Annotated in this window: 37 protein-coding genes (1 of these 37 running past the window's edge); 14 read left to right on the plus strand and 23 right to left on the minus strand. The window is 35.3% G+C overall.

The features are described 5' to 3' along the window. Positions 1–474: 474 nt before the first annotated feature. The gene (locus tag HYY69_02715) at positions 475–1,125 is read left to right on the plus strand and encodes a hypothetical protein (protein MBI3032362.1); all 651 of its coding nucleotides are present in this window, start codon (positions 475–477) and stop codon (positions 1,123–1,125) included. A gap of 3 nt (positions 1,126–1,128) precedes the next feature. Here HYY69_02715 and HYY69_02720 read toward each other — a convergent pair whose 3' ends face one another. Further along, entirely contained in the window at positions 1,129–2,949 is a 1,821-nt protein-coding gene (locus HYY69_02720; protein ID MBI3032363.1) for a hypothetical protein, read from the minus strand. Positions 2,950–3,170: 221 nt separating this feature from the next. Continuing rightward, positions 3,171–3,704 carry a 2'-5' RNA ligase family protein gene (locus HYY69_02725; protein MBI3032364.1) on the minus strand — a complete coding sequence of 178 codons (534 nt, stop codon included), beginning with the start codon at positions 3,702–3,704 and terminating at the stop codon, positions 3,171–3,173. A gap of 208 nt (positions 3,705–3,912) precedes the next feature. Between HYY69_02725 and HYY69_02730 the strand changes: the two genes are divergently transcribed. Further along, positions 3,913–4,764 carry a tRNA-dihydrouridine synthase family protein gene (locus HYY69_02730; GenBank protein MBI3032365.1) on the plus strand — a complete coding sequence of 284 codons (852 nt, stop codon included), beginning with the start codon at positions 3,913–3,915 and terminating at the stop codon, positions 4,762–4,764. A gap of 302 nt (positions 4,765–5,066) precedes the next feature. Further along, positions 5,067–5,414 (plus strand): hypothetical protein, encoded by a 348-nt coding sequence (locus HYY69_02735; GenBank protein MBI3032366.1) that lies wholly within the window; start codon positions 5,067–5,069, stop codon positions 5,412–5,414. Positions 5,415–5,445: 31 nt separating this feature from the next. On the opposite strand, the gene HYY69_02740 is transcribed toward HYY69_02735, so the two are convergent. Together HYY69_02740 and HYY69_02745 are read right to left on the minus strand one after the other, a co-directional pair. Beyond that, positions 5,446–5,631 (minus strand): hypothetical protein, encoded by a 186-nt coding sequence (locus HYY69_02740; GenBank protein ID MBI3032367.1) that lies wholly within the window; start codon positions 5,629–5,631, stop codon positions 5,446–5,448. A gap of 231 nt (positions 5,632–5,862) precedes the next feature. Beyond that, a complete protein-coding gene (locus HYY69_02745) occupies positions 5,863–6,732 on the minus strand; it encodes a hypothetical protein (GenBank protein MBI3032368.1) in 870 nt (289 codons plus the stop codon). A gap of 179 nt (positions 6,733–6,911) precedes the next feature. On the opposite strand from HYY69_02745, the gene HYY69_02750 reads away from it, so the two are divergent. Continuing rightward, positions 6,912–8,513, plus strand: coding sequence for an HAD family phosphatase (locus HYY69_02750; protein ID MBI3032369.1), 1,602 nt, complete (start codon positions 6,912–6,914; stop codon positions 8,511–8,513). A gap of 163 nt (positions 8,514–8,676) precedes the next feature. Here HYY69_02750 and HYY69_02755 read toward each other — a convergent pair whose 3' ends face one another. Beyond that, positions 8,677–10,164, minus strand: a complete 1,488-nt coding sequence (locus HYY69_02755; protein ID MBI3032370.1) for an asparagine synthetase B — start codon at positions 10,162–10,164, stop codon at positions 8,677–8,679. Positions 10,165–10,227: 63 nt separating this feature from the next. Between HYY69_02755 and HYY69_02760 the strand changes: the two genes are divergently transcribed. Together HYY69_02760 and HYY69_02765 are read left to right on the plus strand one after the other, a co-directional pair. Then, positions 10,228–10,668 (plus strand): response regulator, encoded by a 441-nt coding sequence (locus tag HYY69_02760; GenBank protein MBI3032371.1) that lies wholly within the window; start codon positions 10,228–10,230, stop codon positions 10,666–10,668. 234 nt (positions 10,669–10,902) lie between these two features. After that, positions 10,903–11,493 carry a hypothetical protein gene (locus HYY69_02765; GenBank protein ID MBI3032372.1) on the plus strand — a complete coding sequence of 197 codons (591 nt, stop codon included), beginning with the start codon at positions 10,903–10,905 and terminating at the stop codon, positions 11,491–11,493. A gap of 5 nt (positions 11,494–11,498) precedes the next feature. Here HYY69_02765 and HYY69_02770 read toward each other — a convergent pair whose 3' ends face one another. After that, complete coding sequence (locus HYY69_02770; GenBank protein MBI3032373.1) at positions 11,499–13,529, minus strand: Ig-like domain-containing protein; 2,031 nt, start codon at positions 13,527–13,529, stop codon at positions 11,499–11,501. Between the two features lie 202 nt (positions 13,530–13,731). Between HYY69_02770 and HYY69_02775 the strand changes: the two genes are divergently transcribed. Then, on the plus strand, positions 13,732–14,007 hold the full coding sequence (locus HYY69_02775) for a hypothetical protein (protein MBI3032374.1): 276 nt from the start codon (positions 13,732–13,734) through the stop codon (positions 14,005–14,007). 4 nt (positions 14,008–14,011) lie between these two features. Next, positions 14,012–14,422 carry a hypothetical protein gene (locus tag HYY69_02780; GenBank protein MBI3032375.1) on the plus strand — a complete coding sequence of 137 codons (411 nt, stop codon included), beginning with the start codon at positions 14,012–14,014 and terminating at the stop codon, positions 14,420–14,422. 40 nt (positions 14,423–14,462) lie between these two features. Here HYY69_02780 and HYY69_02785 read toward each other — a convergent pair whose 3' ends face one another. Beyond that, a complete protein-coding gene (locus tag HYY69_02785) occupies positions 14,463–14,591 on the minus strand; it encodes a Fic family protein (protein MBI3032376.1) in 129 nt (42 codons plus the stop codon). A 272-nt stretch (positions 14,592–14,863) separates the two neighbouring features. Then, complete coding sequence (locus HYY69_02790) at positions 14,864–15,463, minus strand: hypothetical protein (protein ID MBI3032377.1); 600 nt, start codon at positions 15,461–15,463, stop codon at positions 14,864–14,866. Positions 15,464–15,624: 161 nt separating this feature from the next. On the opposite strand from HYY69_02790, the gene HYY69_02795 reads away from it, so the two are divergent. Further along, positions 15,625–16,227: a class I SAM-dependent methyltransferase gene (locus HYY69_02795; GenBank protein ID MBI3032378.1), complete on the plus strand. Its 603-nt coding sequence runs from the start codon at positions 15,625–15,627 to the stop codon at positions 16,225–16,227. 358 nt (positions 16,228–16,585) lie between these two features. Next, positions 16,586–16,789 (plus strand): hypothetical protein, encoded by a 204-nt coding sequence (locus tag HYY69_02800; GenBank protein ID MBI3032379.1) that lies wholly within the window; start codon positions 16,586–16,588, stop codon positions 16,787–16,789. 253 nt (positions 16,790–17,042) lie between these two features. Here HYY69_02800 and HYY69_02805 read toward each other — a convergent pair whose 3' ends face one another. Next, positions 17,043–17,537, minus strand: a complete 495-nt coding sequence (locus HYY69_02805) for a flavin reductase (GenBank protein MBI3032380.1) — start codon at positions 17,535–17,537, stop codon at positions 17,043–17,045. 9 nt (positions 17,538–17,546) lie between these two features. After that, a complete protein-coding gene (locus tag HYY69_02810) occupies positions 17,547–18,332 on the minus strand; it encodes a hypothetical protein (GenBank protein ID MBI3032381.1) in 786 nt (261 codons plus the stop codon). A gap of 436 nt (positions 18,333–18,768) precedes the next feature. Here HYY69_02810 and HYY69_02815 point away from each other — a divergent pair, with 436 nt between their 5' ends. Beyond that, entirely contained in the window at positions 18,769–19,167 is a 399-nt protein-coding gene (locus HYY69_02815) for a hypothetical protein (protein ID MBI3032382.1), read from the plus strand. 73 nt (positions 19,168–19,240) lie between these two features. Here the strand turns inward: HYY69_02815 and HYY69_02820 are convergent, their stop codons facing one another. Further along, positions 19,241–19,741, minus strand: a complete 501-nt coding sequence (locus HYY69_02820; protein MBI3032383.1) for a methyltransferase domain-containing protein — start codon at positions 19,739–19,741, stop codon at positions 19,241–19,243. A gap of 73 nt (positions 19,742–19,814) precedes the next feature. On the opposite strand from HYY69_02820, the gene HYY69_02825 reads away from it, so the two are divergent. After that, positions 19,815–20,345 carry a hypothetical protein gene (locus tag HYY69_02825; GenBank protein MBI3032384.1) on the plus strand — a complete coding sequence of 177 codons (531 nt, stop codon included), beginning with the start codon at positions 19,815–19,817 and terminating at the stop codon, positions 20,343–20,345. Positions 20,346–20,683: 338 nt separating this feature from the next. Here the strand turns inward: HYY69_02825 and HYY69_02830 are convergent, their stop codons facing one another. Then, a complete protein-coding gene (locus tag HYY69_02830) occupies positions 20,684–21,268 on the minus strand; it encodes a hypothetical protein (protein ID MBI3032385.1) in 585 nt (194 codons plus the stop codon). A gap of 171 nt (positions 21,269–21,439) precedes the next feature. Here HYY69_02830 and HYY69_02835 point away from each other — a divergent pair, with 171 nt between their 5' ends. Continuing rightward, positions 21,440–21,886, plus strand: a complete 447-nt coding sequence (locus HYY69_02835) for a hypothetical protein (GenBank protein MBI3032386.1) — start codon at positions 21,440–21,442, stop codon at positions 21,884–21,886. Here the strand turns inward: HYY69_02835 and HYY69_02840 are convergent. From HYY69_02840 to HYY69_02890, 11 genes are all read right to left on the minus strand, one after another. After that, positions 21,876–26,756 (minus strand): hypothetical protein, encoded by a 4,881-nt coding sequence (locus tag HYY69_02840; protein ID MBI3032387.1) that lies wholly within the window; start codon positions 26,754–26,756, stop codon positions 21,876–21,878. The two genes, HYY69_02835 and HYY69_02840, sit on opposite strands and share 11 nt — an antisense overlap. Continuing rightward, positions 26,743–49,203, minus strand: coding sequence for a HEAT repeat domain-containing protein (locus HYY69_02845; GenBank protein ID MBI3032388.1), 22,461 nt, complete (start codon positions 49,201–49,203; stop codon positions 26,743–26,745). The genes HYY69_02840 and HYY69_02845 overlap by 14 nt, the downstream gene beginning before the upstream one ends. Next, positions 49,203–50,240: a hypothetical protein gene (locus tag HYY69_02850; GenBank protein ID MBI3032389.1), complete on the minus strand. Its 1,038-nt coding sequence runs from the start codon at positions 50,238–50,240 to the stop codon at positions 49,203–49,205. Before HYY69_02850 ends, HYY69_02845 begins: the two co-directional genes overlap by 1 nt. Beyond that, on the minus strand, positions 50,237–50,980 hold the full coding sequence (locus tag HYY69_02855; GenBank protein MBI3032390.1) for a hypothetical protein: 744 nt from the start codon (positions 50,978–50,980) through the stop codon (positions 50,237–50,239). The genes HYY69_02850 and HYY69_02855 overlap by 4 nt, the downstream gene beginning before the upstream one ends. A gap of 55 nt (positions 50,981–51,035) precedes the next feature. Then, entirely contained in the window at positions 51,036–51,263 is a 228-nt protein-coding gene (locus HYY69_02860; GenBank protein MBI3032391.1) for a hypothetical protein, read from the minus strand. After that, a complete protein-coding gene (locus tag HYY69_02865) occupies positions 51,253–51,678 on the minus strand; it encodes a hypothetical protein (protein ID MBI3032392.1) in 426 nt (141 codons plus the stop codon). Before HYY69_02865 ends, HYY69_02860 begins: the two co-directional genes overlap by 11 nt. Further along, the gene (locus tag HYY69_02870; protein ID MBI3032393.1) at positions 51,678–51,884 is read right to left on the minus strand and encodes a hypothetical protein; all 207 of its coding nucleotides are present in this window, start codon (positions 51,882–51,884) and stop codon (positions 51,678–51,680) included. The genes HYY69_02865 and HYY69_02870 overlap by 1 nt, the downstream gene beginning before the upstream one ends. Positions 51,885–52,163: 279 nt before the next feature. After that, positions 52,164–52,988, minus strand: coding sequence for a hypothetical protein (locus HYY69_02875; protein ID MBI3032394.1), 825 nt, complete (start codon positions 52,986–52,988; stop codon positions 52,164–52,166). A gap of 16 nt (positions 52,989–53,004) precedes the next feature. After that, positions 53,005–54,858: an arginine--tRNA ligase gene (gene argS, locus HYY69_02880; GenBank protein ID MBI3032395.1), complete on the minus strand. Its 1,854-nt coding sequence runs from the start codon at positions 54,856–54,858 to the stop codon at positions 53,005–53,007. Between the two features lies 1 nt (position 54,859). After that, positions 54,860–56,224, minus strand: coding sequence for a hypothetical protein (locus tag HYY69_02885; GenBank protein ID MBI3032396.1), 1,365 nt, complete (start codon positions 56,222–56,224; stop codon positions 54,860–54,862). Positions 56,225–56,297: 73 nt separating this feature from the next. Further along, positions 56,298–56,762, minus strand: a complete 465-nt coding sequence (locus tag HYY69_02890; protein ID MBI3032397.1) for an Lrp/AsnC family transcriptional regulator — start codon at positions 56,760–56,762, stop codon at positions 56,298–56,300. A 194-nt stretch (positions 56,763–56,956) separates the two neighbouring features. On the opposite strand from HYY69_02890, the gene HYY69_02895 reads away from it, so the two are divergent. Further along, positions 56,957–57,671 carry the 5' portion of an AbrB/MazE/SpoVT family DNA-binding domain-containing protein gene (locus HYY69_02895; protein ID MBI3032398.1) on the plus strand. The gene runs 230 nt beyond the window's last position, so only the first 715 of its 945 coding nucleotides appear in the window; the start codon lies at positions 56,957–56,959; its stop codon lies off the right edge, out of view.

Below are 57,671 nucleotides of genomic sequence, written 5' to 3' on the forward strand. Positions count from 1 at the left end.
CAATGTTGCTAAAAGTATTTCTATGAACATTTTTAAACCTTTATTTTTATCCATGTATAGAGCGGAGTGGGCGGGACTTCCAAATCTCAAGGGATGCAAGATTTTTGAACCCACATGAGATGGTTAATCTCACCATGGCATCAACATGGCACAATACCAAGTTATGCGACCACTCCATTGCTCAACATGGAAAATTATTTAAATGACAGATGATAACTTTATCTTGATGGTTAATCTCACTGTGGTTTTGCGACCACATTTTTTCTTTTTTATTGCTTTTTTAACAATTAAAAAGACAATTTTAATTTACATTTCACCTTTATAACATCTCATACAAAAAACCAGAGAAATTTTCGATGAAATCAAAAAGGTTTTCGGAAAAAGTAGAAGAATTTTCGAATACTATTTAAGCAATTTGAAAGATTTCCGATTTTTCCGTAATTTTTATAAATCATTTAAATCATAAAACAAATAATGTTTGAAATCCCAGCAAAAGAATATGAAGTATTAAGAACATTAACCACACCAAGAAAGATTCAAGGTTTCATTAATACAATTCCTTGTAATTTTGAGGAAGAAGGCGATACTTGCTTATCTCCGTTAATGGTTATGCGTCAGAAAAGAGCCCATTGCATTGAAGGTGCAATGGTAGCTGCAATTGCATTAAGAATGCAAGGTTTTGAGCCGTTAGTCGTTGATTTGGAAGCAACCAAAGATGATTTTGATCATGTTATTGCCGTCTTTAAACAGCATGGATTTTGGGGAGCAATTTCTAAAACAAATCATGGTGTTTTACGATATCGAGATCCTGTATATAGAGATATTCGGGAATTAGTTATGTCCTATTTTCATGAATACTTTATTAACCAAAATGGCAAAAAAAGTTTACGACGTTATACACAACCAATTAATTTAGCAATGTTTGATGCTCAAGGCTGGATGACTGCTGAAGATAATGTATGGTATGTCTCAGATTATTTAACCAAAGTTAAGCATATTGAGATTCTAACAAGGACCCAAATTGCTTCATTAAGAAATGCATCAATAACTGAACGTAAAGTTGGAGAAATAGTGCAATGGCAGAAAAAAGGTAAAAAAACTATTGAACTCTTTGAAGAAGTATAGCCCCTATACTTCCTTAAAAAGCTTTGCAAGTTTATCAGCTTGTTTTTCAAGACGCTGTTTTTGCTGCCCCAATTTATCTATTTGGATTTGTAATCGCTCCTGTGTTGCTTTACTATCAAGCTCCTGCATAATTGCAGTTAAATCTTCTATTCTTTCTTGCAAGTCACCAATATTCTCTTGAATTTCACTCAATGCTGATACTTCACGCTGCTTTTCTTGTTCTTCAAGGAATCCAAAAAATCTTCTAAATTTATACCATAACGGTTTATTCTCTTCAGCCTGCTCGAGTTCTTTTCCTTCATCAATAACGGTGAGCAGACCAGTCATTTCTGTTTCCAGTTCATCTTCTTGATCATCTGGAAATTCTTGACGCATAAGTTCCATCATTTGTTTAACAGAATACACATCACTTCCTTCAGGCAGCTCTTCTATATCTGCTGTTTTTAATTTACAATTATAGTCTATTGCTCGTTTCAGCATGATTTTTAGTTCTTTTTCACTAAATTGTTCTTGGCATTGTTGAGCTTGCTGGCTCATTTGCTTGCACGTTTGTTCTGCTTGTTCGTTACAACCCCTATTTATCTCTGATTTCATAGCACAAAACCGCATCATCATAGGCATTTGACCTTGAGCATATCTTTCACAATGATAACGTCGTATTTCATCAGGATTATCCATCCCTGGATTAGCCCGTTTCATACATAGTTCAAGGTATGACTGCTTAGAACAATGTGCTTTTTGTTCTCCACATCGCTCTTTTTCTCCATTCCAACGCTGCTGGCATGAGTCTTTCATACCTTCATTTTCATAGATAACATCACCTGTTACTGCAGTTAATGTTTCAACCATCTTATCCTGTTGTAGGTCTTCTCGTTGTAGATTTTCTGGAGTTGTTTCTTGTTCACGTTCTTCTACATCTCGACGCGTATCATCTCGTTCTTCATATCTTTCCTCTCTTTGTCCAAAATCATCTCTTCGCTCTTCTTCACGAGAATGTCGTTCAAAACCATTAAAACCGTTGTTATTCATACAAGAACGCATGAATCTGTCTTCATCACATTCCTGGCTACCCTCACAGGTGTATTTAATTTGATCTTGGTTTATTTCCCATTCCTGCTCACAACGCTGGTCACCTTCCTGGGCAGAGCCTTTAAGACATAGCTGAATCATTTTTTCTTTATCAGGAGGGCATTGACTCATCATCGGATCCATGCCTCGATTAAAACCTTGGGAACGCTGTTCACACATTTCTGTCATCCTTTCTCGACAAGTACCCATCATTTCATCCATCTTATTACATGATGTTTTAAGTTCACTTATTTCTTCAGTAAGCTGCGCATATAATCTTTCAACAAGCTGCTCAGGATTATTACATTGTTGTTCATCAGATACAGCAGTTTTTAGTTCTTTCATCATGATTTCTCGAATATCTTTTCTTGGATTAATTGCGGTGTTAAAATCGGAAAATTGATCAAAATTACGCTCTTCCATCATTTTGTCCATATCTTCAAATTGCCTGTTATCTCTATCGCTACTCATCCAAGGATTACGTTGACGTAATTGTTCTATTTGCTGCTGCTTTTCTCCCCAATGTTCTTTTTCTCGGGATTTTTGCATTTCAAACCATGATGCTCTATCGGGTTGTTGATCAAATTGGCGATCGAGAGGCATATCATCGCGAAATGGCATTTCTCTAAAATCTCTCAATTCGTTTCTTCCCATTTGATAATTTCTCATCATAGTATCGCGATCATGATCTTCTGCAACAACAAGATTGACCAATAGAACAATAATTATTACGAGTATAGTTATTAGTTTTTTCATCGGAACACCTCTTCTAGATATTCTTTCGTTAATTAACTATTTAAATCTTATTATAACAATGGCTTCGGTGAAAATCTCGGCATAGCCTCGGTTTTGGTGCCGTGATTATCCCACTTATTTATAAGAAGGAAAAAATTCCTATTGGAATTCCCTTTTTTCTCGCTCATTAATTTGAAAGATAATCACCAGCATGGCACCAAAAACTACATTTTCACCGAAGCCTATAACAATAGATACTCTTTATGAATATGCCAGGCATTATTTTCATGTTTAAGAATAGTGATTTTATCCAAAGAAATAGTTTCATTATAATCTATCTTATTCACATAATTCCAAATATCATTAAATTTAGGTTTAATATCCCTATATGCGAGGGTGGCATGGAGGGTGAGTTCTTTACTTTTCTGACGCTGCCATTGCATCCATGGTAGTTTTTTAAGCTCTTTTAACAATGCATTTATGAGCTTAGTTGCCTGTTGAGAAGGATGAATGTTCTGGAAGATAACGTTGTCATCAAAATGACTGAATCCTTCAATCTTCAATGCTGAAGAATGATGTTTTTTAGCAAATAATTCAAGAAGTTTTTCAACCTCTTCAATTCTGTTTGTTTTGAATGGCTCTTTTAAAGTAATATGAGATGGTATTTTCTTTTGATCTCGATAATGAACATCAAACTTTTCAGCAATATCTTTAACCAGTTTTTCATGAAAAGCTTTTGGCTCACCTTGTAGAAGGTATGCTATAAAGTAGATCATAATAGCATAGATAGCCTTATATTTAAAAAGGTTGGCGTTAGGTTGGCTTCATCCAAAAAATGGTTGCCGCCAGGTTAGCGCCTTCGAAACTTTGCATATTTTAAAGAGTTTCGACCTGAGGGCACTAACCTTATTTTTGGATGAAGCCCGTTAGGTTTAAAAAACTTTTAACAAAACATTCTTAAACACAAGCCAATGATCAGCAATAATGCCTAAATTTCAATTTATGTTAGCGCCTTTAGAAAATACCTCTGATAATGCTTTCCGCAGTTTATGTTATAAGTATGGAGCTGATGTTACGTTTACTGAAATGGCAAGAATAGATGCCTTGGCAAGAGGGAATAAAAGCACATTGGATAAAATTGCTATTATTAATAATGTGCCAACATGGATTCAGATTGTTGGCGCAAAAGAGCAGAAATTAACTGAGTTTCTTCGGCAATACCAGCCGCAAAAAGGGTTTCTTGGTTTTAACTTTAATCTTGGTTGTCCAAGCCCTGATATTATTAATTGTGGTTTAGGGTCTGCATTGATAAAAAGAGTGTCTAAAGTAAGAACACTATTAAAAACTGTTGAAGATTTTGGGTTTAGAACATCTATCAAAATGCGGCTTGGTTTGCATGATTATGAAAAAGAGAAAAAAGTGTATCTCTATTTGATTAAAGATGTCGATACTGATTTTTTTGTTGTTCATCCGAGGACAGCACAAGAACAGTACGAAACAAAACCTGATGAAACTGTTTATGAAGAATGCGTCGCAACCGGTAAAATAATTATTGCTAATGGCGATATTAATACCATTGAAAAAGTTAACGAGTTAAAAGCACTAGGTTTGCACGGTGTTATGATTGGAAGAAATGCCGTGTATGATCCAGCTATTTTTAATAGATTAAAAGGATTAGGATCTCCCTCTTTTGAAGATCTCAAGAAAGAATATCTTAAGCTTTGCAATCATTTTCATACATCTGACAAATACAAAACCAATGTCTTGGGAAGAATTGGCAAAACAGAGCTTACTGATAAAACTAAAGCACAATTGATGAGATTAGTAAGGGGGTAATATAAGTTTATGGCTCTGTTCAGAATCACGGCACCAAAAACTATATTCGGAACAGAGCCAAATTTGCGTACGTAATAAGTCTTCTTTGGTTTTAGCGCCGGTTCAGCTTTTGAAGTGTAGTTTGATTGGATTTTTCTCTCTGGAACTCCGAAAAATCCCCACAACAAGTATAAGAAGAGCTTCACAAAAGTAGGCGCTAAAACCCCAGGCTTATTACGTACAAATTTGCAAAAATTATATAAATTAAAACGTATAAATCCTATAAAAATTAAATTAAATACTTAAAAGCGTGGGGTGAAAATATGACGCATTCAGTTATGCAAAAAGTAGGTAGTTGGGCGTTTATTGTAGGTGTAATCATTGCTTTAGTTGCAGGTTACTGGCCATTAAGCCCTATGATAACTTCAGTATTGTTAGTATTAGGTTTAGTAGTTGGTTTGTTAAATGTAGGTGGTCATGAAACACAACCATTTTTACTTGCAGCAGTGTCATTAGTTATTGTGGCAAGTTTTGGTGGAGATTTACTTTCCAAGATAGAAACTATTGGGCCAGTTATTCAACGTGTCTTAACAACATTGATTAACTTTGTCATTCCAGCTACAATTGTTGTTGCATTAAAAGCAATATATGCGTTGGCTAAGGATGATTAAGAATTTTAGTTTATTTTTTTTATTTGTTTGTTTATTTATTCATTACATCTTCATGTTTGGCAAATTCTTTTTTCATTGTTCTTCTTGCCTCTTCTAATTCTTTTTTAGCTTGATCACTCAGTTCATATTCCTCATCAAATCTTGATTTTAATTCTATTATATCCAATCTTAAATTATTAATATTGTCATTAATTTTTTCCAAGGTTATGCCCACCATTTTCTCACCAATATCAATAAAACTATTAAACCATATAAATATTTTTCGTTCTACCTAGCTCTATAGAAAATCTTCGCTAACGCTCAGGTTTTGGCACCGTGATTATCTCATGTATGTATAACAAGGAAAAAATTCCTATTGGAATTCCCTTTTTTCTCACCTATTGATTGGTTGGATAATCACCGAAATGGTGCCAAAAACTACATTTTCTATAGAGCCGTTCTACCTAGTTTAGGAGAGAAGAAAAGAAAGCACATTTCTAAGATCAGATGCAAGTCCTTTTGGATCAACATAATGGATGTGTTCACGCAAATTAGGATTCTCTCGCACTTTTTCTTCTAAAAAATTTTCCAAAGCGTTGTTATAATTAAATGCAATACCTTTACCACCTATTTGAGCTATTTGTAAAATGCCACCGCTATCGCCCATAGTATCGCCAATATGTGCAATCTGTGCAGGCAGTATTTCTGGAAAATGTTTTCTTGCGTATTCAATTATTAATCTTGCTTTTGCAGTTTCATCAGTAATGCCTAATTCTATAACTCCTGTTGCTTGAATAGAATCATATGAAGAATCATATAAAATATCTGTTTGACTACTAACAGTACCTGTATTCCTCTCTGCAAAGTACTTTCGGACACATTGTTCTAATTCATCTTCTCGCAAAGTTGCCTGTGGATCACCTTCCAAACCAAACTTTAAATAATTTCCAATAAAGCCATGAATTCTAGTTGCTCCTATACTTTCTCGGATGGCATAAATGGTAACTGAATAACCAGTTGAATTTACAACAAAAGGAATAGCTGCAGCAGATAATGCATCAACAAACTCAGAAAAGCCATCAACGTACTTCATATGCATTTGTGTATATTCTATTGCTTGCCGAAGGGTAAGCCTTTTAGTTAACGGTCCAGCATTGGAAAACGCTTCTTCCATGGTTGCAGTACCAGAAGTTTGTCTTTTAAAAACTAGATCAGCAGCTTGAAATTGTGCTTCACCAACATACAATCTAATCATATCACTCATCGTGTGCTGATGAACTAAAGTTCCATTTAAATCTGAAGAAACAAGAGCTATATTTTGAGCTGGTATTTGTCCCATTCATCTTTGCGATACAGATTTTAATAAAAGTGAAGAACGTAAGTACTTCATGAACTACTTGATACCCAATAGTCCTAAGCTTATCATAAAGTAGTATGTTCTTTAATGATCATAATGGTATGGTGACAATAATAGTAACATTTTTAAATAGATATCTATAACTACTTTAAAGTGGAATCATGATTACAAAACTAGCAAAATGGCTTCAGCTTACAGCACAACAAGCTACTCTTGTCCATCTTATTTATGCCCTCCAAGAAAAAAATCTACCGACAAATCCTATTTCACTCGAGAAAGTTTACTTAAGAGAAACAAAAACCTTTATTCAAAAATCAAACTTGTTTACACAGCTTAAATTTCTGCAGGAAAGAGGCATTGTTTCAAAAACTGCTCAATCTAATTATATCCTGCATCTTCGTGGGATTCAAGAAGTATTATATGCGCAAAAACAAGAACTTACTCAAGAAATTGATGACCTTACTCTTTTTACTTCTGAGACACAGGCATTTTTTGATAAAATAGTCAAACCAACAAGCACTTCAGTAACATATCTTACTACAGAAGAACTCTATAAAAACTTAGCCTTTAATCTAAAAAATGCCACTGCATTCTATCTTGGATGTGATTTTCCCCATTATGCATATTCACTTCTTTTATGCGCAAATGCGCAGGAAGCTGCGTATGTTGAAATGCTTACTGCAAGAATCCAAGACAATAATTTTTCATTATTCTGCATTTCTCCTTACCGCTTAGAAAGTTTATCTTACAAACTGCAAGACAAATATAAAAACAAAGATCTTATTAAAGAAGAACTTAAAAATGTCTACGCACATGCACAAACAATCACCATTCAATGTCCAAATATTGATCTGAGGAAATCTCCTACTCCTTTCAATTTTGCTCTTATAGAAAATCCTAAGAATGGAAATACTCTTTTTATGTTTTTAAAAGACTCTAAAGGAGCAGTTACTGGTGGAATTCTTATAAATTCTTATGAAACAACAAAACAAACAAAACAGCATTTCTTAACACAATTAGGGTTGAATCCTATGCTTAAAAAGAGTGAAGATTTTCCTGTTTTTTCAGACGTGGACTTTCTACCTTCATCTGAAATACATAAGAAAAAACTTATTGCTTTCGATGTTAATCGTATTTTTACCGTCAATCATACAACGGTCGAACTTGCAAATCTTATTGGAAGAGAAAAAGCAGTACTTGATTTTATTACTAAACAAATTGAAGGTTTATTGAGTATGCAGGAAGCAATTATCGAGAGTGCCAGATTGTTAAAGGGTTTATCAGTCAAAGAGATTGAGAAGTTGCTACCATACGTAACGCTGATGAAAAATGTTAAAAAAGGTATTCTTAAACTAAAAGAGGCAAATTACTATCTCGTTGCAATTTCTTCTGGATTTAGTCATCTTGTAACACCTATCTGCAAAGAGCTTGGCATTGATGAGGTTTATTGCAATGTTTTAGGAGAGAAAGAGGGAAAATTAACTGGAGAAGTTATTGAAAGAAATGTCCTTGCTGATGACGTAAAGTATTATATTGTGAAATATCTTCAAGAACGACTTTCTATTCCGCAAGAAAGAAGTATCGGTGTAGGTGATGGATATTCTGATATTCCTCTTTTAAAATCTTCAAAGAAAAGAATTTGCTTCAATCCCAGTAAAAAAATGAAAGAATTGTTTAAAGCTGGGGATCCAGCAATAACTCACTTAGTTGAAGAACCAGATTTTATGAACCTTGTAGAAGAGATTCTTAAAAATAAAGATTAAAGAGAACTTTGCAAAATGCTCGCAAAGCTCGGGTTACTGCCAGTTCGCATTGAGATTTTTGTTTAACAAAGCAATTTTCTCTCTGGAACTCCGAAAATTGCTCGATAAGTCTTTCGAAAATGCTCACGAAATTGGCAGTAACCATAATTTTGCAAAGTTCTCATCACTTTGTTGACCCATGTAAATGCTCAAGATACTCCTTCTTCCCTTTGAAACTATGTTTCTTAGCTAATTTCTCTAATCCTTTATCAAAGTTACTGCCATATTGCGCAGCTAGTTTTGGTCGCTGGCAAATATCTTTTGCTAAACCAAGATATTCAGCAACTTCTCGAAGAATAATCTTTTTCTGCTCTTTGTTGATTTTATATTGTTCTGGTATCTGCAAAGCAAAATTGATAAGTTTTTTATCCAAAAATGGCAGCCTTAATTCAATAGTATGGTACATAGTGATCAAATCATCCCTATACAAATCTCTTTCCCACATGCTAAGCAGTCCACGTAGACATTCCTTATTTATTTCATTATTTTTGTAAATGAAATTATTCTTTTTCAACACTTCAAAATGCCGGTTATAACCAGCAAATAATTCTTCACTTCCTAAACCAGAAAGGACCACTTTCATACCATCTTTTTGCGCCATGTTGCAGCAATAATAAAATGGCAGCGCAACTCCTACTTTCACCGGATCAGTTGATTCTATAATCTCCATTATTTTAGGAAGATCATGTTCTAGCTTGTTCAATGAAACTATTGTTGTTTTTAAGATAAAACCATATTTCTTTGCTATTTTTTGAGCATGCTCTAAATCTGGAGCTTTTCGCGTATTGCCGTCTTCGAAAGCAGCAGTATAACAAATGCTCTTATGGCTTTTCTTCTTCGATAGAAAAGCAAGAAAGGTTGAATCTATGCCTCCAGAAAACAATATGCCGTATTTTTTTAAGGGAGAGGTTCTCTCCTTAAAGGCATGAAGCAATGCAGCTGCTAATTTTTTTTTAATATTATTTCTATTTAGTTTAATTAATTTTATTTTTTCAAGGGTAATTTTTTTATTTTTTATTTTAAGAGCATGAGTTTTAGTGTTATAAACAATATATTTTTTGGGATCAAGCAATACTCCTTGGTGATCCAGTATCTTGTTTTCAGAAGCAAAAGCAAAGGTCTGATCATCATAATAATAACAAAGTGGTTTTTCACCGAGCATATCTCGTGATACTACAATCTGATTTTCGCTTTGATTCCAATAAGCATAACTAAAAACACCGTCAAGTTTTTCTTCAGCATCAATACCTAAATACTCTAACATCTCCAGCAAAATCTCAGCGTCATTTTTTCCGTTTAGACGATACTTTTTTTTAAGCTCTTTCCAATTATAAATTTCACCATTCATCACCAGCTTGTTTCCCGTATCATGATTCATAATTGGCTGTTTTATATTTCCAACTAATGCATGCAATGCATGGATCAAAATTCCTTGTTCTTTCTCTTCATTGCTTATGCTTGCCAGCTTCTCCTGCAATAATGAAAAATCATCTGTTTTAAAAGCATATTTTTTCGTGCAGAAGCCACTTCCATCGTTTCCTCGCTTTTTGAGAAGGATTATATTCTTTAAAAATTCCTGTTTTTTTCCAAAAACACCGAAAATACCGCACATAATATAAAAATAGTTTGTATCATTTATAAACATTTATATAGTATCAATACCATCTCTTCATAGATGGCATTGATACAAGAAAAAAAGAAGATTCTGATCGTAGATGATGAATATGTTATCAGAGAATTAGTAGCATTAAGCCTAGGCAAGGATTATGAACTGATCAAAGCTGAAAATGGAGAACAGGCATTAAAACAAGCGCAGCTAAAACCAGATCTTATTATTCTTGATATTATGATGCCTGGCATGTCTGGTTATGATGTTTGCTATCGTCTTAAAAATGATCCTGTTACCAAACAAATCCCCATTATGATGCTGACGGCAAAGCATGAAATGGAAGATTTACGTCAAGGAATTAAAGTCATGGTAGATGAATTTCTTACTAAACCTTTTGAACCGGAACAGCTTAAAAAAATAGTTGACCTATGGTTTCAAGAACCTAGACAACTCCGTTCAAAAGCATTGCATAAATATGGCAGTCAACTCCATTATGTAAGAGGATAGCAAGCGGCTTTGGTGAAAATCTCGGCATAGCCTCGGTTTTGGCATCAGTTCAGCTTGTGATGAGTATATTTGATTGGATTTTTCTCTCTGGCACTCCGAAAAATCCTCGCTGATAAAACTGAAGAGCTTCACAAAAAGATGCCAAAAACTGTATTTTCACCAGAGCCGTAGCAAGCTTCTCTTTATTAAATAAGAAATCGCAACAATAATAAATACCTCTTATTTCTTCATGGTATGCCCTTCGCAACTAAGAAACAACAGTACCTTAAACAACTTGAAGATAATCTTAAACAACAGAAAAAAGATAAATCAAAAAAAGGATTTCCCGATGAACAGATTAAAGAGTTGCTTGCGCAGATTAATAACAATGATAATTATTATACCACTAGTTCTTGCGCCGGGAGAACAGTGATTATACGTTTAGGCAAGGGCAATAAAAAAGATAAGAGTGAGTGGTTGTTTTCAAGCCATAAACCAGTACAGAAAATCAGCGAAACTATTATTGAAAAGATAACAGGAGATTGCTGGCTGAAATTTGAACCATGTATTCTCCATGTTTGTTGTAAAGATCTTGAAAGCGCTCTTGCATTTATTGATACTGGAAAAAAGGTAGGATTTAAACGCGGAGGAATCTATTCCATTAGCAAAGACGATAGAATTATTGTTGAAATAAGCGGTGTTGATAGAATTGATGTTCCTCTTGCAAATAATAACGGGCTGCTTGTCAGCAAAGAATATATGCAATTTCTTCTTGATGAATGCAATAAAAAGATGAAGAGAAATAATGAGAGGATTAAGATGTTTTATCAATTATTAAAAAAATAAAAAATTTATTTTCTAAATGCTACTACTAACAAACCCAATATTACGATTGATACTATAACAATAGCAACAATAACCAACATTAAGTAACCATTGCTTTCTAAGAATGATGCTTTTGCTGGTGTTTGCGTTACCACTTGCGCTTTTGCAGGCACTGTTGTGGTTGTTGGTGCAGTTGTTACTACTGTTACTGGTGGTGGAGTAGTTGTTGTTGCAGTTGTCGTAGTTCCACTTGAGGTTGTTATTTTAGTTGCTGAAGGAGTTGTATCAACACCACAGTCTTGAACAACTAAGGTAAGGAATTCTTCTTCAACATCCTTGTTAGCATTGTAGTAAGCATCTACAGCAATTTGATAGTTTCCTGCTTTAACACTGTCGTCAATGTTTAAGGTGTAAGCTTTTCGTCTTAACGTATCTTCATCGTCAGTGACATCTCCTTCATCAAGCTTGAAAAATTCATTGACTTGAATGCCAAGCTCTTGATTGGAAATACTCAATTCAACGTTTTCATCCTTTTCTCCTACATTAGCTACTTCAACCGTTAAGGTTGGTTTTCGCACACAGCTTACCAAGGTTGGATTTAAGGTAAGTTCGCTAAAGTATACTTGGTGTGTTTCTTTGGCAACCTCAACACTAATAGTGCCGTTAAATACATTGTAGTTTTTAGCGCCATCTTTATCATCGCATTTAATGTCTACTTCGAGATCATATTTGCCGTCATCTGCTTCTGTTGGAATTTCGAAGGTGAAGCTTGCATCTTCTTTTTTCTCTGCATCAACATCAAGGTTTTGATCTTGATTGTCTTTATCGCAGTCATCACATAATTCTTCTAATTCAACTTCTACGTCACAATCAGCATCATTATCTATTTTAGGATCATCAGTGCAGAGATTATCTAACGTAAAGTCAATCTCAAACTTTGAGCCAGGCTGCACTTCTATATCTCCTGTTACTTTTCCAGCAGAAACTGAAAGATCTTCTTTACCGCCGCCGGAAACTGCTGCATCAACATCAGTAAATGAGACACACACTTTTTCAGTTACTGTTATAGTGAATGTTTCTGTATCAAAAGCTCCTGTTGCATCTGTTACTTTAACTTGCGCAGTAAATGAACCTGTTGCTGTTGGCACCCAACTAAATTGACCAGCTGTGCTTAAGGTCATGCCTGTTGGACCGGAGACTAGAGCATAGGTTAAAGTATCTCCTGCATCAGCATCAGTAGCTTGAACCGTTGCGCTGAATGTTTGACCTAATACAGCAGAAGTGGTTGATAAACCAGTAATAACTGGATCATCTTTTACATCCAAAACTTCAACTTGGAAACTAGTTTCATCAAAATCAAAGCCATCACTTACTCTTAAAGTACAAGTTGGAAGCGTTTGAAGTCCCTTAGTATTGAAATTGGATGTAGTAGTTATTTTTAATTCAGGCTTGCTTTTACTGCCTGTAACTTCACATTTCACATTGCTTGAACTTTGTGCTGCTACAGTAAATGTAAATAATGTTAAATCATTTGGATTATGTTCTGGATCACTATCGTCTAAATCAAAATCATCAAAATCAATAAGTTTGCTTTGGAATGCGGGAGTTTTGTCTTCAATTAAAGTTACGATACTATCAAAACTTAAGCTTGGTTCATCATTAATAACTGTAACCTGTTTTGATCCAGGTTGTTTGCTATTATCTTTGTCAGTTACGCTTGCTATACAATCGTAAATATGCCCAGGTTTAACTTTATCGTTTTTTGTTGTATCTGCAACGAGATTTAATGAATAAGTTCCTGCAGTAACATTAAAATGTTGACTACCACTTGTTTCAACTAATTTAGAGCCACTTGTAGTATCAAACCATTCAATTGAAACATTAAATGGTTCTCCTGCACCTGTAACTTTAACGTCACACGTTAAAGTATCATCTGTTGCTGGAGATTCTGGTGTTATAACTACATCTACGCCGATAGTGCCTGCAGTAACTGCAGTTGCTACTACGAGTAAACTTAAAAGAAACATTAATACAATTTTTACTTGTCTTAAAACCATGGTTTATACCCCCAATATCTTGCCATAATGGCATGATTATATGCATAATTTATATGTGTAGTTTACACTTAAGTGCTATTATGGAGTAGTCACATGATTTATAAAGTTTTGGATGGATAGGTACTGTTTTAGTCATTAGTTAGTTGTTAAGTATAGTAGAGTTAGAAAAACGTAACATTTTTATATTTCCACTGATTTTAGTGTGTTATGTGCAATAATTGTATTGTATGGAGGAAATAATATGCCCACGTTAACACTATCAATTACTGAAGATCTAAAGAGAGAAATGGAATTATTGCCAGAATTAAATTGGTCAGAAATAGCTCGGAATGCAATTGTAAAAAAGGCTGCTGAATATAAATTATTTAAATCAATTGTAGCAAAATCAAAGCTCACTGAACATGATGCATTAGAACTAGGGAGAAAAGTAAACGAAGGGCTGTACAAAGAATATAAAAAAAAATTGAAAGAGATGTAAAGCAATGCTCCTTGTTGTTGATGCTAACATAGTATTCTCATCTCTTATTGCAGGAAATATCATCGATCTCTTCTTATCAGAAAAATTACAATTAATTGCACCTGAACTATTATTTGTTGAAATGAGAAAACATAAAGAGGATATAAAAGCAAAATCCCATTTTTCCGAACAAGAATTTGAAATTATTCTTTCTGTATTAGAAAAGCGAATTAAGATAATTCCATTGCAAGAGTTCATAATGAACATGACTAAAGCAGAGCAATTATTAAAAGAACATGTAAAAGATGCACCGTACATAGCTCTTGCATTGAGATATAATTGTGCAGTTTGGTCTTACGAAAAATTATTCAAAAACATAAGTGGAATACAATCATTAACAACTAAAGAAATTGCTGAAATAATAAGAAATTACTGATTGAATTATAGAAGTATATCACGATGGTAATCTCAAGCCATCAGCAGGATATTATGCAGATGGTGTTAGGATATTTATGAGAATGTAATATAAAATTGCTTATAACACGCGCTGTTCTCCCATTTCCATCAGAAAACGGATGGATGTTGGTGAACTTGCTATGGATAATACCAGCTAATTCAAGAGGATGGAGTTTTTTTTAATGGTTATTATAAAAAATAACTAATTGTTTCATAAGCGATGCCACTTCTTTGTGAGACGGAGGTTTATGGGATGAACCTGAGATAAGAACATTATGATCTCTATATTTTCCAACCATCTGAACACTCGTATTTATCGTCAAAAGCTCATGGACTTTTAAAACAAAATAAATTTATTGTTTTTTAAATTATTTTGTGGTCATATTAAGAAAAAGAAGATAAAAAAAAGAATCCAAGATCATTATCTTGTTCCAAAATAAAATAATTTTTCAATACTAACATCTGCGGCACTAAAGGAACCTGTTCTCGGATGTGATTCATTAGCTTTAGCTAATGTTGGCCGCGCCATGCCTGTTGAAGGCGAGCTAAGTGCAGGCGCTGTTGATTCTTGAACAGAGCTTTGTTGCAGTGTTGGCTGCTGAACTTGAGAATGTGTTGCTTGTTCTGCCTGATAAGCTTCAACTGCCTGCATCGCCTGCAGTTTTGCATGCAATGATTCAAGTTCAGCTTTTAATTTGTTGACTTCACTGCCAAATAGATTTGCAAAATCCTGCAACACCGTCTCAACTTCTTCTTTAGTATAATAATCTTTTACTACTTTCGGCTGTTCTTGCTCTACAGCTTGCTGCACTACTTGCTGAGCTTGATTTTGATTGACAACAACCATTTTCTGGTCTTTAGTAATTTGAATGTGATGCAATGCTTCCATCTCATCATGATCAGCCTGCAATTCACTTGCCAAATTCGCTGCTTCCAAACGATTCGAAGCCAAGCCATGCCGCGTTAAGGTTTTTGCCAGTTCATTAACCTTACGTAACCGTCCTATGTCTAATACATCCATTTTGTACACCCCTTTTAGCTATTATTTGTGGTTTTCAACACTTAGTATATGATTTTGTATATTAAGATAGAACTTATATATAAATGTTTTTAATTTTAATAATAACCCCTTACGAGTGACTATTCTCAAGATTTAAAAAGACAGGATTCTTCCTGAATAAAATGTCGCTTAATAGTGTTGAAGATTACTGGAACGTTGATGCCCCTAATTGGATTACGGGTTCCCATCCTTTGCTTGCTGACTCAGGTATAAGAGCAAAAGCAATCATTGATGTTTTACAAGATTTTAGATATTTAAGAGCAGCAAGAGATTTACTCGATATTGGTTCTGGAAGTGGAGGTGTTTGTGCATATCTTGAAGATATTGACCCCTATTTTGTTATTGCTATGGATGCAGCGCCTGAAATGTTAAAAAGAAATCCTTCGAGAAGAAAAGTGCTGACAGATGCTAATCAAGAACTTCCTTTTGCTGACGGGTGTGTTGATGGAGTTACGCAATTCTTTTTAAACAGATATTTACATAATCCTTGTCAAAACACTCGGGAAATTGGAAGAGTAACAAAATCAGGCGGAGTAATTTTAGTTATGGACCACACTTATTTAGGACATTCCCTTGAAGTTAAAGAATTCGATCCACAACAAGTAAAACAATCACTTGAAGCAATATGTAGAAGTGTTCATGTAATGCAAGTTTGTCCAGTATTTTCAGATCCTGAAAGTTTCTATCATCGCGGACCAATTTATCTTGTTGTTGGCATTAAATAGTTTACAAGTACTACCAAGTTCACTTCGTAGTAGTCAGAAAAGATTAAATAGAAGTTACTTCTATAAAAGCCGCCCGTATCATAAGAAAAGTTGGCAAGACTTTTCGGTTGTCCTGGAAAGGATGTTACCATAACAACCTCTGTCAAGTGTCTAGCTATAATTAGGATGCCTGGACTATAACTCATCCTAAGAAATCTGCACTTGTTAAGTTAATTTGTGGAGCGAATAAGATAACCTTTCAAACAAGCTGGTAGGTTAAGATTCAGATCAGTAGTTGTTTACGGCACTTATTCACCGAGTCCAGATGCCAGCTTTTTTTATTATCCTCATTAAATCCTTATTAAAGGGTGGAAAGACTATGGTAAGAACAAGAAGAAAAGGTTCGTCAAAGCGTACAATAAATAAAAAGATATCACCTCGAAAAACTAAATACAAGGGAAGGCGTCCCAGCAATAAAAGCAAAGCATCAAAAGTGCAAAAACTGATAAAATTAGCAAAAGCTCGACTGCGAAGCAAAAAAGCGCGCGGAAAGAGCAGAGCTAAGAAGAAAAAAAGAATATGACTTTTGTTGTTTATACTCTTTATTACAGCCTATAAGCAGAAGTATCTTTAGAAGTAAAAATAGTAAAATCATAATAATCTGAAGGTACGTATTAAGTCTTCTTATAGGTTTTAGCGCCGGTTCAGCTTTTTAAGTGGATTTTGATTGGATTTTTCTCTCTGGAACCTCGAAAAATCCTCAAAGTGAATTTAAGAAGAGCTTCACAAAAGTAGGCGCTAAAACCCAGACTTATTACGTACCTCTAAAAATTTTATTATGAGGAGGTTGTTGTAAACTCATTATCAAAAATATGAAATAATCTTTTTGCTTCTGCTTTTTCTTCTTTATGAATTACTTTAGCAACAAAAATAGTGTGATCTTCGCACGCAACTTCATGAACAACTTCGCATTCTAAATAACCAAGAGCGCCAGCGATTTTGCAGCAATCCATGGCACTGGCGTTAAGCTTGAACAATTTTGCTTCTTTGAATTTATCAACATGCAGCCCTGAATGCCTTCCGCAAAACACTGCAGCATCTTTCATAGTATCAGGAATAAAATTAATCACAAATATGTTTGATTCCTTGATGAGTTGATGGGTGAATGTTTTTTTGTTAATGGCAATTGCATACATAAAGTGTTCAATTGAGCAGGGCATATGCCAGTCCACAGGAATGACATTATCAATTATTTTTTCTTTGCCGTATATTTGCGTTTTTCCCCTCGTTGTTACCAGAATTGTTTGCTGCGGCCCAAGCAATGTTCTCATCAGACATCCTCAAGCATACCTGTTATAGAAATACTTTAATATGATTGAATAAAAGACAAGGTATATCAGCAATGGAACAGCATAGATATTAAAGAATGGCATGCTTAAAATATCGAGAAAAATTAAAAGTGGCGATGCATAAAATGCAGAGTTTATAATAAAGCTCCCTGGCAAATCCCATGAGCTAATTCTAGTAATAACATAGGTGATCAAGCTTACCAATAAGATAATGGCAAAATATTTAATAAAACTGAGGAGATAGAATAAGAGAAATAAGCTTGGGAGTATAAGGATGATCGTGTATAATGTTAAAGGATCAGACTTAAAATCATCTGGCAGCAATGTTTTTTCACCAAAAGGAATAGTTGTTGGTTCTTGAAATAAACAATAGCTCTTTACCAATAAGCAAAGTATTGGCTTATGATAAAATAAACCACCTTCATAAGTAAATGATACTAAAGGACTTCTCTTTTGCAGCGGTGCTATCGCAGTTATGTTTTGATCTTCAGCTATTGCCATAATTTGCGCTGAAGACACTACTTCAACCATAATCTTTTGCTGGTAATTAACTAATGATGGTTTGGCAAAAAGAATAATAATAGTGATAGCCAAAAGAACAAGGCATGCTAAAAAAATAACTTTGCCAAGATACGGAATGCTTTTAAAATCATCAGAAGAAGTTTCTTGGTAATATTTGCTTGGTCTGAATGAATTGATAAAATGACGGAAAAAAGTGGTAAACGATGAAGGCTGATTATTAAACATACCTCTGAAAATAGTATCTCTGCGCGGCATAATGCTGTTTTGGGAAGAGAGATTTATAAATATTGTTGAAAATACGTTATTTTACTGAATCTGAACTTGCTTTAGCATAAACAGCCGGATAACTAAAAAAAGTAATTCTAAAATATTCATCATCCAAAATCCTTGCCTTTGTGCTCCTTTTGCATCTCTGCTTTTTTTAGAAAAAAATGAGCAATCTCATTCACATAAAGGGGTATTTGAAAACTGCCAATATACTGGTCTGTGGGCAGGAACAAACGTTGCATATGTTGATGCAGGTAAAACTTTCGAAGAAGAAGTAACAATAATTGATGATCTCGAAGGGATTGTTGGAACCAAGTATTTTATACCACATATACACAGTAAAGAAGTTGGTGGTAAAAGAAGAGAAGCAACATGGATATTCCCAGTACCACCGCAATATCTTAGTGAGAAAAATGCTATTCTTGTGTTAGAACATCCTGATTTTGGAATATATGTTGATGCTGGCTTAAGCCAAGTGTTTACTGTACCTATTGATATTAATAATGTTGGTATAGTTAGAGATTTTCCTGCAGATATGGGATTAAAATCTTCATTTGAAACCGATAAAAAATATGGGATTCCATATGGTTTTTCTTTTTCTGGACACCATAGAGATCATATTCAATTATGGCGTGAGTCCCACTATGCTGGACTTGTTCAGTTTAACTACCCAAATATAACTAGAAGGTTCGAAACAAGTAATCTACTGGATAAAAAAGCAGGAGTTGCCGTTGAGACTTCAGATCAACCTAAGTACACTCCTTACAGTTATGGTACGAGTGAATCATCTCAATTCAGAAGAGGTACGGGCTGGCATCCATAATAAAAAAGTATTCTTAAGAGAAATTCAGAATACATAATTGTGTATCGTTTTCTAATGGAACAATATTAATAATTTAGCAGTCAACAAAATAAATCCAATCCTTCCCCTGATCAATAATGTTAGTTATGCTAAAATGTTTTTTTAACCCATTAATTATTTCTTCTTCTTTCTGTGTTCCTTTAAGAAAGGTAATCACTGCTTTTTTACTGGTACGTTTAATTTCAGAAAATGCTTTATCAACATCAGTAAAATTTTGTGCAGCAGTGACTGAAATAACATAATCAAATGATCTATCTTTGAAAGGGAGCTGTTCTGCAACTCCCACTATTGTTTTAATTCCTTTTTGTGCTGCTTGTTTTAATAGTTCCTTGCTCGGATCCAAACCGATAACAATACCCTGCCAGTCTGCATAGTAAGGTCCGCAGCCAATGTCAAGAATGGTTGTTTTTGCATTTAGCTTTGAAGCTAAATGCTGTTTAATTATTGCTATTTTCTTTAACTGTTCTTGTTGGTAAAGTTCATCATAAGATGGAGATATAATGTCATAATAGTTTTCTCGATATATTTTTTTCATGATTCTATTAATAATTAGGGCTTATGTTTAAATGTATCTATTTATAAACAAATAGTGATTTCTTCTTCATGCAATGACAGAATTAGCAGAGATTGTTGAACGATTAGATCGTGGTATGCAAGAGCGATTAGGTTTTTTTAAACAACCTCAACCTTTTGAAGGTTATGATATAACCTATCAGAAAACATTATACTCCGGCCCATTGCGAGTTTCAATACGTCAAGGTAAAACCAGGAGTTCTCTTGCAATACCAATAGAGGTTCATATAGCTTATCGTTATAGTCGGGATGGTTTGCCCCAACCATTTGCTGATGCTGTTGATATTGGCAGAGAAACATTAGATGATATAAACCCACATGCATCTATTGTAGTTCCAAATGTTGATGACCTCAGAGCATATTTCAGAGGATTAGATATTGGTTGTACTATACATTTTATAACTGAAGGTCCTGAGCAAGGTATGATGCAGACAACGTACACCCTTGACTTTAAACCTGTTTCGATTGCTAATACCGGTAGAATAGCATACCATCTTGAAAAATTTATTAAATATGTTAGAGATCACGCAGATTTGCAGTTAAAGATGCTGCATCAGGGGCATTAGTGTTTTTTTATACGTACGTAATAAGTCTGGGGTTTTAGCGCCTGCTTTTGTGAAGCTCTTCTTAACTTTACTTTGGGGATTTTTCGGAGTTCCAGAGAGAAAAATCCAATTGAAGAACACTTCAAAAGCTGAACCGGCGCTAAAACCTAAGGGGGACTTATTACGTACTTTTATACAAAAAATTTAAATAATAGTTTGTAAAATTAAAAGAGTATGTCTAAAGTGCTACAAATTAAAATAGAGATTTTTGATTATAGTTATTGTTAGATGTGAATATTTTTCACCAATTATTCTAAAAAACTCCCCATATTCTTACCTTACATTCATTAATAACATGATTATTTCGCCTGATTATACACAGAAATCAAAACTTCATAAAACGCTTCTTTTAATGGACCCGTGCAGGTTTGTATGCCGCCTAACATCGTTGTAAGATATTGCTCATTAAATGCATTTCTTTCATAACTGCAATCCATGGATTTATCCAACAACAAAGTCTTTACCTGTCCAGGTTCAGTATCTGCTACTGCTATCACCTTCTTGGTTAACATGCAGCGTTTATCAGTTACTAATTCATACGTCAATTTATCACCTTGATGCATGTATTTTGTTGCCTGGCAGTCTTGCACACGTTCGAGAAAACATTCTTTAGTGTCGCAGGTTTTTGGAATATTGCTGCGAAGATAAAAGAAAAACCCTATAACCATAATAATCAAAATAACTCCTAAGGTGATTTGCGCTGGACTTTTTAACACATGAGAGTATTCATAATTTCTCACTGAATTTTTAATTAATCCTTTGACAAAATCCTTTGGATAACCATGATCAATTAATGTCGTTTCAATAACATCGAAAGTATGGCCTTTTTCATATTGAGACCTGATGTAATTTTTTACTTTTAATTCTAACTGAGCATCGATCATTGCTCAATTTGAAGAATAGGGTTATATAAGTGTTTGTTACTACTTAAAGAGAGTTTAGGAATAAAAGTACCAACTAATTATAATGGATATAAATATAATCTGGCGATACTTGTATGATACCACTGATAAATGGCAATATTTATAAACAATATACTGTTCTTTTCTTAACATATGGCTGAATCTCAAGAACCATTGGATGATAAAGTGGTACTTTATTGTTTACCATCTAATTTAGATTTTCTTGGGGGAACCAATGCTCTCAAAGCGTTCAAACAGCGTCAAGATGGTATTTCATATCTTGTGTTTATACTTGATAACGAAAGATATCATCGAGTTACGGCCTCTGGCCCCAAGGAAAAAATGGAGGTATCAGATCTCGGTCATGTTGTAATGTTATATAATTACGTTAAAGATAGGTTAAGAGAAGGAAAATTAAGCGTAGTTGAACTTGCTAATCAAGAGAATTATCGGAAAAGATTGGAAGAGCTTTTTAGACAATCTCCACCTCATGAAGGGCAAAGTAAAGGATATATTGTTTGTGATGAAAGAGTAAAAAATGATGTAATGGCAGTTGTTAAGGAATATTTACCTGAAATAAATATTACCGTTATTCGATAAACACCTGTTCTTTTAATACTTCAATTCGTTGTCTTATTTCATCTTCTGTAATGTCATTGTTCCTTGCATCTTCACGAGCAATTCTGTTTAATGCTCTTACTATTCCTACACGTGGGACTTCATATGGCTTGTTTGAACCTGCAAAAACAATAAATCTAACTCCGTTATATTCAACAGTTACATCATGGTTTCCAATAGGAGGAATCACCTTAAACCCATCAATATTTTTCTCAAGAAGTGGGAGTACTTCTCGTGTATCATAGATATTTCTCAGCGTTACTTTATCTTTATCTGGAATCTTCTTTGGAATTAAATAAAGATTTTTTGTTGGAGTAAATGGTTTGTATTCTGGATCCAATGTCTTTAAGAATTTATCAGCAACTTCTGCAATACTTCCTTGTTCTAATGATGTTGCTATATCACGCTGGAGATAAGCAGCTTCAAAATATCCTGCTTTTTTCAATTCTTCTTGCAAAAGTGGTTTAAGTTCTTCAGAATCTAAAATTTCTTCTAAATCTGTTAACACTTCTTCAGCACTTTTGCTATAAATACTACTACCAACTTCCTTTCCAAGAATATAATTATCATCAACAAATTTAACGCTGCCTGATTGTTTGTCTTTGATAAATAATTTTGTTTGTTCTTTGATAATCACTTCGAGATTATCTTCAGCTAATACATTAGTTACTCGATCTAATACAACATCAGCGGCAGTGTTCTTTTGAAATTGGATGTCTATTATATCAACAGCGATTCCAGCATCAACAATCGTTGTTCCTCTGTCAATTGATTGCGCTTCAGTTGGTATTAAACCTGAATCGCCCTTTTTTACTTCTTCGATTGTTTTAACGACACTTGTTCTTGCAGATTTTTTTCTAATTGGGGAAGCATCTTTCCATCCTTGAATGTTGAGTGAACAAGATAAACTGCCCAGTTTACAGGATGATGATTCAAGTTCAGGATAAGAAATAGCATTGTAGATTTTCCGAGCAATTTCATCTTTACCTAACTTCCCTTCTCTTAACCATTTTTCTGCTAATGCTTGCCGCTGTTCTGCAATATTTTGATGGGGGATTTCACTGCCATGCTTTGCATATTCGCGTAGTTCACCTGCAGAAATAGTGATCACTCGAGTCAATGTCAATCGCTCTACTATCATTCTTCTTTGTTGGTCGTAGGCATATTCACCATTCTCATAAAATAGTTCTAATTCATTCATATTATTGATAATACGATCTGCTATTTCTTCGGGTGATAATTTTGATAATCTACCCACCAAAAAATAAGATGTTCGGTGAATTAATCCATCCCATAACAGAGAAAAGAATCCAAGAGTTATACCTAAAATCACTAATAACGCTGTTTTCAATGACTCAAGAGTACTTTGGTCAATAGTACTTTCAAAACTTTCTGCACCCAATGCTTCTGAAGGGAGAAATAAGCTGAATAATACCACTGCTGCGATTCCTATTGCCTGCCTCAAACGTGAAACCGGTTGTGTTTTAAATGAGATAACTTCAGCATAGGCATCTTCTTTTGTAGTGTCTTCTCCTTGATCTAATGCTTCAATTTTATCTAACATTTTGAGCCGGTCTTCTCTTTGTTCAAACGTATATTTTACTCTTAATGCTTGCGGAGTCATGTACATCTCTCCATCTTCTGTTGTTGTAAAAAATGAATCAACATTAGGCTTTCCATCCTGATCTATATCAAACACTACTACGCGACTTGTTTTTCTGTCAGGAATAACTTCAACCGGCAGAACTATTCCTGGTGAGATTTCTAATGAACCTTGTTGAATTGCTGCTTGATCTATAACTTTATACCCAAATCCAGAAATCAAATCTATTTTTTGACCATTGTTTAAGATAATAGCGCCTACTGCATCAGAATCATAACCAATTCCTGTTTCAGGATCATAAGGATTATATCTCATAGGAGTGTAACTTTTAATGCCAAGTTCTTCTAAAATACCTTGCTCTGCTTTTTCCTGCAGTAATTGATCTAATGTTCTCCATTGTGTTCGAGGAATAAGAACATCAGCATCTCCGGTACTTTCACCAATCAACGCAAGCTCATCTGCAATGCTTCCAGAACCGCTCATAGCCCATGCGATTTGCTGCTGTTTTAAATAATCAGTAAATGGTTTAATATCCTCGAGAATTTGTTGTCTGCTCGTGTAACCAATACCTGAACTTGTTTCTATTTCAGCAATAGGAATTTCATCTTCGATTGCATTATCAACAAAAATAAACAATCGCTCATTTCTTACTTTAAAATTTGCACTATCATGATTTTTTGCTGCATCTATTTCACGATACGTTGCACTCTTTTTGCCGCTGCCAATATCTTTTGCTTTGGTTTCTTTCAATGTCTCTTCCAATGCTAAACCACGAGCTCCAATAAGGTCATCTGCTTGAGTGTAATCAGCATCATAAGCACGTTTGATGGCATCAGAGATCTCAACAGGTGTTAAAGCAGCAGCAAGTGTTTGTGCTGTTTGCTTTATCTCCTCAAGGGATGCTTTTTGTAAAAATTCATTAACACTGCTGACTCCCTCTTGAGCAAGAACTGTAGATACTATGGGATGTTGTTCGTTTGCCCTTAATAAAGAATTAACAACATAGTTGTATCCGTATTGATGTGGTTCATGATCAACCTTAGTTTCTCCATAATTTTGAATGAAATATTCTAAATTTGGTTTAACATAAGGTCCAAACATAATCTCAGACATCATTGCTCTTGCTTCTAAATCATGTTCATGATCCTGCAGGATTCTATCTATAGAATCTTCTTTATGTTTAATTTCATGAACTAACACAGATAAAATCCATTCTTCGTTAATCGTGGTTGGATCTTTAACATAGACAACAACATTTCTTCCATCAACAATAAGATCTGATGATCTTAATTTTGTTGCTTCTGAATAACCTCCCCATTTTGCATGAGGATCGTGGACTAAATAAATTCCATAGGTAACTCCCTTATAGGTCTGAGTAGTATAACCTTTCTCCATAATGTCAGCGAGAAATAGATTTAAACTTCCCTGATCTTCAGAAGCTAATAATTTCCCTATTTCAATAACCCTATCATTTTTTCGCGATTTAACACCAATTTTAAAATATAAACCATTTGCTTTAAAGAAATCAAATAAGATGGTATTGACTGCTTCTATGTTATTATTATCCTGACTTAATTCTCCCAGGAATGTAATTCCTTGAGTAAAGGTAGGATCGTTTATTTCCTCAGCGAGTTGTTTTAGACGTTTCATAATTTTATTATATTTATAACGTGCAATGAATTTTTTAAAAAATCCTACTTTGTTAAGATCAGCATATCCTAAAATAAATCTTCCTTTTTTAACGGGCAATGATTCCAATAATTGATTTAAACTAATGAATAAGTCAGTAATTTCTTCTTGTTTGTTATCTGATAATTGTTGGTATTGATTGGCAGGTTCATGAACTAAAGGAAGTATTTCAACAATAATCTTATTTTTTAATTCATGCTTTTGTTTTAGTGACTCAGGATCAGTTTTATCAGTGTACACGTCATCTATCTTGTTGAGTATAGTGCTTATGCTTATTTTTCCTTCAATAGTTTCTTCAACTTTAACAAGAGGAGTTTCTGATAAACCTAATTGAGCAACTTGTTCATTCGAAAAATGCATGCTTGTTCCTGTTGGAGAGGTGGTTACTGCATCGCCAATGATGCGTTCTCTTTCGCTTTCAATCTCTAGTTCTGTTCCAATTAATTCATCTTGTTGTGCATAATCCTCTCTTGAAAGTAATTCACTCATAAGTAAATGAGCAGAACTTCTAACAGAACCATCTGAATCAGAAACAAGAGGTTCTAGTGCTGCAATTGTATCCTTCACTAGTATAATCTTTTTATTAGTAAGTGATCTTAAAATTGTTATCGCACTTTTCCTAACTTCAGGATCAGTATCAGAAAGCAACCCTATCACTCTTGGAGCTGCTAATCTAAGTTCATCATCATACTCAGTAGATATGAGCAGACTTAACGTACTTAACGCATTGATCTTTATTCGAGAACTTGATGAAGAAGATAAAAGAGCTATGATGTTTTTAATAGCTCGTCGGCCGTCCATTTGTTTAAAATTTTTTTGTTCGTAAGATTGATGAGTATATAAAAATCCTAAACTAACTATAGCAGCAAATTTAACTTCTTCATTTTGATCAGCTGAGAAACTATCAATAAGACTACTTATTAATGGTTCAACTGCAGCATTATATTCTTCAGCTGGCAATGCATCCAATGTCTGAAAGAAAAAATGGTTGGAAAAATCATTTAAATCTTTTAGTGCAACTAGTTTGTTGTTGTCTGAATCTGAAGCCAACTGGTTTTTCAATGCTTTTAAAAGTTTAATTTGTTCATCAAGATTTACTGGTTTTGTTTCTGCTACTGCTGAAGGTTGTTGAGCAGTTTGAGCGCTTGGCGTTTTCTTTTCAACTCTTGTAGGTGTTTGCTGTTCCTTAAAATACAAACGATCAGTTAAAACTGCTATTCCAAATAATGATAAAGGATACAAACCAGGAACAGGAATTGGAATTAATGGTAATGCAAGAATGTTCAATGCAACAAAAAGTATTTTTCCTGATCTTGGAAGCATTTGCCATAATCTTGGCATGGCTATTTTCAGTTGTGAAGAAATAAGGTTTAGAGGTTTCTTTGGAAGGAAGACATAATCTGAAATAAATAATTGTTTCGTTCCATCAGGTTGCGTTGTTACATATGGATCAAGGATTTTGTTTCTAACCAATAATCTATAAACCACTTCTTCTCCAGATAGATCATGACTGTATCGCGCGCTATCGCTGGCTGTTATCCCTAACTTAAGCAGCATCATATCGCGCGCTATCGCTGGCTGTTATCCCTAACTTAAGCAGCATCACTTTTTGCTCATCAGTCAATTGAGGATGATGGGTAAATAATATTTCAGGTCTTTGCTTGAGCTTGCGCAATTCTGCTAATTGTCCGCCGTGCAGCTGATCATATGTTTCAAGACTGGAAACAAGCAAAGTTTCGTCTGCATCTGCAAGATCAAATGGCATTGCAGACAATGCTGCTGCTATTGCAGTTCGCTGCTGTTCATTTTCAGCTGATGCCATTGCTTGAGATAGAGGATAGAGCGCAGAAAAATCACCAATTCTGCCAAGAGCAATTGCAACTTCAGCAGTATGCGTTCCACCAAGCAGATCAATGAGCGCTTCAATAGTAAGATATTGATTAGCATAATAATTACTTCCTATTCTTCCCAACGCTTCTATGACTAAACGTTTTGTTTCTTGATCAGTATCATCAGAATCAAGCAGTTCTAACAATTCAGCAACTGCCTCTCGAGTCTGCAATAATCCTAATGCTTGAATTGCATTTGCTTGAACATCAGGATTAGAACGATCCAATGCTGATTCAATTAATGCAGGAATATATTCAGATGGTGTTAGCAATGCTTCACGCAAAACTTCAGAACCCTGATTTTCATACTTTGCAACGAGATTAGGAACTAATTTCCTTGCAGATTCAATCATCATTGTTTCGATATCTTGTTCGTCTATAAGCAAACTTGATGAACGCATATAAATATTTTTTAAAAGTTCTAACTTTTTGCCTAAAGCAGGATGTTTTAATCCACGCAATGTTGCAAGATACAAATTTTGAAACATTGATTCTGAAGCTGTTGCAATATCGTCCAATAATCCATTTTTACCATAAGCACTGAAAAAAGTATCCAATCTTTCATCTATAAAAAAACTGCCATAACCATTATACGGCCAGCTTGCTACATAATCATCCTGTTGATGAGGATTTGCTTCGATCCATAATCCGCCTTTTAGAGAATTTTTCCAGAGTTCATTTGCTGCAGCAGTTTCAGCATTATCTATGAACTGAGTTAGATCATCTATCTCATATCCTGCATCAGTAAGTTCTTGGATAATTTCAGAAGTATAAGACGCTTTTTGTACTGTTCCATCACTAAGAGTATAATAAACACTGACCGTGTCTAATATAGTACCATCATTTAAAACATCATATAATAAAACTGCAGAATTTCCAGTTCCAAGTTTTTTAACTAGTTCTAATAGATTATGGATAATTGTTTGTTTAGATTGACCTGCAAATTCCGGCTCAGTGCCATAATAATACAGCATCGCCAAACGTTCTCTGACTACAGCATGACTTAATTCATGATCAAGCACTGAATAAATAATATTGTTATCAGTAAATAAGCTGTTATAATCAACATAAAAAGTGTCACCTGATTGAAAACCTCCAGCAGATTGCCCATTAAGACGAATATTTTTTAATAATTTGATATTTTTAAGATGCACACTTAAAAACCCGCGCGGATATGCTTTGAATCTTTTCTGCAAATAATCAAGAGCTTTTTCAAACTCATCTTGAGTTAACTGCCCACCAATAACATTATCCGCAAGAGATGAAGGTGAATCAACAGTAACGCTAACATCAACAACCGCAGTTTTTGACGATGGCAAATCAATACGACGCGGAGCTGCAATGATCCAAATAATAAGAACACCTAATACGCTTAAAGCAACTAAACCTATTTTCAAAATGACTGCATATGGATTATATTTGCTGAATATTCTTTTGAATAAAGAAATTCTTCCATACTGCTCAGCATACGCTATTTTTGATAGTGGTATTTTATTGCCATTATCATCAACAAAATCTGTTCCGCCATAATAAGTCATCCATGTTTTAGCATAAACAATAGAAGTAACTGCCGTTTCTGCTCCTTCAGGTAAAATTTCAGATTGATCAACATAACCAACATAAAACCGATCACCAAAACGAAGTTGTTTATTTTCAAGTCTCTGCTGAAGTTTACGCTGGTTAAGCAAACCATCTTCAAAAGGCATACCATCGCTTATGGTTTTAGCAAGCATCTCTAATGAAACCGGTAGCTGATCACGTCGATTTGCAAATAAATAAATACCAAGAAGTTGATAAGAAGACTTGCGTTCAAGAAATAATAATCTGTTTACAGGAGGCTGACGCAGCAATTCAGATAATATTCCTGAAGGAAGATCACGAAAATTTGAGGCTAATTCATCTAAGGACATGTCATACAATTGAAGATATAATTCGTCTCGAGACAAAGTAATTAAATCTGCATTGATTAATGCTCCTAATATTGATACTTGCCGGTCTCGAATTATTTTATTTTTTTCAAGAATGTCTAATACTGAATTTGGATCATCAGCTAAAGCTAAATCATGTATAATCTGGGGAGCTACATCAGGTGAGATACCATACACATTTGAATATCCATCAAGCAAAGGCGCAACAAGTTTATTTATTCTTTGCTGGCGAGATGCTCTATCTGCAGTCTCATCAACTTCTTCGCCATCTTCTCCTTCACTTATTGCAACAGCCGGTAATCCACCTGCTCTAATCGCTACATCATTTACACTAAAACCATGGGTAAGGAGATATTGCAGACGAAGTATTGGAGAAGGCAGTGCTGTAAGATCACTGACTTCTTTATCAGTTAAATGTTTATCACCTGGAGCTTTTGGACCAAAGTTTGCTGATAAGAATCCTTGATCATTTTTTTTAAGTTTCAAAACTGAAAGAGCTAATTGTTTAGCTTCAGTCTCAGTTATACTAGTTGATGACTTTGCTATTTTCCTATTTAACCACCACCATATTCCTCCACCAATTGCTAATGCGCCAACAACAATCCATGTAACTGGATTAGAAGCAACTGCGACAATCGTTGTCCATACTCCTGTTGAAGCTCCTGCTGCTGCGACTCCGCCTGCTCCTGTTGATGCTGCTGCTCCTGCTGGAGCTAAGAGAATTCCTAATCCAACTAATCCTGCAGTTACTGCACCAATAGTATTTTTAACTGGCTGGCTTAATACAGGTTGTACTTGTGCAACTTCAACATCAACATCCTGCACTCCTGCTTTACTAAAATCTGGTTTGTCTTCTGCTGGTTTTGGTTTTGCTTTAGGCGGAGCTTTAGGTTTAACTGTTGGTGCTTCAAAATCAGGTTTCTCTTCTGCAGGTTTTGCTGTTGGCTTTGCTTTAGCTGGAGCTTGAGGTTCTGTTTTAGCTGGTGATTCTGCTGCTGGTGTTGTTTCTTTTAAGGCTGCTAATTTATCTTCAGCATATTTTCTTTGAGCTTTAAAATACGTGCGATCTCCTTCACTTACAGAAGAATCAGCAAGCATTTCAGTTGCTATTCTTACAACTTTTTCCAAGAGAGGAATTTTTTCAGCATTAGTTATTTCGTCAGATTGAGATTGAGTTATTTTTTCTTGTATTTCATTTTGAGCCAGTAATGCCGTTGATTGCTCTATTCCTCTACGTTCAAAAGCTCTTTTTGTTTCTTGTTCAGCAGAACGTGGTTGAATAGTTTTTGGCTTAACTTGTTCTATTTTATCTTCAACAGGCAAGGTTTCTTCTAGAAGAACAAAACGTGAATCACTTTTAGTAAAAAGTAACCCTGTTAAAGCTAATATAGGTAATAAAATACTTCTTGAACCTAAAATACGAAATTTTGACATCCAATTAATCCACTTAGTTGGAGGTTCTGTTTGTACTGGTCTTACTTTCTTTCCAACTCTTAATCCCGGCAAGGTTCGAGGGTCAATAGTATCTCTTAATACTAATTGTCGATTTACTTCTAGAGCTAGTTGATCAGCACCAAGCACTGGAACTTGAGCATTATCAAACTGAACTCCTTCTTCAGAAAATTGCCCTGTTCTGAATGAAAATCTTCTTGTTCTGAAGGGTATAAACCATGTGCTGAATTTTTCTTTTATCTTATTCTCCTTATCATTCGCCATATTTTGCTTTGAAGTTCTAACTTGAATAGTATAAGCTGGTGTTTTCCTGATTGTTTTTTTGGAGATTTTTCCTGCCAGCCATTTCAATATCGGACCAACCATAACTCTTGCACCAGCTATAAGTAAAATTTTTCCCGAGGTAAATCCAATAACATTTCCTAATAACGCTAAAAACCCGAATGCTAAAATATTTCCTACACTGAAGCTTGCTGCTGTTAATGCAATGATACTCAATACTACATAGTTACCACCAAGAATATGCCCCAGTAATGTTTTCCCAAGTGCAGCACTACCAACAGATTCTAAGCTTCCTTCGACACCAGCAGTCTTTGCATACCATGTTGAAGCATCCATGCCAAATGCTGACATTATTCCAGGCAATATATAATCAGCAACAAATAAGCCGCCAACAATTAACGCAGATTTTCCCCAGCCGCTGAATACTGATCGTAATTTTGTTGGTGCTGCTTTGTTAAGGGTTTCTTCTGCTTCTTCAACACTCCATTTATTGCCTGGTTTAGTCAATCCTAATAATGTTGGATCTTCTTTACCATTTATTTCTTCAAGACGAACAAGATTCTCTGCTATTCTCTTCAATCGTCGAGCTGCTTTGCCTTCTTTGTCAAACACAGAGGGATGGGCATTGATTGTAACAGTATACTCTGGTGTTTTAATACCAACTCTTGCGATGAGCCATCTTCCAAGTCGATTATACCATCTATCATTTAAAGTTATTTTCTCTATTCCTAAGCTTATTTGACCTGGGTTTAAGGTTAAACCATATGCTTCTAATTTGTCACTCTCTTTGCTGTCCTCAGCGATTGGTTCTAGATCTGCTTCTGGTTCAATGCCGGTAATAGTACGTTCATTATCAAACGGTTTTTCAGTATATGGTTGTCGAGGAGCAATTGCTCTAATTGCTTCTTGTGTTGGCGCTGCTTTTTTACTAAGTTCTTCATAATGACTACTTACCTCTTGCATTCCAAGAGTATTATAATATTGACTTAATTGCGCATATACAATATCCCTGCCATATTCCAATCCTAAACCAAGATAATGTTCTAGCGCTTGGATTGCTAAATGATATTGGTCATCATGTTCACGTTGTTGTGCATGATGAATATGAGTTTCTAAGATTGTCTGAATTGCATCTACGGTGATTGCTGTTTTGCCAGGCAACATTTCATCAAGTGCTGAAGGTGATCTGAATAATGGTGTCTCAAGCAGTGCTACATAACTCTCAGTGCCTAAAACTGCTTCAAGACTAGTAAGCTGTCGTTGTTGTAATTCACTTACACGTGTTTTTTGATAATGACTGCCTTCTTTTCTTTCATCAATTCGATCATCTTCAACAACAATACCATGTGCACGACGATAAAGGTTGAATTTAAGGATATCTTCTAGTGTTAGGGTTGCGCCTGTTCCTCCAACTAGTTTTTTAATCTGTCTTCGTTGTTCTAAAGGAATACCTGTTAGTTGATGATTAAGTTGAGCTACTATCCCATTAATAGAATAAATACCTGCACTTTGCAGTTTTCGTTTGAGTGCAGCAGTTTTTTCTTTATCGATTCCAAATAGTTTTGGGATTTGTATATCTCCTTTCGTTCTAGTATGATATTCTAACAAAACTATTTCATCAGATGTTAAAATAGCATCCCTATTTTTCGAACCAATTAATCGTTCTAGCTCTGCAACTTCTTCTGCAGTAAAATAACTGCTGATTTCAGCAACATCAAATGCATGAAGCGCATCAACTACTGATCTGTAACCTGTGTTGCGTAATTGGTTTAGTCTTGCAACATCATGTTGTTCTTGCTTGGTTTTCAGTTGAGATGCGTCATGAGAAACTGGTTGTGCTGCAGGAGATGGTGTTGTTACAGGCGCAGCACCTTGAGGAGCTTGTGGAGATGGTACTGCTGGTTGAGTAATAGTTTGTGATAATTGTAACGCTGCTTCATATACATTTCCTGAAGTTAATGTTGTAATTGCTGCTGTCATTTGCGGATTGACATTGCCATCTTCTGCTTTAACACCTGCAATAGCAACAATTAAACGCACTTGACCTTGAGGAGTTTGTGAAGATGGTGCAGGTTGCCTACGAGTAGGTAATCCAACATCTGATGCTATAAATGGCTGGCGAGTATTGATGGCATTCAATGCAGCAGTTGCAGCATCTCTAACTTGCTTAACTTCATCTGCTTTATTGATTCTTGCTTGTAATGCATCTTTCGCTGCATCAGTTTCAGCAAATGGAGCTAATGCTTGCAGAATACTAGCAGCATTTATTCTGATATTTTGAGTTTGATCAGATAGTTTTGTTGTAAGTAATGTAACCATGGTAGTTTTCTTTTCATGTCCTAAGTCATTTACAGCTTGTAAAACAGTTTGTCCTAAACTTGGAATTGCAGCAAATCTCATTATTTCACGTAATTGCTCATCGCTCCAAGAAAATTCTCTATAATCTCTTCCTAATACTCTGATTATTGCACGTTTTACTCGCGGCAAAATTCTATTATTTTTTAACATGCTAAGCAGTACATCAATATCCCTACTCTCTTTATCTGAAGCAAGATCAACCAATGCGTTTACTGCATCTGCTGGATTACCTGTTTCAATAGTTCTGTATAAACTATCTCTGTCTTGTTTAACAGGCCCTTCACTTGTAGGAATTTGAGGACCAAAAGAAGGAGTTGTCTGAGGAGTTGTTGGACCGACTTGTGTTCCTGCATTATGTCTTCCTGTTATTGCAGTGTATGCTCTTTCAGCAGCAGATTTTGCATATTCATCTTGATCGTTTTTCCTAAGATCATCTAATTTAGATAATGCATTATTTGCTTGGGTAAATCCTGCATATTCTGTTAATGCATATCCTGCTAATTGTCTGACATGACCATCTTTATGATCTAATTGTTCTATTAAGAATGGTATGTATCTATCCATTCCTTGAACTTGATGCAATTGGTTAACAAGCCCTATCAAAGCTTTCAAAACAGTTTTATCATCTGTTGTTGTTAATGGTTCAAACTCTAGGACAACAGCTTCAATGCCCTGAATATTAAGCATACTTCCAAGTATATATAATAGATTTTCAACAGGTTGTCCTTGGTTTAATAATGTTATTAATTCAGGAATTATTCTTTGAGTTTCGTCAGTATTGCCTGCTCTCCCTATCAATAAAGACAGCAATAATGCTAAATCCAATGAACCCTTATCTTTAAATTGTGTTAAGCTTAATGATAACAACTCGTGGACTTGACCCTCAGATAAATTGGATAAGATAGAATTTCTTCCAACAAATATTATTACTGCATTTATTTGTCCTCCTGTTCCTGAAGTTACGATTTCTTTGATAAATGGATAAATTTGCTGTAGTTCATCAGCAGAGAGTCCTAAGTAATCTAATGCACGTAGCGTAGCAACACGTTCATTCATGCTTTTTGTTGTATCTGCAGCTGCAGCGATAAGTTGTGGTTTCAGAGCAGCAAAATCATAATTATTATCATGAGTAACTACATTTCCAATAAATTCATATCTTCTTTCTGCACCAGGCAATCTTCCCGTTTCTGCATCTGCAAAAAACTGAATAATCTTTGGTAATACACCTTGCATGTTTTGCGCTTGAAATACTCTTGCAGCAGATGATCTCATTGAATCTGAAGTATCTGCTAACGCAGTAAGTAGCAGATGAGCAGCGACAAGGCTGTGATCCTGATGATTAGATTGAGTACTTTCCAAAGTCCTTATTGCAGAATATTGTTCATGAGGGTCACGACTATCTAAATCCTTGATACCAGTTTGTATAGCTGGATTGGTTGATTCAGGTAATAATCGTCTTAATACTTGGGAAGATATTTTGCCAGCGCTATACAATTCAACAAGATAAAGATACTCATCTATGTTATTGCCAAGAGCTGCTGCTGGCCGCGCTTTACTTTCATAGTCTTTAATATCATCATCACTTGCTGAAGCAAGTTTTTTATTTTGAAGTTCTTTTAGGAGAGCAACATTTCTATCAATTCTTTCTTTAGGTTCAGGATACAATTTATTTTTTTCTTTGAAAACTCGATTAAGCCTGAAAGCATAATATGCATTAGCTATAGTGCCATATTTATCTTTAACATATCCAATGACAGGAATTGTTACAATCGTTAAAAACAAACCGAACAAAATGATACGCACAGTGGTTCCACTTATTCCATTTTGTTCTATTTCTTCAGCAAGTTCATCAGCACCAGCAAGTCTTGCAATTAATGACACACCCATAGCTAATGCTATGCCAACAATTGCAGGTCCTGATCCGCCAAATCCACCGCCTCCTCCTTTTTTAGGTAATGTTGGCGGAGGAGTAAGGTCAACGAATGGATTGGTATCAACTCCAAAATCAAACCCTGGTTCTGAAATCTCAGGTGGTGATGTACTGATACCTAATTCTTCTGAACTGCGTCCTGATTCTGCTGCATCAATTGCATCAAGCGCTTGTTGTGCTGCATCATGAACTTTACTGTCATGAAAACGCTCTTCAATTATAGCTCTTAATTTAGTTTTCAATCCGACTATATTTTCATTTCTTGCACTTAACAAAAGTGCTGTGTCTTTTAAAATACTTATTGATTCTATTTGAAACTGAATCTTTTCTGTTCCTCTTAACATAAACCAAGCGTATTCGCTCAATTCTTTTAAATCAGTAGTACTTAACTTAGCGAATGATTCAATCGCAGCATCTTTAAGTTCAGGAACATTCCTCTGTCCCCACAAATGCCTCATCCTATCTACTGGCCATTCATAATCATTGTAATGATCTCCTAACACTTTTATAATTTCAACTTTAACAGCAGCTGGAATATTTCCAACGGATACTCGACTGAGCAAGAATCCAATATCATATCTATTTTTAACTGCTGCAAGTTTATACAGCGCTTCTATTGCTTCTACTTCATTTCCTGTAGATATTGATATTTCGTAAGTATCACGATCTTCTGCTTTTGCATCAGTTGGAAGCGTACGTAGTGTAGCAGAAGCTTGAGAAGGTTGACCTGTTTGTTTAGCAGGAGCAGATGGAGGTGCTGGAGCAGGCGCTGATGGTGTAGTGGATTGAGCTGGTGCTGATGGAGGAACAGTAGGTGGTGGAGTTGGAGGAATTGTTGAAGTTACCGGCGGCAACGAAGGTGTTTGTACTGTAACTAAAGTTAATGTTAATCTTAATTCTCGAGCTTTTTGTTGAATATAACTTTGTAATGATGGATCTGCTAAGATTAATGCATTGAGAATACTAATATAGGCGGTATGTTTTTCATTGCTTGCATAAGCAATTAATAATGGAGTTACTAATAATTTTAAGTCTTCTTTTTTACCAGCAGCTACTACAGGTTGCAATTCATCAGCCATTTTTCGAATAGCCGGCACATCATTTGGCTTGACAGCTAATTCAGGCGGTTGATTAGATTGTATATATGCTTGTATGCCTAACAAAATATCTTCAACAAGCGGATGTGGAACGGGCGGAAGTTGCGATTCACGAGCTTTTAATCTATCAGCAAGCAGACTAATTTTAGGTTGAATTGGAAGTAATTCACCTCCATGTTGTGCAGTTTGTTCTAATGTTTCGTAAGCCTGCAATCGTATTAGTGGATGATAAAGATTATTTTCATCTTTAATTATTCTTTCAAGCTCACTGTTTAATGCATCTGTTTCAGGCAAGTCTTTTAATTTCACAATGCCTCTAAGAGCAGCTGATAATTCTTCACTTGAACGCGAAGCGATTAAGGCAGATTTTAATTTTGAAACAGCTTGATCAATAGTTGTTACACCCAGTATTTCAAGCACAGGTCTTACCGTTTCAATATCTGGCTGCAATGGCCTGCCTGTTTCAGTGACAACAGTTTCTTTAATTTTTTCTCCGATTCCTTCGTTTGCTAATTGCGTCACTGCTGTTTCTATTGCAAAGGAATCTTTTACTGCTGGACTTAAAATAGCAACAGCCTGCTGCACTTTTAGTGTTAATGTTCCATCAGCTTGCTGCAAGTTCAGAATATCAACATATAATCCTGTTTGCTGACCTACACCTAAAGTAACTCCTAAATCTTTTGCAGCTGCAGAAATAAATCCTTTTAATGATGAATCAACTGCAATAATGCCGTTTAAAAGATTAATTTTTGCTTGTTTTTGATCAGCTCTTTGATCTCGTGCAATGCTTGCAATAAGTGGATAAACTAATAATCTTAATTGAGCTTTATCTTTTGCTGATTGAATGCTGCTAAGTAATGGAACAATCGTGCCAGTAATTGATTGTGGTGTTGTAGGAACTTTGTAACCATCTAATTGCGGGAAGTTTTCTGCAGGATATGTTGTACTTCCGTCTGCTGCTGCCGTTGATTGATGATTTTTAGTTAATTCTCTCAATAAATCTGCAACAACTCGATTGAGTTTTTCGAATGGTTTAGGTCGTTCTAATTCATAAGGCGGAATATCTACTTCTGGACGTACAGGTGTTTCTAAAGCAGGCAATGTTCCAGCAGATTCTTGTTGAAGTAATTTTGTTCCAATGTTATAAGCTTCAATTTCTATTTCAAATACACCATTTTCACGTGATATTTTTAATAATGCTTTGTACGCCGCTAATTTAACTCGTGGATATTGTTGAGGATCTAATACTATTTCAGTTAATTTATCCTTTGCAGCATCAGTTTCTTCAAATGAATATAATTGTTCTATAACCTCAGCAACAGCTATGATAGCAACAGCTATGATATCTTGACGAATTTTGGTATCCATTATTTTAATTAATTCTTCTACAGCTAATTCTACTTTTTCTTGGCCTAATAATCCTAAACTATCTTTTGCACCCTGTGCTAGTTCATTGTTACGTACAAGAGCTGCTAATCGCGCTAATGTTCCTTGTGGCCATGGTAACTTTTCAAATGAACCTAATACTGCAACAGCTGCTTTTTTAACTTCAAGAGATGCAGTTCGACTATATGTTAGATCTAATAATGGTTGTATTGCTCTTGAATCAGGATTAGAAGCAAGCTGATTAATTGCATTAATAGCAACTATATCACTATCGCTCTTAAGATCAGTGAGCAATGCTGCAAAAGTATCAGCTGTAGTAAGTTCAGGAGCTTTAGCAGGTGGCGCTGCAAGAGGTGGTGTAGGTGTTGGTGGAGTTACAACTTCTATTTGTGCTTTTTTAATATCATCCAGCACAGCTTTGACTTCAGCTCCAACATCAGGATCAGTTAATCCTTCTAATACTTCAACACTTCCTGCAGGCCAGACTAATCTACGTAATGCATGCAATGTTTGAATCGCTTTTCTTCGTGTTGCTGCATCTATACCTGTAAGCTTTGTATTTGCTGCAATTCCCAATAATGGTTTTATTGCTTTTTCTGCTCCAGCGATACGAGATGCTTCAGCTAATGTTTCAATTGCATTTAAGCCTTCATCATAAACTGTTTCTACAACATCAGAGGGGTTATCTTTTGCTTTGAGTTCAGCATCTAATTTAGTAATACGATAAATATATTCATCAATATTTCCAGGACCTGGACGGAGTGATGGAAGTTTTGGTTCTACTTCAGTAAATTCTCCCGGGGGAAGCTCTTCTATGCCAGCTAATTCTTGTTCAGTTAAACCAGCTGTTTGATCAACAGGAACTGCAGCTGCAACTACTTCTGCTTCAGCTAAAATAGGAGCTGCTGCACTAGGTAATTCTTCAGGACGAGGAACTCCACGACTACGTAATCCTTTATTAACATCAGCTATTCTTGCTTTTCGAGTTGCTTCATCATCAACAATTACTTCTTCTGTATCTAGAGGCAATGGTGTGGTAGGTATAGGAGTAAATAAAAAAGCTCCGAAAGAATCTGAAATTTCAACAGCTTCTGGAGCGGCAACTGGAATCTCTGGTTTTTCTAATAATCCTGGTGTTTCTGAAGGAGCTACAGAAACTGGTACAACTCTTGTTTCTTTTAATGTTACAATAAATTCTTCGAATGCTGTCTTTTTAGTTCCTGCTGATAGAGCATCAAAAGGTTCTTGTAATTTTGCTGCCAATGCTTCACTAGTAATAATACCGTTATCAACATAGGTTTGTAATGTATCAATCAAAACATTTGAGTCATCATCTACTATCAATGGCATTTGAGCAATAATAATATCAACAGTACTCTCTAAACCTTCTTGTTTCTTAGCAGCTAGTCGTTGTAAACTATATAATCCGGTTGGTTCATGAGTAATGCTGCTTGTCAAGTAAGCAAGTGCACGCGCAACTGGAGGAAGTGTAGATGTTGGAGTTAGTGTTTGCAATTGTTCTAATCTTTGTCTAATTCCTATTACATTGCTTCTTGGTACTTCATATTCTTCTTTTGGCGTCAATGATTCCATATCTGTTTCTAAAGCTTCAAGAAGTGGAATAAATTCAGCAGCTTTTTCAGGTGATAGATGTCGCAGTGGATTTCCTTCTGTTGTTTGCGTAAAACTAAATCTATTTATGAATAATGCTGCATAATATCTTATTCCAACTAATTTTCGAGACATTAAAATTATCCTGAGACTGTTAATTATTTCCTCTACTTGTCCATCGGTAAGTTTATCAGCTAATGCAGTCAATGCATAAATAGATGCACTCACGAGTTCAACATCAGCGTTAGTTTTTAAATTTTGTAAATTACTTTGCAACCAGAATATTCTTTCTTCAATACCATCTGCTTGATACAATGCAGATATTAATGCAGAAATACGTATTTTTATGGTATAAATGTCTTTTTTTGGGAATTCTGTGGGTAACAACCTTTGGATTACAGTTCTAAATCCAGGCAATACTCTTAATCGTGCTAATGAATTTCGTGCTACCTCTCTTACGTTCTCATCAGGGTCTAACAATGCAGCTCCTAACAATGGTCCAAGAACAGCATATCGTTCTGCTTCATATCCATTTTCATCAAGTTGCAGTCCTCGAGTAATTCTTGGTGTTGATAATTCTTGTGCTGCAACAGCTCTTGTTGTTGGATTGTTATCATATAATATCTCATGTATACGAGCATTTATATTATCATCTGAATGTTTTAATCTTAATGCATCATAAACCTGTTCAGTAATGTCATCGAGAGTGAATAAATTCAATATACTTAATTCATAAGCAACTTTACTCTCAGCAGTTTCTGTAGGGTCTGTTAAATGATCTATGTCGATATTATTGATATGAGTTATTCCTTTCCTATTCAAATCCCTTAATAAAACCCTGTTTCTGATAAACCGGTCACTATTTTGATTATATCGACTGATTATAAGCTTTGTACGCAGAGTTTCAATACCATCACCAATACTACCATATTTGAATATAAGAATTCCTAATGCTATAAGACCTGCTGTTACAAAACTAAGACCGAGTATTAACCAATTTCTTCCACTCAATCCAAAAGTTGAACCTGTCTGAACAGCAATCTCCAATGCTCCTTCAGTTTTCAATCCTAAAGCACTCCCAATTGCTGCTGAAGCTGTAAGAACAGCAAGAGTAATTCTACCACTAAATGTTGTCGGTGGACCTGCTTCCTGCACTACTTCGGTACTAGGAATTTCAGGAACTTCTCCTTCAACTGGTTTTTCTTCAGCAACAACAGGAGCTTCGGTTGTTACTATGCCGCTTGTTATTGGTATTACTTTTTCTAATCCTGATTTTTGAGCTTCTTTAGCAAGATCTTGTGCAACTCCAGAAGTTCCTGTTGTTTGTAACGCAACAAGCGGCTCTTCTTTTTCAACTCCAACAACAACTGAGGATTCACGCTGCGCTTTGATTGCTTCAACGTTACTGATAGTATTAACTGCAGTTATTCGTACTTGTTGAGCTGGATCCTTGCGCAATGGTTCAAGTTTTGCCAATGCAGTTTCTGGAGCAATAACACCTTTTTGCACTAATTCACCAACAGTTTTAGCAGCTCGCTGACGCATAACTGGAGAACTATGACCTAATGCAGCAAACAATGGCTCAACTGCTTGTTCAATACCTTGACGATCAGTTAATGCAACTAATGCATCCATAGCACTATTTAAACTAAATATATTATCAGTTGTTTGTAAGGTAGTAATATGTTGTTGCACAAGAGGATCAATAACTGGAGCAGTTACTGACGGTTGTACTTCAGGTTTAGTTGCTGGCGCAACAACTGCTGCTGGGATTACTGGTTGAGTAGGTGGAACTGGCTGAATCGGAGGTGGCAGTATTGTAGGAGGTGTTGTTGATGGAGTTACTGGTGATGGTGCAGGAACTGTTGGTTGTGGTCCAGGTTTTTCAGGTTCTGAAACAAGCAATTCATTAATACTTTCTATCTGCTGGTTCAATACTTGTTCCATAACTAATAATGTTTTTTCTTGAGAAAGTCCTTGCGCTTTTTGCATGTCAGCAATGGTTTTTCTTAGAGCATAATGAGCTGAAGATAATTTGCTTGGATCTTGTTTAATATCCTGAACAGATTTAAGTTGGGCATCTAATGCTTTGTTCTCAACAGGAAGATTTTTCTTTGCTTGTTCAATCATAGAATCTAATACAGGATGCGAAACTTTAGATTCTAAGTCAACAGTTAGTATGCCATACTCATCACGCAATGCAACTAACAATTCTCGCGCTGAACCTTTTGACTTTGATAAAATCTCTTCAATCATCACTTCAGCGCCTTGTTCTTCAGGCGTTTGGTACTTCCAGAATTTAGCTTTGATTAAATCACCAAAATCAGCAGGCGCTTTTTTTGATTTCAAGGAATTCTCCAGCAATGAATCTTGAGAAGCTGCAGCCAGCAATGCTTGTTTTAAACTTTCTTTAGTTGTTGTAACTTTACTATCTAAAGCAACAGTCCCTGTTTCAGCTCCTGAAGTAACAGTTAAGGAAGTTATAGTTGGTAGTTTTCTAACTTGTTCAGCAGTGGTTTGAATAATTAATCCTTGTGCAGGATCGTTATTATAGAAATATCCTTTTACAGTTCCTCCATCTGCTGTTGTTGCAGTTACCTCGTGTAATTTTATTCCTGATTCAGCGTTAACTGCTTCATATTTTTCTCTGTATTTATTAATATCAGCAGATGTTAATAATGCTATTGACTGCTTTCCAACATCAGATGATGATTTTATTTCAATGCCTCCAACATTAATGCTATTCTTTGTATTGAACTCTAGTTTAGTGTCAGTAACTTCAACCAAACCTTCTTTGATTTTTGCTGTATCAAAAGAACTTCCTTTTACTGCTAATATTTGATCTGGTTCTCCTCTGACATTGTAAATCTGTATTGCCAATGGCTCGCCAAATTTGTTCGATGCAAGGATTTCATAAGATGGCTCTCCTGGCTTGGCATCTGATTTTGACTGAATGTTTTTTGAACTAAGAACATCCGTTAATGAGTTATCTACTGATGCATATCTTTCACCTGAAACAGTTAATTTAGTGTTTGATACGCCTAAGCTTGTATGTTTTGCACCCAAAACACTTTCTAAAGTATCCAAGCCATCATCAAGATGTGATGTGCCAGCTAATCTTCCTGATTGTTTTACCAAAGAAGGCATCAGAATTTCTTCGCCGCCAATTTCAGCAACATAAAATTTGAAAATATTTGCTGCAGTACTTTCTCCAACTACTTTTTCTACTGCACCTTCTAATATTTGTGTGTACGTAAATGGATTAAAAAATCTCAATGACCCTTCAGTGATTGCATGAACAGCTTTTAAAGGCAATGCCGCAGTTTTAGATACTATATTCAATCCTGTTTTTGTAACTACATTTCCCGCAGTAGCACTTGCTGCTGCTGTTTTTTGGGAGATTGCTACTAATGTTTTAGCACCGGTGCTGGTAACAAAGCCAATTACACGAGAAGTTGCTTCCATTTCAATTACTCCTTGTGGAGTAAAAAATGCATCAACATTAATGGGATTGCCAAACACTGAGATTTCAACTGGTTTGAAACTGCCCTGATAATCTGTTACGTAATCTGTTTTTACCGTATCTGGTTTAAACAAATTCTGACCATTGATGTCACGAGCCTGTGCAATTTGCTTTAAAACAAAAACAGCTTCATCTTGAGTTATTGACTTGCCCTTAAATGCATAAGCAGAAGCAATATCTTGTTCAGTTCTTAATCCAGCAATTTCATCATAGTTCAATCCAGACTCTGCTTTAATCTTTTTTATCTGACCATATCCTTGTTCAAGATCATTGATTTCTGCAGCAATACGATTAATATCATTAATATCTTTGTTGTGACCAGCATTTTGATCTGCTATTGGTGTTGATAATGCTTTTAATGCTGAAATCGCTCCACCATCATGTCCAAAAATACCCCCCACTTTCATCTTTTTTGTTAAATAATCTAAAGCAAACATCTTTTTGAGTTTAAGATCATTGTTTGCTGCAGCAATAGCACCTTCATAATACGCTTCAACTAATTGATCTGGTTTTGCAGCTGATGAAGCAAGATACATTCCTATTTGACTCACTGCACCTTTGAATTTAGCTTGTGATCCACCAAGAACATTTTTCTCTATATCAATTTCATCTTCACGTACTGCCCAAAATCCATCTTTATCAAACTGCAGTATATCACGTTCAACTTCATCAGTTAGTTTTTTATTGATAGTTTGAATGGCTATTTTTTGCGCTGAGAGCAAAGCTTGTTCAGGATCTTTAGTCCAGCCAGAAACAGGATCCAATGCTTTTTGTTGTTCTGCAAAGGTTAATGCCGTAACAGCCAAGTCATGGCTTAATGATTTATGCGCTTCAATTAACTCGTCTTCCGCATCACCAGGCACAAATAACATGTCATGCGCATGTTCATCTGATAATGATTGCAAAATCTCTTTATCAAGCCGCGCGTATATTTTTTCCAATGCTGCTTTTTTCTCTTCAATAAGCGCTAAATAAGGATGCTCCACTTTTTTTTCTAATGCTTCAATCAGTTTTTCCTGCTGATCAATTTCATTATCTGGAGCATCATGTTCTTCTAATTGTTCTAAATGAGCTTCTGCTGCTTCTAAAGCAATTTCTGCCTGATATTTAGCACCTTGAGAATCAAGTTCTAGTTTCTGTTTTTGATCATAAATTTTTTGAAGATCTTCTTCAGTGCAGGAACTAGCTCTGGTTAAACATGCAGCTTGAGAACTTCCTGCAACAGCTTCAATCTGAGATAATTCTATAAGACGGTCACGTACAGCACTCCGCACCTTATTTTCAAGGTTAGTTTTTGCTTCTGTAAGTTGCTGCAATTGATCTGCAGATAATTGTTTTTTAAGCTCTGGATCCATACCAATAGCTTGAAGAAGTGTGTTTAAATCACGCACGTGAAGGCCAGCTTTTTCCAAAGCAAGATCATCTAATATATCTTGGTATTGTGCGGTAACTTTGTCTTCTTGCTGAAGAATAACACGTAAGACTTTTTCTTTGCCTTGACTGCTTAAATAGTTCAAAGATTCAGTCGTAAGCTTCAATGCTGTGTTCGGATCAAATGAAGCAGCAAAACTAATCTTATCAACCACAAGAGAATCTACTGCATCTCGGTGTTTATCTGCCTGGTTGTTTAATTGTTGAATACGCTGCTGATATTCTTGAGAAGTAATTTCTCCTGCTTTTAATTGCGTTTCAAGCTCAAGTTTTGTTTGTGTTAAAACTGAAGCTGCAACTGTTTTTCTAAATTCCAAGACATCCAATAACGCTTTTTCATCAGCAGAATATTGATTAATTTCATTATATGATTGCTGTGATAAATAATCTGCTGTTTCTTTTTGCTTAGTATACTCCATTTTTTTCTGGTTAATACCAGCAACAAGTGTGTCAATATAATCACTTTGATAAATTGCTGCATCAAGTTCCTGCAGATCTTCAAGAGTCATCTTTTTGACTAACTCTGATTTAAGCAAATCTATAGCCCCTGCTGCTTCAACAGGCACCTCAACGCCATCTAGAACAACATATTCACCTGCTTTAGAATAGATACCAACCAATTCTTTAAATGCTGCAATTTTTTCTTCAGGTGTTTTATAATTTTTGTCAACTAACATTGCCTTAAACGTATCCTTAAATGCATCAATGCGATCGCGGAGTTCAACAACATCACCAAATTTTCCTGCCTCTAAGCCGAGCGATTGCTGTTTTAATTGCTCAATAAGAATATATGTCTGATCAGTAGGCACTTTTGTTCGTTGGATTGCATTGAGGATTTCTGGCTTTGCTGAAACAGTTTCAAATAATGATTGTTTTCCCATGTCCCCAAATTGAGCAGCTAATTTAGTAATAAGGTATTCAATTTCCTGTTCACGTTCAATATAAAGCTCTGATTTTTCTCCTTGGAGCAATTCACCTAAACGTTGATTTGATGATTTTAAATCTTGATATTGTGAAAACGTTACTTGATTGTAAGATTCAACTCCAGGATTAATAATTTGATCTTTCAAAGCATTTGAAAATGCACTATTTTTATCAAGCTCTTGCTGTATTTTTGCATCTGCATCAAAGTAAACTTTAGCTGCCAGATTCAAGGAATCTTTATCACCAAATTCTGCTAATCGCTGCGCCATTCCCTGTTTGCCGCCAAAAATATCCTGAACTCCTGAATAATAAATACCGTGAGCAGCTGCAATTTGCAAAGCAATTTTATCTCCTTGGAAGCCACCTTTGCTATACCCTATTGCTAACCGCTGTAGCTGTTCATTATACCATTGTTTGTAGTCTTCAGGAGAATCTTCAGATGGAGGAACTGCATCTTGGAGAGTTTTGACTGCTTCATTGTATTGCTTTGCTAATTCCTGTTGTTTCTTTTGTTGACTAACCTGACCAAGATACTGATCTAATTGTTTTTTTGTTGTACCGAGAACTTTTGCCTGAGCATCTAATCCTTTAATACTTGCTATAACTACTTTTATTTTTTCTTTGCATCCTTGTATGGTCAAGTCTCCACAATCTATGCCATATCTTGATTTAAGATCAATTAATCCTTGTTTTTCAAGATCTTGTTTTGAAGGCAGTGATACTCCTGCAATTTCTACGCCAAGTCCTTCAACTAATGCAATTATTTGATCTACTTTTTGATTATCAGCATCTACAAGTTCTTTAATCTGTTCTGGAGTTAATCCTAACTCAACTAATTGTTTTTTAGTCTCTGTTTCTGCTTTTATAAGATATTCTCTTGCCTTATATTTACTGCTCAAATCTTTCTGTTGTTGGTAAATATCAGCTAATTCGCTTAAAATATTGATATTTTTAGGATCATTAAATAATGCGCGCTCAAGGGCTGCTACTTTATCTTCAGGTGCAACTACAAGCTGCGCTTCAAGTATTTCTGCCTGGCTTCGCTGTTTGCTGTAATCAGTTGCAAATTCTTCTTTTCTGGTTAATTCATTCAGTTGTGTCAAATAAAGTTCATTGTATTTTTGCGCATTTGCTTCATCACCAAGCGAAGCGTAATGTTGGCTAGCAACAGCCAATGAAGTTAAATCCTGATTTTCTTCCAATGCTGCCTGCACAATTGTTTCTCGAATGTCACCATTGACAATGTTTTGACTGCCTTGACTAAGCAGCGTTGAAGTTATTTTATTTAGTTCAATTGGTGAAACGCCTTCTTGTGATAGCTTGCTTGCCACATCATCAACTTGTGCTTTAACACGAGCAATATATTCTTCAGCGGTTTCACCCGTTTGATACTCTAAATCTATGCCGCTTGCAGCTAACTGCACCATCTGGGGAATTAATGATGTTGCATAATCTTTGTTGACTGCATCCAATTTTTTATATGCAGACTTCATCGCTGCAAGCGCTTGATCTGTTTTACCTTGATTAAACTGTGTTTTAGCTAATTCAACCAATGCTTGTCCAGCTAATTCTTCATCATCTGATTGAGTAACTGCAATAATAAGCTGCTGCGCTTCAGTATTTTTTCCCTGTTTAGCTAAAGCCATTGCTTTTTTATAGAGAAGAACTTCCATAGTAGTATCTGCTCCTCGACCATCAGGATAATATTGCTGAATCAAACTGGCGATAAGATCTGATGCTTCCTGGTAAGAACCTTTTTCAAACAAGACATCTGCAATCTTTGACTGAACCATCTTATTCAAGGCGGGATCATTAATTTGTTGATAAACATTCAAAGCATCATCATATTTCCCTTCAATAACTTTTTCATTTCCTGCTATCAATTTTTCAACAGCCAACCGTTTGTCGTCTGGTATTTTTCCAAGAAGGTATCCTTTAAATTGATCATTGAGAGCATGCAACGAATCATACGTGAATTGCAATCTAGCTAAATCTTCTGGTTTGTATTGTTCACCAGTAAACTGTGTTGTTAATCGTGCAGTTTCAAGGATTTTAGCTCGGAATTGTACATATTGTTTTACTTTTTCATTAATGCCATCCTCTCCCTGCACCAGCACAGCGTCAGATACAAAGCTATTTGCAGCTTTATCAAAGCTTGATGTCGTTAAACTAATAAATGCGTGGCTAAAATCATTGACAACACTAACAATGCTTTCTTCCGGCTTGTGTGAAACAGGAATTATTTTCAAGCCGCCCTCGAATATATATTCGTCGTAATTTTTATTTAAATTACGGAGCTGTTGATGACTTACTTTGGTTGCAACAATACCATCAGTTTTATCAAACAAGAAGTTCATAGTAAATACTTCGCCAGTTTTCTTGTCAATTTGCTGTGTTGTAGTTTCGAGAAGATTCTTAACATTGTTATCATTATGATCAACAATAATAGTTGGCTGGGTATCTTTTAAGCCAGCATCATAAAATAACATAGTTCCTTTATCTTTTGGATCAAATGTTTGTGTTATTAATGTACCTTCAAGTACTTTTCCTGCATCAATGGAGCCTTGACCAAGCGATGAAATTTCTTTGCCATCTTGAGTTACAAACACAGCATTTTTAGGAATACTATTATAGGTTTTCTTAAGAAGCTCAAGACGAGCATCCAATGCAAATAAACAAGTATCTTTAGTAGCACAGCTTACACGATATTTTTTCTGCACTGCTGCTTGAATACAAGATGATTTATCATTGATATTGCAGGTAACTTCATATTCTTCTTGAATATCAATCGCTGACATCAATCCCAACTGTTCAAATTCCTTTCCAGCTTCTTCACGCCTAAACTCGTAAGCTCCTCTAATGTGCATGTAATCTGCTAAATCCAAGCCTTTAGCTTGCAGGGTTTTGCCTTGAATAAAAACAGTTCTTGCTTCTCCTTCAATGCCATATATTTTATCATTGCGTTGTTCATTCCCAAGCTCAAAATAACTTTCTTTTCCCTGCAATACAACTTGGCTGGCTTTAGTATTAGCGATAATCGCGTCAAATGTCCCTGATATCTTTTGTGAACTAAATTCAGGTGATGCTGGCGTATATACCATCTCTGCTTGTTTACCTTCAATTCTGGTTATTTCTTTTGTCCCTGACTTAAAATAGAATTGTACAGATCCAACAACATTACCTTGTAAAACACCCTGTTCATCGCCAGTTTTGAATGCTGCGCCGCTCTGCAGTTCAAGACGATCTTTTTTAACAATAACTTTTGTTTTTTCACCCTGATGAATGGTAACTTCAACACCATTAATGATGGCTTTTGTAGCGTCAGGCGAGATTAATACTGAGTTTCCAATGTTATCAACATAAATATCTGTTCCTCCCTGCACGAGACTTATCTTCTTTCCACCAGTTAACGTGATTTCTACTCCCAAAGTTCCGTCAGCTTTTTTAACAAGATCAACGCTTTGCGCAACACCGGAAACTTTTTTGCAGTCGTTGTCGCAGATGACAAAACCCTTTGCAATACTTCCATCAGGGAGCTGTTTTTCAACTGCTGAAATTACACCTTTAAAACCAGCAGCTACGTCAGCAGCTATACCTCTCAAGCGTAGTTGGCATTTAAATTCAATATCTTGCCTCAATGAAGGACAGGGAGCTTTATAATCTTTGAAATATAATCCATCTTGACGAGAATAATGAACTCCTCCTTGCAATACAAAAGTAGCTTTTGACGCACCAGGAATTAATTTATTTAATACAGCATTAACTGTAGCTTGGTTCAGTTTGGTTATGTCTCCAACTTTTTCAAGATTTTCTCCTTCATTATACCATAATTGCTTTTCACTGAGATATTGTTTTTGTGTATCAGTTAATCGTAGTACATCAACGTTATCAACAGGAATTTTGCTGACGATAGTATTCGGAACCAGCTCTTGTTTTACTTTTTCCCAGGGAACACTTGGATCATTAATGATTTGATCCCATGGAACAGTATTGTAATTGATAGATTCCCACGGTACGCTCCCATAATTGCCTTTTAATTGATTCCACGTTTGAAGATTATTGTAGCTATCTGGATTATTAAAATCTATTTTTGGAGGATCAGCAGCCAAAATACTTGAAGCTATCACCAGCGTGATCATTAAGTAAATCTCAAGCAAACTAATTCTCTTTTTCCACTTCAAGCTTAGCAAACTCACTACTTAACCACCTTAAGTATAATCTCTTGCTCAGCAGTTTGACCAATGCTGTCAACAGCTTTAATCGTGACTGGAAATTCACCAGTAATATGTGGAATAAAACTAATCCTGGCGTTTCCTTTGTTTGTTCCATCATGTTCAATAGTAAAGAAAACACTGTCATCGCTGAACACCAGCGGATCATCTGATTGATAAGGAATATCCAACGTAAACAACTGTTCATCTTTTAAGGTGTACAGTGCATCAAGGTCAAGAACAGGAGCACTATTAACTGGGAATTTTGCAGCAGTTTGGAAAATCAAATCGTTATCTTCAAATGAAAACAACAGGGTTTCTTTATCAACGGTAATAATTTTGATAGGAACATCAAATGATTGTAAATAGGTTAAATCAAGATACTCTTTATCTGCAATTTGCTTATCAATAACTTTATGCGCGAGTTCGTTAACATATCCTAATCTAAGATTAACGGTTGTTGAAAAAGTATCAATCGTTTCTTTTAGTTTCTCTTGTGTTTTATCTTCCTGACCACCTCCTTGGCTTAGAACAACCGTGACAGGATACTTGACAGTGACATCAACATTGTTTTTTGCAATACTTGTCTTTACGTTTAAAGATCCTGCTTCTATTGTTTTGCCGGGCAGAGCTTTGAAATCATTAATACAAACAATTAATTGTTCACTGATATATTTATTCAGCTGCGCTTCCATGCTTTCAATATCCAACAGCTGCTTTTTTCCTTTGTTATAGCCATAACCAACTTTTATGTCGCCAACAAGAACAGCATCTTCGGGCAGATATACATATCCTCCTTGTGCTGCCAACAACAGCACTGCTGGAGTAGAAACTTGTTCAAGGCATTTATCAACAAAGGTTTTTACTGGCTGCAGATCAACAGAGACTTTTGTTTCAGGTTTTTTACTCGTGCTAAAGAAAATAACCATTCCAATAATCAAGAGCAATGCTAATCCAATAATAATAAATACGGTCACTTGTCCTCGTTTAGGTGTTATAGCTACCCTGCCTATTTTGGTCATTTTTTTCCCCCCATAAGCACTTGAATTGTTTTTTCATGACGCTGATGAAATCCAAGAAGTTCTTCTTTCAATGCGCGTTCTTTTGCATAACGCTGCAATGTTGAAATATTGATCAACCCTAACGTATGAAGCTGCAGATATAACTGCGTTAAAATATCATCATAGGGCAATCTTTGCCGAGATAATTCAAAATAGAAGTCTACAAAAGCTGATTCAAGCGATGCTTTGTTATCAGCAGCTGAATAAAAATAATTTTTCTCCCTAATAATAATAAAATCTTTTTGTCCAGCTTTAGCCATAAGCAATTCTATATCTTTTTTAGCCGGGTCAATAAGAATAGTGTATTTAGTATGCAAAGCTTCTAAAGAAGCCTGAAATGCTTGGCTAGAGCCTTTTTCCACATAGAGCAGATAGAGGGCAATTGAAGGGAAAACACTGGGAACATACTGCTGAAGCAAAGAAGCTCCGGTAAACTTAAACTGCTTTCCTACCTGCTGCAGATGAGGTAATAACATTTCGAGGAAAGGATCAGATTTTACTCGTGCTTGTTGTATTTGTCTTGTGTCATAAAACTTATACCTACCACGAGCTATCCTAATAATTTCTTGATTAGAAATAAGCTTAAATCTGATATAGTGCGCATGAGAAGAAGTAGTTTCGAGCACTTTAGCTATATCAACCTCTGTAAATGGCTTACTGCCAAACACCTCTTTTAATTTTACCTGATTCCCCACACTCATTACTGGCACTGCTGCTTAGATTCCCAACAAATCTAATAATGTCTTTACTAATAAATCACACAACTCTCCACTTATTTACAGAAAGAGGAAATATATAAAGTTTTGCACTGTTTGTACGTAATAAGTCTGATGTTTTAGCGCCTACTTTTGTGAAGCTCTTCTTAAATTCACTTTGGGGATTTTTCGAGGTTCCAGAGAGAAAAATCCAATCAATAACCACATCAAAAGCTGAACCGGCGCTAAAACCTAAAGAAGACTTATTACGTACATTGTTATGAAGCATTTAATAATTCCACTATTTCTTTTGTTGTCCAGACTTTTATTTTCTGCTGCTTTTTAAAATGCTCATCATTTGACCAGATTTCACCATCTATTGCTAATGCCCCAGCAATAAAAATAGTATCTTTGGGATCAATATGATCCATAATTTTTCTTGCTTCTTTTATTTTTAATCTTAGAATTGAGTCTTGAATAATGGTTAGCCGCTGTTTTATTAATCCAAGAATTAATTCAAATTCATCTTCATTGATTTTTGCTTTATCTAATATATATTGTTTATATTTTTGAATTTCTTCATTCGAAAAATTTATTGTTAAAAATTCAATAGACTGAGAGGTATTATGAGTGATTATTTGCCTCGTGATTGACTCCCTTATTAATGCAGAAATGATAATATTAGTATCAACAATAATCTTCATCAGGAAAACCTTTTTCTCATTTCCGCTTTTATTTTATGCCCAATAATATCAGCATCTTTTTCTGTAAGCACACTGTTTTTTAACGTTGTATCCATCCAATGCAATTCCCTAATCTTTCTTTCAAATGCTTGGCGAGCAATATCGCTCCATTTAATCTCTGAATGAATCCGCAACTCTTTATGGAGTCCATTCTTTATGGAGTCCATTAGGTATAGATAAAGTCATATTTGCCATAGTTTCACCTTTACCCGTTGTATGTGTTAACACATATATTAATGTTTCGATCTTTATGGCAGTGTAGAAAATCTCGGCATAGCCTCGGTTTTGGCATCAGTTCAGCTGTTAATGTTTTTATTGATTGGATTTTTCTCTCTGGAACTTCGAAAAATCCTCAATGATGAATAATATGAGCTTCACGAAAAGATGCCAAAAACTACATTTTCTACACTGCCGATCTTTATATAAAGAATGATAAAATACTCTCCTCATTTTTTGACCATAGGAATATAAGGTTTATCTGGTCTTTCAGGTATGTAAATATGTCCTGGAGCTACAATATGATAAACAGCTCCTTGCTCAAGTCGTTGTTGAAGTTGTTTTTTCTGTTGTTCATCAAATGGATCCAGTAAAAAATCATATTGTTGTTCTGCGTTACTATCATGAGTAAGCTGTAACCGTCCTAATTGCCCTTGAAAAACCCATTGTTCATAGATAAAAGTCATGTCTGGAAAATCATGCATGTTAGTAACTGCTGTTTTTAAGGTGAGGTCACCTAACAATGTATGTGTCCTTAAAGCACGATTCGTATATTGTGCAACACCTAAGTAATGTCCAACATTAAATAACTTCAAACCAATTACTTTGGTAAGAAAGCCAAGTTTACTTCCTAGCTTTATCGCTGCTAAAGTATGGCTTATCCAGCTTCCTGGCACAATACGTGGAATAATACAATATTCTGAAAAAGGAACAATTCCTTCATAATCTGAAGCAACTCCTAATTGTTGTTTAGTTTCTTCATCGCAATCGTCAACCTGTTTTCCTAACCCAATATAAGCGCTTGGCAATAAACCACAATCCAGCATAACCCAACCATCTGATGCTAAAGCAGTATCGCCGTGTGCTTTTCCATCAAGATTACTAAGCAATTGGCAGAAAGGTTTTTGTTCTTGCTGTGCAATATCTATAAACTCAACAGGATATCCAAAAACTGCAGCAGGTATTATATCTCTATTTTCATTAATGGTTGCAACATACACTACATATCCTTCAGCAATTTTCTGCTCCAAACTTGTTTTAACCGTTTCAATCATCTTCACATCTTCTCGTTCACATCTTTTCTATAACTTTAATACCTAAAATCCCAAGCGCATTCTTCATGGTTTGTTGAAATCCACGTACTAATTCAACACGTGAATATTTTAAGAGAATATCCTGTTCTCTAACTATCGCATCAGTTTCCTGATAAAAACGATTAAATGCTGTTGCAAGTTCATGAACATATTCTGTTAAGGACTGTAATTTCAATGACGTTCCAACTTCCTGAATAACAACAGGAAAGTCAGCGATTTTTTTTATGAGATCACTTTCTACCTCGGTTGTAAAGTTCATGGTTGGCGTTTGCCCTGAATCCTCTACAATTTGGCGTGAGAGCTTAACATATGCGGTTACAAGTTTTGAATAATCTACTTTTTGCAGGATAGAATTCGCACTTGCATAGGCATATTGTGCAAATGGTGCAGATTTCCCTTTAAGATTAAATGCTTGTTGTTCATTATAGGTGATTGAAGAAGAAGGATCTTTTGCTAGAACAAAATATTTTAATGCACCTATACCAATTGCTTGTGCAATTTCTTCAATGTTGTCTTCTGCTCCTTGAACATCCTTCTCTCGAATATTTTTCTCTCTCATCACGTTCTTTGCTTGTTCAACTGCCATGGTTAAAACATCTTCAAGAAGTACGACATTTCCTTGACGTGATGACATTTTTCCTTCTTCTAAAACAAGGTGTCCTGTTGCAAGATGCTTGCATTGTTTTGCTTGTTTATAACCAAGAAGCTCCAAGGCTCTGAAGAGCTTATCGAAATAAGCACTTTGTTCGAATCCAACGACATAAATCATTCTATCAAAATTAAATTCTTCAGCTCGTGACACTGCTGCTCCTAAATCGAGCGTTGCATAAACCGCATTACCATCACTACTTCTAATCTTTAAATAGTGATCTTTGTTGAGAACTATTGAAACTGCACCATTATATTCTAAAGCAACACCTTGTTCTAAAGCAGCAGTAACAAGTTCTTTTCCTTTGGTTGATACTGACGATGCTGCCTGTGTAATATCAAATGCAATATCTAATTTTTCATAGGTGATTGCATGGGCTTCCCTGCTGAGTTTACAAACACGTTCCCAAAGTGAACAAGTCTTAGGATCATTATCTTCTATTTTTTTATGCGTTGCTGCTGTTTTTTTGAGCAGTGCAGCTCTTTGCTCTTTCTTCTCTCCATCATCTTGATTAGTAGTATCTCCTGCTGCCTGTTCAAATGCAACATAAGCATTGCCCATAAGCTTTATTGCTTCTCGCGGATCATCTGGAAGTTTTCCGCCATACCATTCTTGCAAACCGACGAGAACTTTATCCATATGTCCGCCGGTATCTCCAGGATAGTTTATTCTGATTATAGTATACCCATTTGCTTTCAGAACACGTGAGACAACGTCACCTACAACGGTTGAACGAATATGACCAATATGAAGCTCTTTTCCGTAGTTTGGAGATGAATATTCTACAATAACTGTTTCTTGTTTACCATCTCGAGCAGTTCCATATTGGTCACGTAATTGAAATACTTCACCAAGTGCTTTTTCAGCAAGATATTCTCTGTCGACAAAGAAATTTAAGAACCCACCTTTTACTTCTTTTTTGATATGCAAGGGTAACACGATTGAATCTCGTATCATTTCTGCAATATGTCGAGGTTCTAAACCACCATACTGCTCAGACAAGGTATTAACGGGCAATGAAAAATCGCCAAATGCAGGTCTTCGTTGGTAAAGTAATAAGGTATCAAACTGCTGCATTCTCTCAGCTTTTTCTTGATCATCACTCGTTGCAACAAGCCCATTTACAATACCATCCAATATTTTCTTTCGACATTCCTGTAAAACATATCTTTGAGATGTCATATTACTCACCACGTAAAAATACCTGTGTTATACAATGCGGTCCACCGTATGCTTGGTTAAGATGCGTAAAAGGCACTAACGATTGTTCGACATTAATAATGCCAAAATCTGACAATCTATTACGATATTCTTCACCTAATTTTGCAAAATCATATCCTCTACTGGCTAGTCGTTTTGCTAAACCAGCTTTATGACTAATATCAACACCAATAATCATGTTTTCGTCTATGGTAAGAGGATTTAAACCATAATTTCGTTGCATAGCTTCAGGTAATTTGAGAAGATCTCCATCCGAAAATCCCATTTGTCCTAAAAATGAATTAAAAGGAACATCACGCTCAAGAAGTTTATAATGTCCATCTTGTTGACGCCCATACACATCAACCTGTGGGATTTTTTGGCTGCTTCCATTTACTTGGACAACCCTATCTTCAAGCACTATTGCTTTGTGTGGAGCAACAAGGGAGAAATAGGTATCAAGATGCATTTCCTCCTGAACTTGTAATGAATCTTTAACGACACAAACAAGATCATAACCAAAAATAATATGACCATTTTTGACAACTAATTCGTCTATTGCAGCTGGTGTTGTTCTTCTTCCTTGTCCAAGAAGTGCATAGCTTTGTCCACTTTTATTTTTTCCACAAGGAATAAAGTCACCGCCTTCTAATTTTGCAGCTTGATTTCCTGAATCAGAAAGATCATAAAGCAGAGGAAGGCCTAACTTTTCAAGAACTGCTCGAATAACAACAATTTCAGACCTTCTTTGGCTTGAATTCATGGTTCCAAGAACAACACCTTTGTCAGTCGTGATCATATGATCTCGCACAAACATAAGATTGTACATTGGCGTTATACCATATTTAGTTTCAAATGCAGTATTACCTTCAAAACTATACTTTATTTTAAACTGTGGCTGGCGAAAAATGATATTAACAAGTTCTTCAGGATGCTTTATTGCAATAACTCTTTGACGTTTTTGTTCTGATCGAATTCTATCATCTAAATTAATCCCCTCATAGGTATATTGTAAAGGATCAAATGCCAATCTCTGTAGTTGCTCTAATGCTGGTCCTTCAACTGTATTATGTTCAGCATCAACAGTCCCCTGCAACAATACTTCACTTACAGTAAGCACTTGTGATCCTGCAGCCCGTAATTGTGATTGAAAATTTTTATGTTCTTTTATAGCTTCATACAAATTAGCTGGTCCTTCAAATAAAGCGCCAGAAGGCATTTCTGTTCCAAGAGAAAATTCTATTCCAGGAGTATGAACTAAAATAAGACGTGGTTTATCGTACTCTGCATGGCATCCAATATTCAATTTTTTCTCAAGTTTTTCTTCTGTTGTTGGATGTGATTCCATTATTCTCACCTGTTTTCATACTATACTCAAGATAGCTCTCGCTATTTTGCAAATAATTTATTTTCTCGTCCTCTTATATCGTTGTTAAAAATTCTTCATGTTTAATTTCATGAAGAACATGATACAATTCTTGTTTCTCAATGTTAAATTTCTCTTTTAATTCATTGATAAAACTGAACATTTCACTGTAATCTCGAAATATACATTCAATAAAAAAATCAAACGTGCTATTGATATGAAATGCACTGTTAATCTGCTTATGTTGTTTCAAAAATTGAATCATATCCTCTTTTGATCGTTTCCCATTTTGATCAGTTACCTCACCTATTTTTAGCGCCATTTTAACCTCAATCGCATAACCAAGTTGTTTATAATTCAACAAACAGGTATGCTTCTTGATAACTGATTGTTCTAAATCATGAAGTTTATCATAAATAGTTGATTGAGGGATATTAGTTTCTTCACTCATCGCGACTAATGATGCACGACTATCTTTTCGCAGATGAGCAATAATTCTTTGTTCTTCTGTTGTTAACATACAGCACCTTTTTTGTAATTTTTACACAGTTTTCGGATATTTTCTTATTATTTCGTAAATTCTCTACACCACGTTGTATTCAAGATATCGTATGGTCAAACAAACATATATATTTTTGGCAATTATAATTATTACTAGTAATTATGTAATTATTTTTAGAAAAGTATTTATATATGAGAATAATTCTTAGATTGATGAAACGTAAAATTAATCGAGTTGGGGTTAATACATTGACGGTTAGTTTGCCAAGCGAATGGGTTACCAAGCACCATTTAAATGCAGGTGATGAATTAGTAGTATATCCAGAGCATGATCGTATCGCGTTCTCGATTAATGAACAGAAATCACAAAATAAAGAAATAACGCTTGTTATTAATGATATGTCTCGACAGACAGTTTCAAAATATTTAACAACCCTTTATATTCATAATTTTAGTAAAATAGTATTAACGTATGAAAGCAACGAAATATATGATAATAAAAATGAAAAAAATATTTCGATAAAAAATACCATACGTGTTTTAAGCCATCGTTTTATTGGTATGGAAATTGTTTCTCAAACCAACAAAAAAACTGAATTATCATGCTTTATTCTTAATCAAGATCAAAATCTCGAAGTTATTGAAAAAAGAATTTATCATTTGCTTCATGAAACTATCAATGAACTCTTGGAGGCAATAGATAACGATTACAACAGTTTTCATGCTACTATTTATGATCACCATGATAATATTATTAAATTTATGTACTATTATCTCAGAATGGTAGATATATCAGATAACAGTGAAGACCAAAAAAAGGTTTTATTTACTTTTTATATGAAACTCGATTATATTATTGATAAAATACGGCATCTCAGTGAAAAAATACAAGAATACGGTTGCACAGAAAAAGTAAAGAAAATTTTAA

Source organism: Candidatus Woesearchaeota archaeon (genome assembly GCA_016192995.1).
Classification (GTDB): domain Archaea; phylum Nanobdellota; class Nanobdellia; order Woesearchaeales; family DSVV01; genus JACPTB01.

Coding starts and splice junctions, on each gene's coding strand:
- HYY69_02780 (MBI3032375.1), top strand. CDS start 14,012: ATGCTCCTTGTTGTTGATGCTAACATAGTATTCTCATCTCTTATTGCA.
- HYY69_02750 (MBI3032369.1), top strand. CDS start 6,912: ATGATTACAAAACTAGCAAAATGGCTTCAGCTTACAGCACAACAAGCT.
- HYY69_02850 (MBI3032389.1), bottom strand. CDS start 50,240: ATGACCAAAATAGGCAGGGTAGCTATAACACCTAAACGAGGACAAGTG.
- HYY69_02800 (MBI3032379.1), top strand. CDS start 16,586: ATGGTAAGAACAAGAAGAAAAGGTTCGTCAAAGCGTACAATAAATAAA.
- HYY69_02865 (MBI3032392.1), bottom strand. CDS start 51,678: ATGAAGATTATTGTTGATACTAATATTATCATTTCTGCATTAATAAGG.
- HYY69_02745 (MBI3032368.1), bottom strand. CDS start 6,732: ATGGGACAAATACCAGCTCAAAATATAGCTCTTGTTTCTTCAGATTTA.
- HYY69_02820 (MBI3032383.1), bottom strand. CDS start 19,741: ATGAAAAAAATATATCGAGAAAACTATTATGACATTATATCTCCATCT.
- HYY69_02770 (MBI3032373.1), bottom strand. CDS start 13,529: ATGGTTTTAAGACAAGTAAAAATTGTATTAATGTTTCTTTTAAGTTTA.
- HYY69_02715 (MBI3032362.1), top strand. CDS start 475: ATGTTTGAAATCCCAGCAAAAGAATATGAAGTATTAAGAACATTAACC.
- HYY69_02765 (MBI3032372.1), top strand. CDS start 10,903: ATGCCCTTCGCAACTAAGAAACAACAGTACCTTAAACAACTTGAAGAT.
- HYY69_02835 (MBI3032386.1), top strand. CDS start 21,440: ATGGCTGAATCTCAAGAACCATTGGATGATAAAGTGGTACTTTATTGT.
- HYY69_02790 (MBI3032377.1), bottom strand. CDS start 15,463: ATGGATGTATTAGACATAGGACGGTTACGTAAGGTTAATGAACTGGCA.
- HYY69_02755 (MBI3032370.1), bottom strand. CDS start 10,164: ATGTGCGGTATTTTCGGTGTTTTTGGAAAAAAACAGGAATTTTTAAAG.
- HYY69_02725 (MBI3032364.1), bottom strand. CDS start 3,704: ATGATCTACTTTATAGCATACCTTCTACAAGGTGAGCCAAAAGCTTTT.
- HYY69_02730 (MBI3032365.1), top strand. CDS start 3,913: ATGCCTAAATTTCAATTTATGTTAGCGCCTTTAGAAAATACCTCTGAT.
- HYY69_02805 (MBI3032380.1), bottom strand. CDS start 17,537: ATGAGAACATTGCTTGGGCCGCAGCAAACAATTCTGGTAACAACGAGG.
- HYY69_02735 (MBI3032366.1), top strand. CDS start 5,067: ATGACGCATTCAGTTATGCAAAAAGTAGGTAGTTGGGCGTTTATTGTA.
- HYY69_02875 (MBI3032394.1), bottom strand. CDS start 52,988: ATGATTGAAACGGTTAAAACAAGTTTGGAGCAGAAAATTGCTGAAGGA.
- argS (MBI3032395.1), bottom strand. CDS start 54,858: ATGACATCTCAAAGATATGTTTTACAGGAATGTCGAAAGAAAATATTG.
- HYY69_02795 (MBI3032378.1), top strand. CDS start 15,625: ATGTCGCTTAATAGTGTTGAAGATTACTGGAACGTTGATGCCCCTAAT.
- HYY69_02760 (MBI3032371.1), top strand. CDS start 10,228: ATGGCATTGATACAAGAAAAAAAGAAGATTCTGATCGTAGATGATGAA.
- HYY69_02720 (MBI3032363.1), bottom strand. CDS start 2,949: ATGAAAAAACTAATAACTATACTCGTAATAATTATTGTTCTATTGGTC.
- HYY69_02810 (MBI3032381.1), bottom strand. CDS start 18,332: ATGCCGCGCAGAGATACTATTTTCAGAGGTATGTTTAATAATCAGCCT.
- HYY69_02740 (MBI3032367.1), bottom strand. CDS start 5,631: ATGGTGGGCATAACCTTGGAAAAAATTAATGACAATATTAATAATTTA.
- HYY69_02870 (MBI3032393.1), bottom strand. CDS start 51,884: ATGGACTCCATAAAGAATGGACTCCATAAAGAGTTGCGGATTCATTCA.
- HYY69_02830 (MBI3032385.1), bottom strand. CDS start 21,268: ATGATCGATGCTCAGTTAGAATTAAAAGTAAAAAATTACATCAGGTCT.
- HYY69_02885 (MBI3032396.1), bottom strand. CDS start 56,224: ATGGAATCACATCCAACAACAGAAGAAAAACTTGAGAAAAAATTGAAT.
- HYY69_02860 (MBI3032391.1), bottom strand. CDS start 51,263: ATGCTTCATAACAATGTACGTAATAAGTCTTCTTTAGGTTTTAGCGCC.
- HYY69_02890 (MBI3032397.1), bottom strand. CDS start 56,762: ATGTTAACAACAGAAGAACAAAGAATTATTGCTCATCTGCGAAAAGAT.
- HYY69_02825 (MBI3032384.1), top strand. CDS start 19,815: ATGACAGAATTAGCAGAGATTGTTGAACGATTAGATCGTGGTATGCAA.
- HYY69_02855 (MBI3032390.1), bottom strand. CDS start 50,980: ATGAGTGTGGGGAATCAGGTAAAATTAAAAGAGGTGTTTGGCAGTAAG.
- HYY69_02840 (MBI3032387.1), bottom strand. CDS start 26,756: ATGATGCTGCTTAAGTTAGGGATAACAGCCAGCGATAGCGCGCGATAC.